The organism is Spirosoma arboris (assembly GCF_009754945.1).
Classification (GTDB): domain Bacteria; phylum Bacteroidota; class Bacteroidia; order Cytophagales; family Spirosomataceae; genus Spirosoma; species Spirosoma arboris.
Map to the genome: position 1 here is coordinate 1 of NZ_WPIN01000002.1, position 57,671 is coordinate 57,671.

The 57,671-nt window shown below is 49.4% G+C and carries 30 protein-coding genes (1 of these 30 running past the window's edge); 16 read left to right on the forward strand and 14 right to left on the reverse strand.

Annotated features, from left to right (window positions below; genetic code table 11):
* Nucleotides 1-41: 41 nt before the first annotated feature.
* The 6 genes from GO755_RS04055 to GO755_RS04080 all read right to left on the reverse strand — a co-directional run bounded on the left by GO755_RS04055 (nt 42) and on the right by GO755_RS04080 (nt 11,453).
* Nucleotides 42-2,147, reverse strand: coding sequence for an outer membrane protein assembly factor BamB family protein (locus GO755_RS04055; protein ID WP_157584127.1), 2,106 nt, complete (start codon nt 2,145-2,147; stop codon nt 42-44).
* A gap of 111 nt (nt 2,148-2,258) precedes the next feature.
* Nucleotides 2,259-4,223 (reverse strand): heparinase II/III domain-containing protein, encoded by a 1,965-nt coding sequence (locus GO755_RS04060; protein ID WP_157583358.1) that lies wholly within the window; start codon nt 4,221-4,223, stop codon nt 2,259-2,261.
* 179 nt (nt 4,224-4,402) lie between these two features.
* Complete coding sequence (locus tag GO755_RS04065; RefSeq protein WP_157583360.1) at nt 4,403-6,133, reverse strand: RagB/SusD family nutrient uptake outer membrane protein; 1,731 nt, start codon at nt 6,131-6,133, stop codon at nt 4,403-4,405.
* A 22-nt stretch (nt 6,134-6,155) separates the two neighbouring features.
* Nucleotides 6,156-9,698 (reverse strand): SusC/RagA family TonB-linked outer membrane protein, encoded by a 3,543-nt coding sequence (locus GO755_RS04070; RefSeq protein ID WP_157583361.1) that lies wholly within the window; start codon nt 9,696-9,698, stop codon nt 6,156-6,158.
* A 42-nt stretch (nt 9,699-9,740) separates the two neighbouring features.
* A complete protein-coding gene (locus GO755_RS04075) occupies nt 9,741-10,754 on the reverse strand; it encodes a FecR family protein (RefSeq protein ID WP_157583363.1) in 1,014 nt (337 codons plus the stop codon).
* Nucleotides 10,755-10,796: 42 nt separating this feature from the next.
* Entirely contained in the window at nt 10,797-11,453 is a 657-nt protein-coding gene (locus tag GO755_RS04080; RefSeq protein ID WP_157583365.1) for an RNA polymerase sigma-70 factor, read from the reverse strand.
* Between the two features lie 316 nt (nt 11,454-11,769).
* Here GO755_RS04080 and GO755_RS04085 point away from each other — a divergent pair, with 316 nt between their 5' ends.
* Nucleotides 11,770-15,051, forward strand: a complete 3,282-nt coding sequence (locus GO755_RS04085) for an RICIN domain-containing protein (protein ID WP_198174753.1) — start codon at nt 11,770-11,772, stop codon at nt 15,049-15,051.
* Nucleotides 15,052-15,282: 231 nt separating this feature from the next.
* Here GO755_RS04085 and dinB read toward each other — a convergent pair whose 3' ends face one another.
* The 4 genes from dinB to GO755_RS04105 form a co-directional block, all read right to left on the reverse strand.
* Nucleotides 15,283-16,362: a DNA polymerase IV gene (gene dinB, locus GO755_RS04090; RefSeq protein WP_157583369.1), complete on the reverse strand. Its 1,080-nt coding sequence runs from the start codon at nt 16,360-16,362 to the stop codon at nt 15,283-15,285.
* A 57-nt stretch (nt 16,363-16,419) separates the two neighbouring features.
* On the reverse strand, nt 16,420-17,082 hold the full coding sequence (locus GO755_RS04095) for an arginine-tRNA-protein transferase (protein WP_157583371.1): 663 nt from the start codon (nt 17,080-17,082) through the stop codon (nt 16,420-16,422).
* Nucleotides 17,083-17,267: 185 nt separating this feature from the next.
* Nucleotides 17,268-18,170, reverse strand: a complete 903-nt coding sequence (locus tag GO755_RS04100) for an MBL fold metallo-hydrolase (protein WP_157583373.1) — start codon at nt 18,168-18,170, stop codon at nt 17,268-17,270.
* Between the two features lie 110 nt (nt 18,171-18,280).
* Nucleotides 18,281-19,144, reverse strand: coding sequence for an AraC family transcriptional regulator (locus tag GO755_RS04105; RefSeq protein WP_157583375.1), 864 nt, complete (start codon nt 19,142-19,144; stop codon nt 18,281-18,283).
* 176 nt (nt 19,145-19,320) lie between these two features.
* Between GO755_RS04105 and GO755_RS04110 the strand changes: the two genes are divergently transcribed.
* From GO755_RS04110 to GO755_RS04130, 5 genes are all read left to right on the forward strand, one after another.
* Complete coding sequence (locus tag GO755_RS04110) at nt 19,321-20,667, forward strand: acyltransferase family protein (RefSeq protein ID WP_227686857.1); 1,347 nt, start codon at nt 19,321-19,323, stop codon at nt 20,665-20,667.
* A gap of 198 nt (nt 20,668-20,865) precedes the next feature.
* Nucleotides 20,866-21,798, forward strand: coding sequence for a polysaccharide deacetylase family protein (locus GO755_RS04115; protein WP_157583377.1), 933 nt, complete (start codon nt 20,866-20,868; stop codon nt 21,796-21,798).
* Between the two features lie 55 nt (nt 21,799-21,853).
* Nucleotides 21,854-22,768, forward strand: coding sequence for a pirin family protein (locus tag GO755_RS04120; protein ID WP_157583379.1), 915 nt, complete (start codon nt 21,854-21,856; stop codon nt 22,766-22,768).
* Between the two features lie 242 nt (nt 22,769-23,010).
* A complete protein-coding gene (locus tag GO755_RS04125; protein ID WP_157583381.1) occupies nt 23,011-24,294 on the forward strand; it encodes an MFS transporter in 1,284 nt (427 codons plus the stop codon).
* 128 nt (nt 24,295-24,422) lie between these two features.
* Complete coding sequence (locus GO755_RS04130; RefSeq protein ID WP_157583382.1) at nt 24,423-25,466, forward strand: sensor histidine kinase; 1,044 nt, start codon at nt 24,423-24,425, stop codon at nt 25,464-25,466.
* On the opposite strand, the gene GO755_RS04135 is transcribed toward GO755_RS04130, so the two are convergent.
* Both GO755_RS04135 and GO755_RS04140 read right to left on the reverse strand, forming a co-directional pair.
* Complete coding sequence (locus tag GO755_RS04135; RefSeq protein WP_157583384.1) at nt 25,463-26,590, reverse strand: mannonate dehydratase; 1,128 nt, start codon at nt 26,588-26,590, stop codon at nt 25,463-25,465. The two genes, GO755_RS04130 and GO755_RS04135, sit on opposite strands and share 4 nt — an antisense overlap.
* Nucleotides 26,591-26,626: 36 nt before the next feature.
* The gene (locus GO755_RS04140) at nt 26,627-28,003 is read right to left on the reverse strand and encodes an AGE family epimerase/isomerase (protein WP_227686859.1); all 1,377 of its coding nucleotides are present in this window, start codon (nt 28,001-28,003) and stop codon (nt 26,627-26,629) included.
* Nucleotides 28,004-28,305: 302 nt separating this feature from the next.
* On the opposite strand from GO755_RS04140, the gene GO755_RS41780 reads away from it, so the two are divergent.
* From GO755_RS41780 to GO755_RS04150, 3 genes are all read left to right on the forward strand, one after another.
* Nucleotides 28,306-28,428 (forward strand): hypothetical protein, encoded by a 123-nt coding sequence (locus tag GO755_RS41780; protein ID WP_262886979.1) that lies wholly within the window; start codon nt 28,306-28,308, stop codon nt 28,426-28,428.
* Nucleotides 28,429-28,551: 123 nt separating this feature from the next.
* On the forward strand, nt 28,552-31,599 hold the full coding sequence (locus tag GO755_RS04145) for a ligand-binding sensor domain-containing protein (protein WP_157583386.1): 3,048 nt from the start codon (nt 28,552-28,554) through the stop codon (nt 31,597-31,599).
* A 106-nt stretch (nt 31,600-31,705) separates the two neighbouring features.
* Nucleotides 31,706-33,238, forward strand: a complete 1,533-nt coding sequence (locus GO755_RS04150; RefSeq protein WP_157583388.1) for a TolB family protein — start codon at nt 31,706-31,708, stop codon at nt 33,236-33,238.
* A gap of 191 nt (nt 33,239-33,429) precedes the next feature.
* On the opposite strand, the gene GO755_RS04155 is transcribed toward GO755_RS04150, so the two are convergent.
* On the reverse strand, nt 33,430-34,776 hold the full coding sequence (locus GO755_RS04155) for a Gfo/Idh/MocA family protein (protein ID WP_157583390.1): 1,347 nt from the start codon (nt 34,774-34,776) through the stop codon (nt 33,430-33,432).
* 267 nt (nt 34,777-35,043) lie between these two features.
* On the opposite strand from GO755_RS04155, the gene GO755_RS04160 reads away from it, so the two are divergent.
* The 7 genes from GO755_RS04160 (at nt 35,044) to GO755_RS04190 (ending at nt 55,523) form a co-directional block, all read left to right on the forward strand.
* On the forward strand, nt 35,044-37,950 hold the full coding sequence (locus GO755_RS04160) for a hypothetical protein (RefSeq protein ID WP_157583392.1): 2,907 nt from the start codon (nt 35,044-35,046) through the stop codon (nt 37,948-37,950).
* Between the two features lie 89 nt (nt 37,951-38,039).
* Nucleotides 38,040-40,931 (forward strand): hypothetical protein, encoded by a 2,892-nt coding sequence (locus tag GO755_RS04165; protein ID WP_157583394.1) that lies wholly within the window; start codon nt 38,040-38,042, stop codon nt 40,929-40,931.
* Nucleotides 40,932-40,934: 3 nt separating this feature from the next.
* Nucleotides 40,935-44,357: a DUF6603 domain-containing protein gene (locus GO755_RS04170; protein ID WP_157583396.1), complete on the forward strand. Its 3,423-nt coding sequence runs from the start codon at nt 40,935-40,937 to the stop codon at nt 44,355-44,357.
* A gap of 128 nt (nt 44,358-44,485) precedes the next feature.
* Nucleotides 44,486-47,395, forward strand: a complete 2,910-nt coding sequence (locus GO755_RS04175) for a hypothetical protein (RefSeq protein ID WP_157583398.1) — start codon at nt 44,486-44,488, stop codon at nt 47,393-47,395.
* 5 nt (nt 47,396-47,400) lie between these two features.
* Nucleotides 47,401-51,942: a hypothetical protein gene (locus tag GO755_RS04180; RefSeq protein WP_157583400.1), complete on the forward strand. Its 4,542-nt coding sequence runs from the start codon at nt 47,401-47,403 to the stop codon at nt 51,940-51,942.
* A gap of 13 nt (nt 51,943-51,955) precedes the next feature.
* Nucleotides 51,956-53,719, forward strand: coding sequence for a hypothetical protein (locus GO755_RS04185; protein ID WP_157583402.1), 1,764 nt, complete (start codon nt 51,956-51,958; stop codon nt 53,717-53,719).
* Between the two features lie 124 nt (nt 53,720-53,843).
* Nucleotides 53,844-55,523 carry an AMP-binding protein gene (locus tag GO755_RS04190; RefSeq protein ID WP_157583404.1) on the forward strand — a complete coding sequence of 560 codons (1,680 nt, stop codon included), beginning with the start codon at nt 53,844-53,846 and terminating at the stop codon, nt 55,521-55,523.
* Nucleotides 55,524-55,609: 86 nt separating this feature from the next.
* On the opposite strand, the gene GO755_RS04195 is transcribed toward GO755_RS04190, so the two are convergent.
* Nucleotides 55,610-57,671, reverse strand: partial view of a beta strand repeat-containing protein gene (locus GO755_RS04195; RefSeq protein WP_198174754.1) — the 3' end only. It continues 2,390 nt past the right edge of the window; only the last 2,062 of its 4,452 coding nucleotides appear in the window; its start codon lies off the right edge, out of view — the gene reads right to left on this strand; it ends in the stop codon at nt 55,610-55,612.

A 57,671-nucleotide genomic window follows, 5' to 3' on the forward strand; every position in this document is an offset into this window, starting at 1 on the left:
TAATAATTCTTGACATACCAAACAGAAAAATAGGAAGTGAATCAGGGTACAGTGGGTAAAGCAAAAGCGACGTACTTATCTCCTGATTTCGTATTCAATTTTCCGCCACCACAGGCAATGACTACGTATTGTTTGCCCCCCACCGAATAGGTACTGGGCGATGCATATCCTGCGGCTGGCAGTTGAACCTGCCACAGAATTTTGCCCGTTTTCTTGTCAAATGCCCGTAGCTGCTCGTCTTTACTGGCAGCAATAAACAACAGATTACTGCCCGTTACAAGTGGTCCGCCATAGTTATCGGTTCCGGTTGGAGCAACGCCTTTAGCCGTAAGTTCTTTGTATTCGCCCAAAGGAACCTGCCAGCGATGCTCGCCGGTATTGAGGTCAATGGCGGTAAGTGTGCCCCAGGGTGGCGCACTGACTGGATAGCCGTTGCTGTCGTACCAGCGGTTATAGCCTGTATGTTGGTAAGGCAAACCCGCTTTTTGAGCGCTTACCGTTTGTGTCGCATTGCCTTTATTGAACAGAAAATCGACGATGGCTTTGCGTTCGGCTTCAGGAAGGTGTGAAAAAGAAGGCATCATTCCCCGACCTTTGAGAAGCACCTGATGGACGGCATTGGCCGAAAGCCGTGCTTCCAGACCCAGCAATGATGGATAAGAACCATCGTGGTTTCCCCGGCGATCGGCACCATGACAAGCGGCACAACGCAAACTATATAATTGAGCACCCGTTACCGACGCGTTGCTAGCGGGTTGCTCTTTCAGCACCAGCGAGGAAAAGCAGGGATTTTGTTTGGCCGGTATGTAGATCACTCCCTCAGGATCGACTGCCGAGCCTCCCCATTGCGCACCGCCATCGGTGCCGGGAAAGAAGATGGTCATTGTTGACGTCAGCGGAATATAGGGACTTCCTGTGTGGGCTTTGCGTAGCGTGGCTACGATTTCATCCCGATTCGACGCCCAGGGATTGATGTCTTTTTCGGTGAATGACTGCTTGGTAAACGGAGCCGGTTTCGTCGGGATAGGCTGCGTCCGGCTGGGTTGCTCTCCCGCAACGGCAGCGGTTGGAAACGCTTTTTCAACGACTGGAAACAACGGTTTTCCGGTTACCCTATCAAAAACGAAAACGTGGCCCTGCTTGGTCGTTTGTGCCACCGCATCAATTTTCTTACCTGCTTGAACGACCGTTAACAAACTAGGCGGTGCGGGCGGGTCTCGGTCCCAGATGTCGTGATGCACAAACTGAAAATGCCAGACCCGCTTGCCAGTTGTTGCATCTAATGCCAGTAAACAATTGGCGTACAGGTTATTGCCTTTGCGATTGCCTCCGTAAAAATCATAAGCCGCCGAACCTGTCGGAATGTACACAATACCTCGATCCCGGTCGATGGCCATACCCGCCCAGGCATTAGCACCACCCAATCGTTGGCGTGGATTAGCGGGCGCCCAGGTATCGTACCCAAATTCGCCGGGTTGCGGAATTGTATGAAACGTCCAGACTTTCTGACCCGTTCGAACATCGTAGGCCCGCACATCGCCCAGCAAGGCAGTTTCGCCTTCGGATACGCGTACACCCACAATGATCAGGTTTTTGTAAATGGTGTTGGGCGTATTGGGTTGCACGTAATTATCAGCCCCCGGTCGTTCAATGCCTTCTTTCAGATCAATTCGTCCATCCTGACCAAAGCTGTCGATGGGCTTACCCGTCTGTGCATCGAACGCGTAAAGCCATTTGCCCGCTCCAAACAGAATGCGTTTATCTTGGCCGTCGCCCCAGTATGTTACGCCCCGACTGGTGGTGCCGCCATTGTCCGTCAACTTCGTTCGCCAAATCTCCTGACCGGTGGCCGCATTCAACGCAAACGCCTGTGTATTGGCCGATACGCCGTACAGAACGCCATCGACAACAATAGGATTGCATTGAATCTGAGTTCGATTTCCTGTTGTATCAGCCCCCCCCGACCCATACGTCCAGGCCACTTTTAGTTGCTGTACATTCTCTGGGTTGATTTGCGCCAACGGAGAATAATGACTTCGGGCACCATCGCCATTGTACTCAGTCCAGTTGGTGTCAGGTAAGGTGGGAGGATGCCCAAACTGAAAGGCAATAAAGAGCAGAGACGCTATGATTAGCAGGTATTTCATATGGATAACCTCACTCCAACCCCTCTCCTGTTTTAGGAGAGGGGCTTTTTCATGCTCTGGAGTGTTGAAAAGCATGAATGTTTTACGATTCAGGAAAGAATAGAAGAACAACTAATTTACTGTTGATACCACATACCTGAACTTGTCCTGAGCAGCCAGCGACTGGTTGGTGAGCAGTACCCGAAAAATGTCCTGAACCTGCCATTTCTGCCGAAACACTTTATCGTCGGATTGGTCGAGTGGTAGCTTTTCAACGGAGACTTTCCACTTGGCGGCATCGTAATCCAGGCTCACTTTTTTGCCGTTTGCCTGCTCGAAAATAAGCTTTCCAGCCTGACTGGTATTGACGGAGCAAATGGTCATGAACGTTTGCAAAAGGCTTTTTAAGGGCGCTGTCGCCGTGTAGTCGTCCCCAATTTCAATCGTATTTTGAGGAGTCGTTTTAACCGTTCGCGTCCATTTTTTTAGGGTTGTCGTTGGCGGGTAAGCGATTTCAATATCCATCCGCAAATCGCTGGTGTTGGCTGGGTGTGTATAGACCACATTCGTTGCTTCAAACTTTCGCCCTGCCGACTGAGGTATACCATTGATTGTCGGAAGGTTATGATAGGGCGAGGTGTTGTACCAGGAATTGTACCGTTCCGCCGAAAACGTTTTAGCCGTGTACGTTCCTGATCCGGCATCGATAATGACGGGAGCCCCGTTTGCATAGATGATGAAATCGCCGACGTCATTATGATTGTGACTTTCGTTGTTATGGCCGCCATGCGAAGCCACGTATAGCAAGTCGTTGCCCGTATGGGCACCCATCAATTGAATATCTGAAAACCAGACACTAGCTGGTGCTGGTGCTTTCAGATTTTTAGACGACGCAACAACTTTGGCCATTTCGGGCAAACTTAGCCAATCGAACAGCGCCCGTTGTTTGGTGGTGGTTTCACCCGAAATTGGCTGACTGGAACGTGTGTAAGCCCAGGTTGCCAGTTGCACCAGCAACGGGTCATTAACGGCTTTTCCAATACGATATAAGAACGGCGCATCAATCGTGATAGTCGGGCTGGCATCGGCGGTGTTAATGAAATAGTTACCCGCAATGTGCGTCTTGTAAATGTAGGCTGCCATATTTCTGACCAATGGTTCCTGGTACACATTTACCTTCCCCTTCGTTACCTGATTCAGTATTTCCAGCGCATCAAATGTGCTTCCTCCGGCCAAAAACCAATACGATGGGCCTTCATCGCAGCCGCCATCATCGCCCAGGCTATTGAAATAGTTATCGAGCAACAACATGGAATAACGAAGGTTTTTGGCTCGACGCGCTTCATCTTTTTCCATCAGCAGATTGGTCAACTGCCAGTTCGAGATTATCCACGGATTCCAGTTGTTAACCGGCTTGTCATCCACGTTGCCCAGGTAGCCATACCGAGCGGTTTCCATAGGCTTGAGCACCCGACGATTCAGCTCATACTGGATTCGAGGACGTAACAATTTGGATTTGCTATCGAGCACTGGCCCAATCAGATAATCCGTCAGGGCTAGCATGACGGCCGTTTCGGCCGAGACCAGATCGACTGTCGGTTCCTCAACATCGGGTAAGCCTAACCTGGCCTTCTGCAAATACAAGTGCACCGGAATTCCCCAATAGGTCTCTTCGCAGGTAGACCAAATGCCATTCATGATGTCCTCGGCAAAGCGTCCTTTTCCTTCGACTGCTTCGGCCAGTACCAGACTCATCAAATGCGCCCGGCGTTTGGCCTGGAAATTAGAATACTCGGTACGGTCGCCGGTACGAACAGAAGTCAGCAGAAGTGATGCTGAAATCGCTGGCCAGTCTTTTCCTAACCAGCTTTCGCCTTTTTTGATCAAACGTTGTTGAAGCGTATCCGGTAATCGCTTCTGCCACTCGGCCGCTGTCTGGGGGAAGGGTTTCCAGTCAGCGCGGGGAATCAGGGAACTGGCTATATCTGTTTCTGAATATCGACTGAGGATATGCCGTTCTGTTCGCTGGGCGTGTGCGAGTGTATTGGCGGTGAGGATGGCTATGAATAGATAGGGTATTGTGCGAGATATTGGCATGAGGTTTAATGGCTTTTTTGTGTTGTCAGATGCTTACATCTGACATGAGAGGTTTCTCAAAACCTATATGTGCTCATGAGGTTTTGAGAAACCTCTCATGTCGGTTATGAGTAACCGACATCACATCAGGTTATTATAGAAATGGGTAGAGTCTTTTGATTACCCTACCCATTATCTTACTACCAACCTGTGTTATTTTTGCCAAGATTTGGATTGAGCCCTAACTCGTTTACAGGTAGGGGCCATAGATAATCCCGACTTGTGTTAAACGTGCGCTTGGCGGCCGCCTGATACAGCACATAGCCATCCTGAAGGGCTGGAGCAGCTGTGCCTGTTGCGTATTCTTTCGGAAAATATTTAGGACCGATGAGCGCTTTGGGCAATTCAGTTTCAGCGGTTTTCCAGCGAATCAAATCCCAATACCGGAATCCTTCATAGGCCAGTTCTACAGTACGTTCCCGACGAAGTTCGGTCTTCATATCCAGCCCATTCGCGCTAACAAAGGCATTCGTCAGCAAGGGAAGTAAAGTGGTTTGGCTATTCGTAGCCCGATTGCGGAGTACGTTGATTGTTTTGTTTAAATCGGCATCACTGATACTGCCGTTTAATTCAAATGCAGCTTCGGCATAGTTTAACAGTACTTCGGCATACCGTAGCACCATAAAATCGACATAGCTATTGCTGGCTACCCAGTCGGCCGCGATGTAATACTTCTTGATCCGGTAGGCCGTTGTCGGAACGAAATAAGGCGTAAACGAAGAGCCAAAATAATCACCTTTCCGAAAGATAGTCATACCCAGTCGAGGGTCGCGGTTGCGGTATTCAGTTAAGGTACTGGTTTGAAGTGCGGTCGAATCAAACGCCGATTTTCCCGCAGGCAGACCATCTTTAAACAGAACCATATCCATGTATGATCGGGTGGCTACAATAGCACCCTGTTCAAGGATTGAACGTCCGTAGGAATGGGCTGAAATGCTGTTCGTAATATTCTGACCGTACAATCGGGCTAATATCACTTCTTTGTTGGCTGCGTATGTTTCACCAGCATACTGGAACAGGTAAAAGAAACTACTATCTCGTCGGGGAGCATACGAAAACAGCGAATGTTTACCTTCGGTAATGACGGTATTGCTGGCATCCAGGGCTAGCTGAAGGTGCCGGGCTGGTGTTCCGGTATTAGTATATTTTTGGCGCGTTCCTTCAAACAACCCCACTCTCGATTTGAAAGCCAGCGCGGCACTTCGCGTAATTCGACCATACTCGTTACCACTCGTTGCGTTCAACAAGTCGGGTTGTGGGCAATATTTAGCGGCAAAATCTAAGTCGGCGTACACACTGTCGATAATTGTTTCCCGGGCCGTACGGGCACCAAATAGTAGTGGATCATCGGTGGTTAAGGTTTTCAGTAGAAGGGGTACATCGCCAAAACGCTTCGTCAATTCATAATAACCAAATGCCCGGAAGAAACGAGCTTCACCCCGGTAACGATTGATTATAGCGACATCGCCGGTTACCCCGTTCGCCTTCTCCACAATATTATTGGCGGCCCGTATCAATTTGTAGTAATACGTCCATTCGGTCGAGAGGGCCGGAGCGGTTGAGCGAGACCCGTCACTGACATCATTTAATGTACCCGACGCGACCGAGCCGATATCAGAATAAACATCCTGAACAGGGTAGGCTGGAATCGGAGTTGCTCCCGATGCAGCACCATCTGTCACAGCAGCCAGCGCGGGTAAATAGGTATAGAGATAATTGCATCCGAGAGCAAGGTCACTCGGACTTTTCCAGAAATTCTGATCAGTAATCGTCGTTTGGGCAACCTGATCAAGCTCTTTCTCACAGCTCCAAAGCCCTATTGACAGTAGGAGCATCGCGAGTGGTATATAGAAATTTTTACGGCGAATCATGGCAAATGTCAGTTAAGTAATCTTATTGGAACGTTACGTTAAGACCGAATGAATATGAACGGAACAGTGGGTACTGGAAGCTGGCATTGCTGGGATTTTCGGCATCGTAATATTTGTACCACATTTTGTTTTTCTCCCAGATGTCCTGTCCCGAGAAAAAGATGCGTGCTTTGGCAATGTGCACTTTCTGAGTCAGTTGGACCGGAATAGTGTAACCTACCTGTAGATTCTTCAGGCGGATATAAGCGGCATTCTGCACCCAGTGGTCCGATACATTCGTGTTCCAGGTAGCACCAACATAAGGGCGGGGGAAACGGGCATTTGGGTTATCAGGCGTCCAGTAATCTTCATGAATGGCCCAGGGCATCCGCCAGCTATCGGTAAAGGGAACCAGTGCCTTGGCAAACAGGAGCATCTTGCGCTCGCCAACTCCCTGAAATAAGGCTGATAGATCAAAGCCTTTCCAGGTTGCACTGAAATTGGCCCCGAAAATATAGCGGGGACTTGTGTTTCCGAGATTAACCAGGTCGCCGTGGTCGTCGGCCCGGCCTAAACCAGCATTGACTTTTCCATCGCCATTGACATCCTGTAGTTTAATGTCGCCAACGCCCGTCTTTGTGTTTTGAAAAGCATGTGAGGTTACGTCTTCATTCGTGGTAAAATAGCCTTCATCCTTATAGCCATAAATGGTGTTCAGCGGTAAACCCGGCAGGTACGTATTCAGGCCTTCCAGATAGGCGAAAGGGCCATCGTAACGAGTTACTTTGTTGGTATTGTCGCTGACGTTCAAGTTAATCGCATAGCTACCATTTTTGAAGGTATCGCGCCAACCCAGCGAGGCATCCCAGCCTTTTACCTGAAGTGCTGCGGCATTGGTCGAACTCGGCGTAACACCCAGTGTAGCAGGCAGGTTAAGCCGTATAAATACATTGTTGTTGTTACGGACGTAATAATCGAAGCTACCCGTCAGACGGTTTTTAAACAAACCGAAATCTAAACCGATGTCGGTGGTTTCGATAATTTCCCAGCCTTTGCCAAGCGAGGGTAACGTTGACTGGTAGAGGTAGGGCGTGTTGGCATTATTGAAGGGGTAATTATTCCCACTGATCAACGTGGCCTGATAGTCATAGTTATACAAATTCAGGTTGGTGGATTGGGCTCCTCCCAATCGGCCCCACGAGCCTCGTAGCTTGAACTCCGTAAAAATGGGCAGGGCATTCGTAAACCAGGATTCCGTACTCAATCGCCAGGCCGCTGATGCCGATGGGAACAGCGCACTTTGGTAGCCGGGAGCCAGCCGTGAACTGGCATCATTCCGTAGGTTGGCTTCCAGGAAATACTTGCCCGCGTAATTGTACGTCAGTCGGCCAAAATAGGAAACCCACGTATTAACCTGGATATTATCACTTACGTTGGCGGGTGATGCCGTAGCCAGCGTCGAATAGTTTAAGGTTGGTAAGTCATTGGACAGCAAGGCTGTTTGCTTTGCTGATACACTGTTGTAATTATAACTCTTGAATTCAAAACCACCAAGCAGGTGAAAATTGTGTTTATCACCGAGTTTCCAGTCATAATCGCCCAATGCCTGAACATTTTGCCAAAGCTGAGTAGACCGGACTTTTTGGAGCGAATTCGTCTGATTAATGCTGCCACCTGAAACAGGATCGGGTGATGTTAGTACATACCGGGGAACGGTTCTGAGAAAAACATCCTGGTTATACTGTTGAACACGAGGACTATAGACGAATCGAAGACCAAGACCTTTGGCCAGATTATCGGCTCGTAAAGTAAAAACGCCTTCAATCGTATGCTGGGTTGATTTATTATAACCGCCGTCTTTCAAGACAGGGTAAGCAGCAGATGTAGTGCCTACATACGCATATTTGGTGTCATCGCTGCCGGGTAGAAAAATAGGGTTTCTGGATGCACGTACCTGGTACAGATTATACATCAATCCGCCATCACCAGCGGCTGTAATGGAGGGTGCCTGAACCCTGGCCTGAGTATAGGCCACCCGCGAGTCGATACTTAATTTATTACTGAGTTTCGTGTTCAGATTTAAGCGGGCATTATACCGTTGGGCAGCATCGGGACCAATGTTAAAAACGCCTTTCTGGTCGAAATAACCCAGCGAAAACATGTATTGTGTTTTGTCACTCCCTCCACTTATGCTGATATTGTGATTCTGAACCGGGCTTACTTTCCGGGTCAGTATATCCAGCTGATTGGTGTCGAAAAAGTAGTCGTAGCTCCCTGCCGAGTTCTTTACAACGTTGGTATCCGGGTCCATCAGCCAGCGTATCTGTTGATCCGAAAAGGCGTAACTGCCGTTTGTATTGAACTGGGCCACGTTATTTAACTGAGCCTGCTCCCAGGAATGCAATAGCTTGGGTTGATTATAGGGTTTATTGATCGTAAACAACCCCGTATAATCGATCCGCATTTTCTGGGTTGATCCTTTTTTAGTCGTTACCAGAATCACGCCACCACCCGCTTTGGCCCCATAAATAGCAGCCGCAGCCGCATCTTTCAACACCGATATATTAGCAATGTCATTCGGATTTATAAGGGAAAGATCGCCTTCCACACCATCCACAATAACGAGTGGGCTATTGCCCGCATCGCCGTTAATAGACGTGGCGCCACGTATCTGGGCCGCCCATCCTTCCTGACCAGGCTGACCGCTCTGGCGTGTAATGATTAAGCCGGGAGCTGTTCCCTGCAAAGCCGAAACTGCGTTGGTAACCGGCCTATTCTCAAGTACTTTGGCTTCTATAGTCGATACGGCACCTGTGATGTTTTCTCGTTTTTGAGTTCCATAGCCAACAACGACGACTTCATTAATGGAGTTAGCGCTGGGTTGTAATTGGAGACTGATAGCTGTCTGATTTCCAATCGTTACTTCCTGGGTCTCATAGCCGATAAACGAGAACACCAGCGTACCTTTAACCTGATTATCAGGCACATTGAGTTTATACATCCCATTGCCGTCGGTTGCGGTGCCAACGGTGGTTCCTTTTACCACAACACTTACACCAGGCAGGCCATCACCCGTTTCGCTTGTAATACGTCCTGTAATTACCCGTTGAGCAGGCATATTGGCGGGCCGTACGACCGAGCGGGCTTGGTCAATTTCGTCTATTGGCGACACGGCTACCGAGGCCACCGTCGTGTTAATGGGTAAGCTCGTGTTTTCTGCCCGTGCATTATCCTGGCTTTTGGCGGGCGTAATCAGATAGGACTTGCCGCGCTTGCGATAGGTCAGTCGAAGCGGCTTCAATAGGTTGTCGAGCCGTTGCTCTAGTTTACCCGTCTGGCGAACCGCATCCATTGATACAGTTAGGCCTTCAACGGTCGATTCTTCATAGAGAATATTTACGCCAAAGGTGAGCCCCCATTCGTTCAGGACATCTTTGAGTACGCGAACAGCCGTTGCCGGGCGGGTAGGTTGCTGGCTTAACGAACGGGCAAATGCCATGTATTGTGCCTGAATCGGTAAGCCACTACTGGTCAATAGGAGTACCAGTACAACTACGGGGAAGTAGCTGGGTATTGGTCGCATCATACAAGTAAGGATTGAGGAATTTAAGGATTAATAAATCAAGGTTTAGTTAACAATTGGCTGGATATCAATACGATCACCGTTTTTAACTAAGCGCGCCTGTAATAAATCGACCAGATCGTCGACTAGCTCGTCGGGCTTCTCGGCCTTGAATACGCCGGATATCTGACGCTGCGCCAGCGTAGAATCAGTAACCCGTACGGTCAGGCCAAAATTTTCATGAATCAATTGACAGATCTCGGCCACGCTGGTCTGGTCGAAGGTGAACCGATGCTGTTTCCAACTGGAAAATTTCGCAGGCTGTGCTGTAATCTTCCGTTGCAGCTGCCCCGATTCGCTGAGGGCGATCCAATCGCCAGGCTTCATCAATAGTTGCTTACCGGGCTGATAGAGCACCTTCACCTGACCACGACTGAGAATAACTTTCCGGCGCTGGTCGCGGGCATAAACAACGAACTCAGTACCAAGCACTTCCACGGCAAAGTCGGTGCTTGTTCTGACAATAAATCGCTGATGATTCGGCAAATGACTAACACTAAACTCCGCTTCGCCATCCAGTTTCACCTCTCGCCCTTGCTGGCCAAATCGCCAACGAGGTACCCGCAGCGTTGAATTGGCATTGAGAGCCACCGTAGTGCCGTCACTCAATTTAAACGTACGTGTTTCGCCGTAGGCCGTGTGGTAGGTTTCGTACCGAATAACACCCCGGCTCAGATATCCCCCAATCGACAGGGCCAGTAGAACCGAAGCGGCCCAGAACCAGATAGACCGGCTGCTCCAGGAATCTCCTCTTGAGACAGCCACAAACGGACTCGGCTCAGGCGTGGTTTCAACTTGCTGTACCGCAGCCCGAAAACGATCCAGCGCTGGCTGAACATCGGCACGGTATTGCGGATGCTGGCTTTCCCACTCATTGAGATACTGATAATACAGTACTCGATTTTCAGACTCTTTTAACCAGTCGGCAATCCACTGTTTTTGCAGGGCTGTGCTTTTTCCAGCAAAAAAGTCGAAAAGAAGTTGTTTTGGTGGTGGTTCTGGCATGGCTTCAGTTGTCATTTTCACTACGACAAATTCGAATGGATAAACCCCATATAGGGCTTAAAGAAAAGAAACGAGGCTTATCAGAATAAGCCACTCGCCGGTCAGGTGGGTGCGTAAGCGGGTCAGTGCCCGACTAATAAGATGCTCAACGGCTTTCTGGCTGATATGCAGTTCGGCAGCAATATCGACATAGCGTTTTCCTTCGTACCGATTGAGCATAAACGCTTTGCGACATTGGGGAGGGAGTGCCTGAATTTCAGCATCGAGCCGATGCGTCAGTTCCTGAAAATGGATAATGGCTTCGGGAGTATCGGTATCGATGAAACCCTCGTCCGTATCTGGGTCGAACGATTGAGTACGGTTCAGTTCCTGCTTCAGGTAGTTGTAAGCTCTATTACGTACCGCCCGATAAAAGTAAGCACCGTAACAGACCGTAATTTGTTGGTAGGTAGCGTTTTTCCAGAAGGTCAAAAACACATCGGACACAATGTCTTCAGCCACCTCTTTCGACAGGACGAATCGCACGGCATAGCTACACAAATTCTGGTAGTAGCGATGATACAGCAATTCGCAACCCAGTTGTGGGTTCTGCTCAAAACCGCGTCGAATAAGCAGTTCCGGGTCGTCTGTCGACAGCGGCACGGAATTCGCTTCTTCTGGCATAGTAAACGGAAACGCTTTGGGAGCGTCAGAAAACGGGGATATGTTTTCCATCAGCTACAAGGTCTGTTTTATAGTACAACCTTATGACAAAATTGGACTATCTGACCCCACACGATCAAGAAATTATTTTTATAATTCTGTTAATACAGGCTGCCAACGCTGGTTTATACCTGTATAGCAGAGGGTGTAGATCGACGGTTTGAGCAGAGAAAATAGGTTCATAATTGGCTTGATTTCTAGTTTATCTGCATTGAGTCTGAACGAACGCAATAGTTACGTTCTGCGATAGTCTGTCATAAAATGTAACTCAGGCTTCAAACATAAGTCGAAAGAATTTAACCCATAATTAATTTCCTGAATGAACTCAATGTCTATCTACATTCCGAAGCTGTATGTCACTGGCTACAGCCTTTTTATTGGCCTCCTCTGTTGGCTAGGGAGTCAAACTACTGCACTCGGTCTACCGAAAATTAGCCACGACACAAACACACGGTCAGCAGCCAACCTATCATTGCCGGGTTCCGTCTCAGCGGTTGAAGCCAACAAATGCTATCGAATTGTATCCCGGCTTAGCGGGAAAGCATTGGGTATCAGCGGCACTGCCCAGAGCGACGGCGACAAACTGACCCAGCAAGCTGATGCCAATAAACTCACCCAGGGATGGCGATTTACAGCCACCGATGGGGGTTACTACAGCATCCAGGTTTTGTCCACTCAGAAAGGCATTCAGGTGTCCAACTCGTCGACAGCCGATGATGCCTTACTCGAGCAATGGACGTATTGGGGAGGCAGCCATCAGCAATGGCGGTTGGTACGCAACGCCGATGGTTACTTCACGATTACCAGCCGCAATGCCAACAAGGCCATCACCGTTCGTAATGCCAGCACAGCTGAGGGGGCACAGATTAGTCAGATGACCCTGGGATCGGGACAGAATCAGCAGTGGAGTATTGAAGAACGCAGTTGCACGGCCACGGCCACTGCCACCAATCAGGCACCCGTTGCCGTGGCTACGTCCACCCCATTAACGGGCAGTTCGCCCCTGAGCGTGACCTTTACGGGCAACAAATCCTACGACCCCGACGGAGACCCTATTACCTACCAGTGGGACTTTGGTGATGGCAGTAGTTATTCTACCGAAGCCAATCCCGTGAAGGTGTTCACAGCAAAGGCTGGGGCCCAGGGCGTTGGTCTGATTCTTAATTATACGGTTCAGTTGACAGTCATCGACAGCAAAGGGCTGCGAAGTCCAGTCCAGACATTTTCTGTCAGGCTCAACAACGGTAACCCAACTGTGCAGATCATGAGCCCAGTCAATAATGCGAAATACCCCCTGGACAAGTCTACCAGCTATACGTTGGGGGCTACAGTTACCGGCAATACTATTCAATCTCAAATCTGGCAGGTGAAGCTGCGTCACAACAACCGCGACCAACTGGTGAAGACCCTTTCAGGGGCTAGTCCGGTTGTCGACATCTCGCCTGCGGGCTGTGGCGGGGAAGATTACTATTACGTAATTACAGTAAAGGTGACGGATTATAATAATCTTTCAGCTCAGGATTCCGTCAAGATTTACCCGGATTGCAACTCGCCCAATCTGTCGGTTACCGGCCTGACGGCGCTCCCATTCACGTCTGTCAGTACGGTACAGTTAACTTGGACGAACCCAACTATCCCTTTTGACGATATACTGGTGGTTGGCAAGGCTGGATCGGGTTTCACCGACATTCCCCTCGACCCGACCTACACGGCTAATGCCAGCATCACGGGCAACGGCTCGAATCTGTACGGCGGTAAGGTGCTTTACCAGGGTACAGGCACGTCGGTGAGCGTGACTGACCTGACGGGGGGACAGCTCTATTACTTCCGGGTTTATACGCGCAAAGGCAACGGCTGGTCGGGTGGTGTAGAGGTGAGTGCGACACCCAGAACCTCCAATCGCCCGCCCGTACCCATCGTTACGTATACCCCGTTAACGGGTACACCACCCCTGAGCGTGACGTTTACCGGCGACAAATCCTACGACCCCGACGGTGATCCTCTTACTTACATTTGGGATTTTGGCGATGGCAGTTCTTCCAGCGCAGCCAATCCCGTCCATGTATTTACCCCAATTCCGGGTAAAGGGGGCTCCCCGCAAACTAGTTTTACGGTTAGGTTGCTCATCCGCGATAATAAAGGGGGGCAAACTGACTTCCAAACATTCTTTGTGTCGGTTTCCAATCCAGCTCCAACGGCTAAGATCACCACACCAGTCAACCTGTCAAAGTATGCTCTCGACAAGGCCACCAGTTATACCCTGGCCGCTACTGTTACCGACGATGTACCCAGCAGACTGACCTATTTTTGGCAGGGGAAATTGCGCATTAATGGCAAGGATCAATACCCGACAACCATGACGAGCACTAATCCTGTATTTACGGTTTCTCCGGTAGGTTGCGATGGTGTTGACGATTACTACTACATATTTACGCTGAAAGTGACGGATGTAGGTAACCTCACAGCTCAGGATTCGGTTAAGATTTACCCCGATTGTAACTCGCCTAAGCTAAATGTCACGGGTCTGACGGCTACTACACTCACGAGTAATAGTGTACGACTCAACTGGACGAATCCAACAATTCCCTTCGAGAAAGTGCTGGTTATGGGTAAGCCCGGATCAACGCTCGTTGGTGAGATACCTGATCCTAACTCAGGCATTAATGCAGTCAACTCTAGCTTCACGGCCAACGCGTCGAGTTATCCAGCAGATGCTGTCAGGGCACTTTATTATGGTACGGAGAATTCGGTAGTGGTTACTGACCTGACGCCAGGGCAACTTTATTATTTCCGAGTTTCTGCCCGCGCCGGTGGTTGGTCGGGTGGTGTAGAGGTGAGTGCCACACCGACATCAGCCACCACCTCGTCGCCAGGATCAGTTTCAGCGGTTGAAGCCAACAAGTGCTATCGGCTCGTTTCCCGACTCAGTGGCAAAGTACTGGGCATAGACGGCTCCGCCCAGAGCGATGGCGACAAGCTGACTCAGCAAGCCAACGCCAATAAACTCACCCAGAGCTGGCGATTTACAGCCACCGATGGGGGTTACTACAGCATCCAGGTTTTGTCTACCCAGAAAGGCATTCAGGTGTCCAACTCGTCGACAGCCGATGATGCCCTGCTTGAACAATGGACCTATTGGGGAGGCAGTCATCAGCAATGGCGGTTGGTACGCAACACCGACGGTTACTTCACGATTACCAGCCGCAATGCCAACAAGGCCATCACCGTTCGTAATGCCAGCACAGCTGAGGGGGCGCCGATCAGCCAGATGACCCTGGGATCGGCACAGAATCAGCAGTGGAGCATCGAGGAGCGGACCTGTACCGCAGGGGCCCGCTTGGGAGCTTCGGAAACAGGAGTAACGTTCAAACTATGGCCTAACCCAGCCCGCGAGCACGTGCTGATTGATCTCAGCCCGGCCATTGGTCAGCCGGTGGGCCTGAAACTGCACGACCTCATGGGTCGCACGCTCCAGCAGGCCCAGCTAGAAGTCGCTCCGACAGAGCCATATCGCTTAACCATTGACCAGGTACCTAATGGTCTGTACCTGATTCAGCTTACGCCTGCGGGGGAATTGCCAACTACGTTGCGACTGCTAATCCAGCGATAGCCTATAACGCCGTCTTCATTAGTTAAAACATTCTTATTGCCAGCGTGTTATACTTTCGTTGAATCCAAACTTATATGTTCGGTTCCTTACAGCCAACTCCTGTTTATGGGAGTTGGCTGTTTTATGACTTCCCCATCGATCTTTCCATTTCTTTACTTTCTTTCGTCCAGCAATAGCCATTTTTTTGATTCAAAAAGGCAAACCGACGAATGCAGGCAATTCCAATCCAGACTACAAATCCAGTGTCAATTGCCCACTCGGCGCGCTAGATATTGTTTGTAAACTTGATAACGAGACGCCCAGCAATCGAACGCCTTTCGTTAGAGGAAACAGAGACGCGAGTAAATCGGTGCTGATTCTGGCGAATGTAGCTTGGTCAGTGATCACAGAAAAGGCCGTTCGACTGCGGGTAATCTGCTGAAAATCTTCATACTTCACCTTTAGCGTAACCGTTCGACCCAGCACGCCCGTTCGCTCGCAGTAGTTCCAGAGACTCGTTATAAGTGGCTGCAACTCCGCTTCCAGTTCCGTGTACTCGGTTAAGTCCTGCTCGAAGGTGGTCTCTGAGCCAACCGACTTCCGTTCCCGATCCGGCGTTACGGGCCGGTTGTCAATAGCCTGGGCGATGTTATAATAATGATGCCCCACTTTGCCAAAATGCTCCAACAGAAATGCTTCCGACTTCTGACGTAAATCCAACCCAGTGAAGATGCCCATCTGGTTCATTTTCTCGGCCGTCACCCGGCCAATTCCATGAAACTGTCCTACCGTCAATCCTTCTACAAAGGCCAGTCCCTGATGGGGTTTGATGACGAACAAACCATCTGGTTTTCGATAATCGGATGCCAGCTTTGCCAGGAATTTATTGTACGAAACGCCTGCCGAGGCTGTTAGGCCGGTTTCCTGTTTGATCTGTTCCTTAATGGTCCGGGCCAGTTGGGTTGCCGTAGTCTGATTCAATAGACTATCCGTCACATCCAGATAAGCTTCGTCCAGCGAGAGCGGTTCGATCAAGTCTGTAAACTGGGCAAAAATAGCCCGTATCTGACTAGAAACGGCCTTATAGACATCAAAGCGGGGTTTAACAAAAATCAGATCGGGACATTTTCGAATGGCAATAGACGAAGCCATAGCTGAGCGTACCCCAAACTGGCGGGCTTCGTAACTGGCAGCCGCCACTACTCCCCGTTGTCGGGAGCCGCCCACAGCTACGGGCTTGCCGCGAAGATCGGGGTTATCTCGCTGTTCAACAGACGCGTAGAAGGCATCCATATCAATATGAATGATCTTCCGGGTAGTGGGCTGTTCCATCAATGTAGACTACCGTACAACCAATCGGGTAAAGTGGCTGGCCGAAAACTGTCCTGATTAACTATTTCGGTATAAGTCGGCCAGGATACCTACAGTTTCCCATGAAAAAGGAATCCATCGATCCCGGATGCTGTCGAAGACTTCGGTAGCGGGTTCGCAGGCAAACAATTTATAATCGAACTTAGGGTAATTACTGACCAAATAACCCGGATAATAGTAGGCTTTTTGGTGTAACTGGGCATGCTTGATTTTCTGTAGCATCAGGAATTTCCCTAAACTATGCTTACGATACGCTGGGTCGTAAAAATTCATAATGCCTGCAATACTTTGTAAGCCGTTGTCAAAGACACCAGCCGCAATCAGCCTGTTTCCGTCCCTTACTTCGATGACATATGTATCGAACATCGTATAGACAGACCCGTTCAGCAGGCAGGATTCAATAGACTCAGGTGCGTCAAAATTTATAGCACTTCGATACAATGCATACAGATTTTCTAATTCTTCGGAGAGAACAAACGGCTTAACCGCAACCGAGAATTTCTCATTACTGCGCAGTAATCTAAGCTGTTTAGTCCCGTAAGTGACGTCGGCCAGGGTGATACGCAGCCAATGTACGGCGCAAAGTGAATCCTCGAACAGCACAAACCGACAGGTAAAAATGTCCTGCTGCATCCGAAAATACCCCTTGCTCAGGCACAAATCCAGCTTATATCCTTTCATCGTTGTTAAGTATCTGTTGATGTATTGTGGATTCTATTGACCTTGCTGTAGTGTCGTGGTGTCGGTTACTTATAACCGACACAATAGGTTTCTCAAAACCTATCGGTGATATTAATAGGTTTTAAGAAACCTATTGTGTCAGCTATAAGTAGCTGACATCACAGACATCATATAAAGTAGTCACTTTACTTTCCAGTCGTTATCTCCTCATAAGCAGCCTGGAGACTTCTTACGATGCCGTCGCCCTGCCACTCTGTTACACCCGGAATAACCGTTGCTTTCAGAATCTCCTCTTTCGATTTCCCCGACTTGACTTCGCCACCCACAAATACCAGTAGCTTTTCCAGATAATCTTTGAACGCCTTGATGTCCTCTTTGCCACCCGTAATTTTTTCGGGATCAAAAGCGTGTCCGAACACGAAGATGGTTTTATTATCGAAGGTCGTTAAGGTTTTGTCCAGCACGACAATCCAGTTTTTGATGCTGGCACCAGCACTCTTATCAATAAACGGATACCGACGATTCGACATTAAATCGCCCATGTGCAGAACATTGGCCTGTTCGAAGTGAATTAAACCGTCGCCGTCAGTATGGCCCGGCCCGAAATAATAAGCCCGAATGCTCTCGCCACCAACTTTCCCTTTCCAGCCATCGCTGAAGGTGACATCGGGATACAGTTGTTTATCTTCCGTCTTTGCTTTTTCGGCAACGGCCTTCTGGTTTTTGAGCGAATTTTCGTGAGCAACAACATGGCCAACCATGCCTTTAAACGCAATATTTCCTGAGGTATGGTCGCCGTGGTGGTGCGTATTGATCAATAGGGGAAAGGATTTGTCGTCTGTCTTTTTCAGGGCGTCGATCAAATGCTGCGCCTGTTCAGGAAATTCTGAATCGACTACTACCCAGCCTTCTTTGGTTCGGAGGTAAGCAATCGTGCCGCCTTTTTCGGTGAAGACGCCCACATTGTCGCGAACCATCTTCATCTTATACGGATCATCGGCCAGCCGACTGGCAAATAATGCCTGATGAAACAGGGAAACGCCACCTAAGGTCAGGGCTGTCTGTTGAACGAAATGTCTGCGATTCATGAACTTGTCGATTCGAGTTTAGTGATTTTTAAGGCAACGGTGAACTGATTTGAAAGATACTCAAAAACCCAATACAAGACTGCCCGGTATAGGCTTATTAGCTGCATAATTCAGCTCGTTGTATCTGCAATTTTGCGGTAGGCCAGTGGCGATAAACCCGTTTGGAGTTTAAACAATCGGTGAAAGTTGGACATGTTCTGAAACCCACTGATCAGGCCAATTTCCTGAATCGTTAGTACGCTGTCGATGAGCAGTTTGCGAGCATGACTGATGCGAATTTCATTCAGGTAGTCGATGTATGTTTTGCCTGTGTATTTGCGGAAATAGCGACAGAAAGACGTAATGGTCAAATTAGCCAGATCGGCGACCTCACCCAGATTAATAGTACGCTGAAAATTGGCCAGCGTAAATTCAAGGGTACGCAGCATGCGGTCATTTTCCGTTTCTTTTGCCTGGCTGTAACCCGCCGACGTATTCAATAACCGAATGGTCGTGTGATTCGCCAAGGCGTCCAGCAGTTCTAAAAAATCACATACCTGCTTCACCTTTTTTGTACTAACCAACTGCTCCAGACGGTCGGCAAGCGGCTGGCTCGCTAAAAATTGAATACCATGTACCGATTGAGTCAGCAGGTTCATTACCAGCCGAAACTCAGGAATTTTCTGGATAATCTGCTCGACAAACTGGTCCGAGAAATGAATAACGATCGCTTCGCATTGTAGACCCTGGTCCTGATAATATTCCGCGTCGCTACGCCAGAAGTGGGGCAAATTGGAGCCTAACAAAATCAGATCGCCTTTCTCAAAATTGTCAATACTAGCGCCCACAAAGCGCTTACCACTTCCACGAATAATGTAGGTCAGTTCGTATTCCGGGTGAAAGTGAAAAGGTGAGCTAAAGTACGGCACAGTAAATCGTCTGGCCAATACGGATTTTTCCTCGCGTAGCAACGTCTTTTCGAGCAGGGCTTTCATAGGAGCAAACGAGTGGGCTTTCTTACAGAAAATCTGTTTTCTTAGCCCTTATCTGTAATCTTATTCATATTCAGGATAAAATAACACATTTTTTGGATAATTCACGGGATTCGACTTCAGTCTATATCAAGGAATTTTACAGGGAAGCTGGTTTAGCGACTTAACCCTAATAGCCTATGATACCCGCTAATTCGATCCCGCAAGTCCATTCAGCAAATGGTCGTGCAGACACACTGGTTCGTCGTAACGAGAACACCCGGCTTACGTCACTGGATGTCTTCCGGGGCATGACGGTTATGCTGATGACCATTGTGAATAATCCAGGCGATTGGGCCACCATTTATGCTCTCCTTAAACACGCCGAATGGCACGGCTGTACGCCAACTGATTTGGTTTTTCCCTCCTTCCTGTTCATTGTTGGGATTTCTACGGTTTTATCTATGCCAGCCCGAAAATTTGACAAGGCTGTTTTAGAAAAAATACTGACCCGCTCATTGCGGATTTTCCTGCTGGGTCTTTTTCAGAATTTCTTTCTGGAAATAACCATTGGATCACTGGAAGGCGTACCGCTCTTGCTGGTTCGACTGGTTATTACGGCGGTGGTGATGCACTTGCTCCTGGGCGAATATGACCGCAAAAGGCAATTGTACGTAGCCATCGGACTATTTCTGCTCATGATGGCGCTGGCTTATGGCGGATTTGAGGCTTATCAGGACGTTCGTCTGCCCGGTGTTCTTCAACGAATTGCCATCGTCTATCTACTTATTTCGATCCTGTATTTAACTACATCAACAACCACTCAGGTCGTTGTCGGTCTGGTTTGTCTGCTGGGTTATTGGGCATTGATGGCGCTGGTTCCAGTACCCGGTATTGGCCCGGCTAATTTCGAAAAGGTAACCAATTTATCGGCCTGGCTGGATAGTGTTTTATTACCGGGGCACGTTTGGACGGTTTCTAAAACCTGGGACCCCGAAGGTATTTTGAGTACCATACCCGCCATTGGTACAGGCTTGCTGGGCGTTTTCACCGGCCAATTATTGCTCACTCATATCACTAAACATAAAAAAGCAATTTATCTCCTGGCAGCGGGTGTGGCGGGTGTATTACTCGGGTTGATATGGAACCTGGCCTTCCCGATCAACAAAACCCTCTGGAGCAGTTCCTATGTGGTGTATGCTGCTGGCATAGCCCTGCTTGTACTGGGGACGCTTTATTTTATCATTGATGAGAAAGGATTCAAAGGTGCCTGGACTAAACCGTTTATTGTTTTTGGCGTAAATCCGATGGTCGTCTTTTTTGTTTCCGGCATCATTCCACGAGCACTGATTATGCTGCACGTTGCCCAGCCGGGAAATACGGAAACGCCGGAGATTACCTTAAAAGCCTGGCTTTATAACCACCTGTTTCTGCCCTACTTTTCTGAGCCTAAAAATGCTTCCCTGGCCGGAGCCATCACCTATCTGCTCATCTGGTTCGCCATCCTGCTCTGGTTCTACCGGCGACGATTAATTATCCGGGTTTAGATTAAATCAGTACGCAGATCTAACCTAAACTATATTTTTTGTATGACCCCGATGGGGTCAAATGTCTATAGAAAGGCTCTTTTTACTATAAACATTTGACCCCATCGGGGTCATACAAAAGGTACTAGCATAAATTCTGCTTGATTACTTACGCTCCCACTTTCGAACAGAAACCTTCTACGTAGAACCCTTGCCAACATGAAAACAGTACTTATAGTCTTGTTTTGCCTGATCGGCACAGCCTTATTTTCTCAAAATCTGACCATTCAGGAAAAACTGGGCTACCCGAAAAACACGAAGCTGTTAATTATTCATGCCGATGATATTGGGGTCTCTCATGCTGAAAACGCGGCATCCTTTAAGGCGCTCGAAAGCGGTTTTGTCAACTCAGGCAGCATTATGGTGCCTTGCCCCTGGTTTCCGGAAAGTGCCGACTATGCGAAAAACAACCCCACGAAAGATTTAGGCCTTCACCTAACATTGACCAGTGAATGGAAACTCTACAAGTGGGGACCGGTACGGTCAAAAAACGAGGTAAAGAGCTTGCTGGACAAACAGGATTATTTGTATGAAACAGCGAAAGGATTAGCTCAGAGTGGAACAGCATCGGAGGTGGAAAGTGAGCTGAGAGCACAAATCGAACGAGCAAAAGCCTTTGGTATCGACGCGACTCATTTTGATACCCATATGGGTGCGACCCTGCTTAAGCCCGAATTTTTGAGTGCCTATATCAAGCTAGGTCATGAATACCGCACCCCCGTTTTATTAAACAAAGAGCACCTGAAATTAATAGGCGGGTATGACGATTTGGCCAAATACATCACCGACAAAGACGTAGTCGTCGATAATATCTATATGGCATTGCCCAATGATTATAAAGCAGGCATGACTCAGTATTACGAGCAGGTAATCAACAACTTACAGCCGGGTTTACACTGCCTCTTAATTCATACCTGTTTTGATAATGATGAGATGAAAGCCGTTACGATGGGTTATTCCATTTACCACGGAACATGGCGTCAGGCTGACTACGACTTTTTTACGAGTAAGAAATGCGGTGACCTCCTAAAGAAAAACAACATTCAACTGGTTACCTGGCGAGAAATCCGGGATAAAATTGTCAGAAAGTGAGTCGACACGTTTAATTTTAGCACTGGGGAAGTCAACCTTCCATCCTCACTGCTTTATGGTCCATCAACTCATTGACGCACGTCAGGCCTCCCTCGGAAATGGGTTTGCCGTCCGGCGTATTTTACCTTACCGGCTTCGGCGTATGCTCGGGCCGTTCATTTTTATGGATCACGCGGGGCCGGTTAGTTTCACGCCCGATCAGGCATCCAACATGGATGTACTTCCCCACCCACACATTGGCCTATCTACAGTCAGCTATCTGTTCGATGGGCAGGTGACGCACCGCGACAGTCTGGGTGTTCAACAGATCATAAAACCAGGTGAGGTCAACTGGATGACCGCCGGAAAAGGTATTGCTCACTCCGAGCGATTCGAAGATCCGGCTACGCTGGTGGGAGGCTCGCTGGAAATGATCCAGACCTGGGTAGCACTACCCGAAGCCAATGAGGAACAAGCGCCAACTTTCGAAAACTACGCATCGGCTGAACTACCCATCTTTACGGACAAAGGCGTGTGGTTACGACTTATTGCCGGGGATGTTTTTGGCCTTCGAAACGACGTCAAAACGCATTCGCCCCTGTTTTATGCCCACGTTGTTCTGCAACCCGGCGCTCGGTTCGGCTTACCCCAGGGCTATTCTGAACGGGGTGTTTATGTAGCCAAAGGCAGCATAGAGGTCAGTGGTCAAACGTATGGAATTGGTCAGCTGTTGATTTTTACACCTGGAAATGACCCGGTGCTGGTGGCTCGTGAAACCTGTACGCTCATGCTGCTTGGGGGCGAGCCTCTCGGCGAACGATTCATCTGGTGGAACTTTGTTTCTTCGCGTCCCGAGCGAATCGAGCAGGCTAAAGCAGACTGGCTAGCGGGTCGTATTGCCCTGCCACCCAACGACAATACAGAGTTCGTTCCCTTGCCCTCCGACAAGTCAAGGCCCGCCGGGACTCCCCCACCCCAGCCATTGTCGTAAGCGCAACACGTATAAGTAACTCAACAGGATTGGCTTAAATCAGTAATGGTATGACCCCGATGGGGTCAAAAGTTTATAGGAAGACCATTATTACTATAAACATCTGACCCCATCGGGGTCACACAAAATATGGTTCAGTCTGCTTCTATATGACCGCTGAGTAGTAGAGCAGTCCCACCACGCACCTTTCCTGTTGGCAATAACATCATGTACAAAAACAAGCGGCCCAGCGGTCAGTATAAATGGATAAGATAATGGCTAAATCTCGGTGGTACCGACTCCTACCGATTGCGTTTATTACCTACAGTCTGGCTTACTTAGACCGGGCTAATTTTGGTTTTGGGGCAGCCAGTGGCATGGCGACCGATTTGCACATCACGCCCTCCATGTCTTCGTTGCTAGGCTCCCTATTCTTTCTGGGCTACTTTTTCTTTCAGGTTCCAGGAGCGGTTTATGCGGAGAACCGAAGTGCCAAACAATTGATATTCTGGTCGTTGATTCTGTGGGGTGGGCTCGCCATGGCAACGGGCATTATCAGCAACGTAAATGCATTGATTGTCATTCGATTTATGCTTGGTGTAGTCGAGAGTGCGGTTATGCCGTCGATGCTACTTTTCTTAAGTCGCTGGTTTACCAAAGCCGAACGCTCTCAGGCTAATACGTTTTTGATTCTGGGCAATCCGGCTACCATTCTCTGGATGTCGGTGCTGTCGGGGTATTTAATCCAGGCCGTCGGCTGGCGGTGGATGTTTATTCTGGAAGGACTTCCGGCTATTGTCTGGGCTTTTTTCTGGTGGCGGCTCGTTGATGATAAACCACAGGATGCCAACTGGCTGACTGATTCAGAAAAGCAAGCCTTAGCAGAACAGCTACAGCTGGAGCAACAAGGCATTAAACCCGTCAAAAACTACGCAGAAGCGTTTAAATCCAGGGTGGTCATTCTGCTGAGTTTGCAGTACGCATTATGGAGCATTGGGGTCTATGGTTTTGTGATGTGGCTTCCGTCGATTCTGCACGCTGCGCCAAATATGTCGATTGTCAAAACTGGCTGGTTATCGTCAGTTCCTTACGTATTGGCGATTATTGGCATGCTGAGTGCTTCCTATTTTTCGGATAAAACCCTAAACAGAAAAGCCTTTGTCTGGCCTTTTTTATTAATTGGTGCTCTTGCCTTCTACGGTTCCTACTTATTGGGCGCCGATCATTTCTGGCTATCCTTTGCCCTGCTTATCATTGCGGGAGGAGCCATGTATGCCCCCTACGGCCCTTTTTTCGCCATTATTCCAGAGATACTTCCCAAAAATGTGGCCGGTGGCGCTATGGCACTCATTAACAGTTTAGGGGCTTTAGGGTCATTCATCGGCTCCTATATTGTAGGCTATTTAAACGGCGCGACTCATGGTTTCGGGGCTTCGTATATTTTTATGGCTGGTTCCTTATTGCTGTCTGCATTGATAACCCTTGTGGCGGTAAAGAAGCCTGACGCCGTAAAAACGCCCGTTCCATCAACAACTACGGTACCGTAAAATTCCGACAGCGTTATCTGTAAGACAAATTCTTTTTGACAGGATTAACAGGATAAAACAGGATTATAGAGCTAATAAAAATCCTGTTTTATCCTGTTAATCCTGTCAAAAAATACGTTTTCGAAACAATGCAGAGACTGAATGATAAATGGATGCGCATTATCGGTGTCCCGTTACTCGCGTTAACAGGGCAATGGATGATGTACGGCTATACCAACATGCCGTATCCGGATGATTGGCGCATTCCGTTTTTTTTCATTCTGGGAAGTGTTCTGGTCTGGGAAGCCAATCGCAGAGGCATTATTTTTTCACGTCGGCGCTATCCCGAACTGAACCAGACGCTCAAGCGGGTTTTGTACCAGTTGGCCTGGTTTGTTTGCTGTGCCAGCGGTATCCGAATCTCACAAACGCTTTTCTATGAGTTTATTGGCCTCTGGCCATCGGAAGATACCTTCCTGTTCAAGCCTTATTTTTTCAATACGCTTGTCTCGGTCGTAGGTACGGTTCAGATTGCGGCCTATTACGAAGGCGTTTACTTGTATCAGCGCTGGCGAGTATCCTATACCGAGGCCCTGGAACTCAAAAAAGTGAATCTGCAAAGCCAGCTCGATTCATTGAAAACGCAGATCAACCCCCATTTTCTGTTCAATAATCTGAATTCGCTGTCGTCGTTAATTACCTCCGATGCTGAGCAGGCCGAACGCTTTCTGGACGAACTCTCATCGGTATACCGCTACCTGCTTCAACAGAACAGCCGCGACCTTTGTCCACTCGACGAAGAAATGCAGTTCATTAATGCCTATTTCCACTTAATTAAAACCCGCTACGGCGACGGCATTTTTCTGGAGAATGACATCGAGAGTAAGTACCTGACTTATCGGATTCCTCCCCTCACGCTTCAGATTTTATTCGAGAACGCGATCAAGCACAATATCATCCTGGCCGAGCGCCCGCTGACCATCAAATTATACACGCAGAATGGGCATCTGTACGTAGAAAACAACCTGCAAAAGAAGAAGATAGCCGTTCCGTCGAATCAGATTGGCTTGCAGAACATTATGATGAAATACAAACTGCTCGATCAGTCGTCTGTTATGGTTTACCACGATGAGGAGCGCTTTCTGGTCGGCATTCCTCTGTTTGACCCACCTGCCGAAACCCAACCGGCTTAAGTTTTTCGCTTACTGACAGCTTCCATCAGGCCACGCATATAGCCTAAGGCGTATAAGGTTCCGATGGTGCTATAGCCGGGATGTTCATTGCTATCACCAGCCATAGTCGGTACATGGTCCGGGCGAATGGGGCCTTTGAAACCGATGTCGTAATATGCCTTCATGGCCTGGTACATGTCAATGATTCCCTCATCGTGGAAGGTTTCTTCGAAGGCGAATTTGCCGCCCCGCACGTTCCGAAAATGGACAAAGTGAATTTTGTTTCGCTTGCCGAAATAGTCAATCAGCTCCGGTATGTTCTGCCCCATCAGGGCAAAATTGCCCTGACACATAGTGATCCCATTGTTTGGACTTGGATACAGTTCCAGTAACCGTTTGAATGAATCCACCGTATTCATGATGCGAGAAATTCCCCGAATGCTATCCACCTGAGGATCATCTGGATGCATGGCCAGTTTGATGCCAGCTTTCTCCGCTTCGGGAACCACGGCCTTCAGAAAATAGTCCAGGTTCTTCCACAAAGTCTCCTTCGATACTTCGCCGTACTGAGTTAAGGGTAAATTTTTGATGGCTTCATAGTCAAAAGCGGTTACCAATGCCCCACCCCGGCCTGGGCGGTCATTTTGCGTTCGGTACCAACCTATGACCGGCATCCAGTTGTAGCAAATGGTGTCGATGCCGACTTTGGCCAGATTTTTCATGAACGTAATAAAATTGGCAATTTCCTCATCCCGACCGTCTAGCCCCAGTTTGGTTTTTTCACCCAAAGCGGGTGGCCCTTCAATCACGCGAAGTTTGAGCCCAACTTTCTCCCAGGCTTCTTTTACTGCAACTACCGCCTGATACTCCCAGGGTTTTACGTCTTTCAGGCCAACCATACCGGGATTTATGCCACCAACTGCCCCAAGCACATCCATCTGTTTCGTCAGGGCAATTTTCTGCTCATTCATTCCGTTGAAATAGGCTTCACACAGCTGCATACCAGCATCCCGACTCAAGGCCATCGTCTCTGTCGAAGTATGTTGGTCGGCAGGAAGGTTTCTACCTGTCGTAGGGAGGCCACCAACCGATAAAGCGGCCAGTGAAGCAGTTGTTCGGATAAAGCCTCTTCGCGAATTTCCCATATAAATGACGGTTGACACCCGTTAAAATCGACTCAGTCAATGTTTCCCAGCGGAGTGTCCATTCTCCTTGCCGTTTGAGCGATCGACACAACTCGATAAGGCCCGATACGTATGGTAAGCCGCTTTCCAGATATGACCCTTCAGGCCTGTCTTACGCTCGGGGTCTTTGTCCAGACCCTCCTCGTACCATTCACCGTACTGATGATCAATCAGATACGTCTGGCAATATTGCCAAAGCAGTTTGTAATTCGCAAAATACTGCATGGGATCATTGGGGTATTTATCGGCCATCAACAGAAGTGTGTTCAACCCTTCGGCTTGCGTCCACCAGTTTTTGCTTTCATCAATGATCGACACGCCGGGTTTGTCCTTGAAGTAATATCCCTGATCGTAGAAGCCACCCACTTTTTTGTCCCAGCCAGTAGCCAGAGCCTGATCAACCATACGTTTGCCCACCTGTAATGTCTTGGTGTCATTCTTCAGGCCCAGCGCATGCGAGGCTTCCAGCATTAGATAAGCCGTTTCTACATCGTGCCCAAACGACAGGTGATCCAGATTACGGTGTTTGAGCACAACGGCTTCCGACGAATCGCGAAACGACACGGGTTTCCAGTCGGGTTGTAAAAACAGGGTCAGGTTGCCTTTGGGTGTCGTAATGACATCCCGCACCAGATGGAGCATTTCGTCCAGACGCTCACGAACCAGTGGGACAGGCCACACGGCATAAAGTTCGGTGAGTGCTTCCAGCAGGTGAATCGAACTGTTCTGATCTTTATAGCCCGTACTGGCTGTCGATGGTATAGACGCATCGCGCTTAATGGGCGTACCATCCTGCTCCAAGTCCTGAAAATAACCTTTGTGAATAGGGTCATGACTATGCTGTTCCAGCCAGTTGAACGACTTTTTAGCCAGATTCAGCGCAGCCGTATCGTGCGACATATGGTAGTAGGCACTCAGCGCGTAAAGCCCAAACGCATTCCCGTAAGCTACTTTAGTGGAGGCATTTTTAGGATTCCCCTGCCGATCGACCAAGGTGTAAAAACCACCGTGTTGTTTATCCCACATTTTGTCCCGAAGGAACAGAAAGCCATGCCGGGAATTTTCCTTGTAGTAAGCAACTTCCGGGTAACGTTCGGCGGCTTTGGCGGTTGTCCAGGTATGGCGAGCCTGGGTAACAATCATTTTGTCCTGTGGCCCCGTTGGTTTAAAATCATAGGTGAAGGTACTCAGGTAACCTCCAAACTCCCTGTCGACCGCCTGTGGATACCATTTATTAAGCATTTCGGTACGGATCGACTTCTCCATTTCGGCAGCAATCCGCATCCGATCATCGGTCGTTTTCTGGGATAAAGCCGGAGTTATCAAGCCTACCATCAGGCAGACAGCACTACAGGCAAAGAGACTGTTTTTCATACAAGTAGGTTATAGGAATACATGTCCACCAGCACCACCTGGTTGGCGAATCAATAGGTTTATTCGGTTTGATAAAGTTAGTTGCTGGCCCTTTGTTACTCATTGAGTTCAGCAGTTCATTAGACAGAAGTAAGCCTGTCTGACCCCGATTTAACCGCCTATCAAATCAGAACCACCGTTTTAGGGATGGATTGCCCCGGATATCAAGTTGGTCTGTTTCCGAACGGCTAAATAGGCTGTTTTAACCACTCTATCCTTACCAATCACCACCAAGAGAGCGCATGAAACGCGGGGATTAGCTTATGAAAAAAAAACCTATGAACTTGTTGACCCGTTGGCTGCATAGGTTTTCCGAACAAGCAATCGACTGGATTATCCTGATTGTTGTGGCACTAATTATCCTGCTCGTGTTATATCTGTTTTAAGTAACGGTAATTTTTGAATCTATGAATTCTGAAGATTCTATAGATTCTGACTATCGGGCCGATAAATTCCTCAACATCCCTAGAATCCTCTGAAACAAAACCTGCCTATTTACCTATCTACAAATGCGTTGTTTTCTGTTTGGTCTGCTGGTTATTATAGTCCATTGGTCAGCATCGGCCCAAATGCCCAGCCTAAAACTTGAACACCTGACAACTCGTGAGGGGTTACCCTCCAACGATGTCTGGTGTCTGAACAAAGACCGGCAGGGCTTTTTGTGGATCGGCACCGGGCGAAACATATGCCGCTACGATGGCTATAATTTCCTGCGGCTAGATAGCCTGAAACTGGGCTATTGTTCCGGTGTTTCTACCGACTCCAAGGGCGATATCTACACGTCTAACGATACCCGAGGTCTTTGCAAAATCGATGTAAAAACGCTGGCTGTTACAACGATAGCCAAGAACAACTATGACGATACGGACCCCAGTAACGATCTGCACGAACAGGGTATGGTGGATTCGTACGATCAGGTATGGGTGTGCGATTACACCTCAGTCAAACGCTACGACCCGGCTACCAAAAAACTCCGTCGGTACACATTTTCGCAGCCTGTTTCAGGTGGAGATGTGTACCAGTATGCCAGCTTTTTTGAAGACGCTCAGCGCGTATTGTGGGTCGTTTCGGAACTTGGGCTCTATCGCTATGATCGTGCCCACGACAAACTCATTTGTCTATTAGGCCAGGAAGCTGTTTTACCCAAAAATCGCATACCAATCCGCCTATGTAAAGCCTCAGCCGATGCCGAAGGTAATCTGTGGATTGGTGGGTACGAATATGGCCTGGTCTGGTTTTCACCGAAAACCCAATCGTTCTGGGTTCGCAAAGAAGGTTTCGATCATACAAATGTGGTGTGCGCGCGAGAATCCCAGGACGAAAACGGGCGCAAAATCCTGTTCGTTGGCACCGATGATGGGGTGAGTATTTTTTATCCTGATCGGAATGAACTCTATCATTTACCTGAATTCTATAATACGGGCGTTCAGATTAAAGATATGTATGACGACCAGGCCAATGGTATTCTCTGGATTGGAACAGGAGAGGGCATTTACAAATACCGTTATCGAAACGCGGGCATTCATACGGTCGATATTCCACCAAACATCGTTCGACTCCCGGTTAAAATTACCAGTATTTTACCCGTTCCCAATGGTGCCTACCTGTTGGGATTATCGCATTCGGGGGCTTTAATCTGGACACCCGCTACCAATCACTTCCAGCCACTGACCTATCCGACCACGGCTCTTACTCAGCAGCTTCGGTGGATTCAGGGGCGCCCTTTTGCCTTTACCGATAAAGGGGTTTTTGTGGGCGATCTTCAGCAAGGTCGCTTTTCGCTCTGGCAACCAGCCGCCCGACTGTACAAGAACACCGATTTTCGCGACGGGCTGATCGACCGAAAAGGTAGAATCTGGATTGCCAACTTAAACGATGGCGTAAAAGTAATCGACCCCGTCACGAATCAGGAAATCAAACTCTGGCCCGAAAAAGAGAATCACAAACTACTGAATCTGACGTACATCAAAGGGATTGTGGAGGGTATTGATGGACGTATCTGGGTAGCGACCTGTTCGCGCGGCCTATTCTATTTCGATGAAAAACGAGCCGAATTCATTAACATCGAAAGCCTTCCGGCCAATAAAGGAAAAATTATTGGTGGCGATTGCATCAATGGTATGCAACGAACGACTGACGGCTCCATCCTGATTGCCAGTTGGGGGGGCGTATCGAAATTGTCGAGTACGGGCCAGATTCTGACTACGTTCGAGTTCAAAACGGACGCGCTCATTGATACGTACTGTTCCAACATTGCCGAATCACCCAATAAGAATCTCTGGTTCAGTACGAATGAAGGCATCAATATCGCGAACCCCAAAAACCATACGATCCGCTATGTAACTACCATTGAGGGGCTTCATAGCAACTCCCCGGTTGGGTTCTTTTACAGTCCGACAAATGAGTTGCTCCTGGGCCATACGAATACGATCAACACTTTAAATGTCAACCTATTAAACAATCAGATTACCAAGCCACACATCGCCCTTAGTTCTGTTGAAGTAAAAGGCAAACCGGTTCAGCAGGATGTCTCGAAGGAGATTATTCTTCAGCCCGACGAGAATGCAATCACGTTCTCGTTCTCGGCATTGAATTACGAACCAACCTCCAAAAATCAATATAAATATCAGTTGCAGGGGCTGGATACGGCCTGGGTTGATCTGGGAGACCGGCACATGCTATCGTTTACCAATCTGGCTCCCGAAGCCTATCAGCTCAACATTAAAAGCGGCAATGGTAGCGGTGTCTGGACTGATAAGCCGTTGGCAGTTCGCTTTACAGTGAAACCCCATTTCACGGCTACCTGGTGGTTCCGGTCGCTCATTGGCCTGTTCATTGGCGGTCTTGTGGTGGGCATGATGCGCTGGCGAGTCAACTCGCTGGCCGAACGTAACCGCACAATCGCCGAACGCAATCGCATGGATCTGCAAATTGCCGAACTGAAACTCAGGGCGTTGCAATCGCAAATGAATCCGCATTTTCTGTTCAACTCACTTAACTCGGTTCAAAATTACCTGCTCACCGACCGGGGTATTGAGGGCGCTAAATACTTGTCGAAGTTTTCAAGGCTGGTTCGGCGCATTATGGAAAACTCGAATCACCAATACCTACGTTTCGAGCAGATTATTGAAACGCTACGGATGTATATTGAAATGGAGTCATTCCGCTTCAATCACGAATTTCACTACGAATTCGACATTGAAGACAACGAAACCCTGCTGGATGCGCTGTTACCGCCCATGTTGCTCCAACCTTATGTCGAGAATGCCATCTGGCATGGACTGATGCCCAAAGAAGGCGAGAAAAACCTCAAAATATCGGCTCACATCGACCGGAACCACATTTATTGCACCATCGAAGACAACGGTGTCGGTCGAAAACTAACCCCACAACGGGAAGGACACATCTCGCGGGGGCAAGAAATGACAAAGGGACTTTTTGAGTCGCTCAGCCGGAAAGACAGTGATGCCAAACTCGAGATTATAGATCTTTTCGATGCCAATAATAATCCAATCGGTACGCGAGTTGAGATGATCATTCCCATCGAAAAAGGGTAATGTGCTCTGTGTGCCCAGCCGCCCTACTCATTAATTACTTAGTCGGCATTAGAATGTACCAAACCGGGCTTTTAAGGTAGACCTAACATAACGTATTACCAACCTAATGAAACGTCTACAACGTCCACTGCTAGCCTGTTTAGCCAGCCTATTGCTGTTACTCAACACGCCGATTCTGGCCCAGAATCTGGGAATATTTGAGGGCCATACCGACATTGGCGCTGTTCTGAAGCCCGGTTCAGCGCAGTATAATCCTCAGACTCACCAATATGAGCTCTCCGGTTCCGGCTACAACATCTGGTTTGATCATGATGAGTTTCAGTTTATGTGGAAGCGCATAAAAGGTGACTTCATTCTGTACACGCGGGCAGGCCTCATCGGAAAGGGTGTTGACCCGCACCGCAAAGTTGGCTGGATGGTTCGGAGTAGCCTCGACGGTAAATCGGCACATATCAACGCGGCCGAACATGGCGATGGACTAACCTCGCTCCAGTTCCGGCGCACAACCGGCGCTAATACGGAAGAAGTTCGTTCGAAACTAACCCATGCCGACGTCATTCAACTGGAACGCAAAGGCACTACGTACACCATGCGGGTAGCCAAGTTTGGCGAACCCTTCGTAACCGAGCAGGTGACTGACCTGAATCTTGGCGATGAGGTTTATGTGGGATTATTTATCGGATCGCATAACAAAGACGTACTCGAACGGGGCACGTTCCGTGATGTACGGATCAGTGTTCCCGCGCACGACGGACTCGTACCTTATCGTGAGTATCTGGCCAGTAACCTGGAAATACTGGACGTATCGACCGGCAATCGGCAGGTAATCTTCAATGCGCCCAAGTCCATTCAGGCACCAAACTGGATGCCCGACGGAAAAACACTTTTGTACAATGGTGACGGTCTGATGTACAGCTTTAACCTAGCGAAAGGTCAGCCTTCAGTTTTAAACACAGGAGATGTAAAAAATAACAATAACGACCACGTCCTGTCTTTTGATGGTAAGATGCTGGGCTTGAGCAGTGGAGTCAAAGAATTAGGCGGCTCCATTATTTACACCGTTCCCGCAACCGGTGGTTCGCCAAAACAGATTACCCCCAAAGGCCCTTCTTACCTGCACGGCTGGTCACCAGACAAGAAGACGCTGGTGTTTACCGGTTCTCGGGATAACGAATTCGATATTTACAGCGTCCCTTCCGGCGGTGGCCCCGAAGTTAAGTTAACCGAAGCCAAGGGCCTGGATGACGGTCCCGAATATACGCCCGATGGCAAGTACATCTATTTCAATTCCAGTCGTACGGGTACGATGCAACTCTACCGCATGAAAGCCGATGGCAGTGATGAAGAAGCGATTACCAATGGGGAGTTTCACGACTGGTTCCCGCACATCTCCCCCGATGGTAAATGGATTGTGTTTCTGTCATTTTTGAAGGAGGAAGTGAAGCCGGATGATCACCCATTTTATAAGCACGTTTACCTGCGTCTGCTGCCCATTTCGGGTGTCGGCCAGCCCAAGGTAATTGCTTACATCTACGGTGGTCAAGGTACGATTAACACGCCTTCATGGTCCCCAGATAGCAAACGGGTTGCATTTATCAGTAATACGGCTGAGAGCAGTATCAGCCCCGTTGAGAAGTAGTAGCTATACTGAACTTTCTATTTGTTACCATATTTACAATTTGCTCAATAAAATGTCATATTTTATTGATCATTGGTACAAATATTGCTCTTTATACATTGATTCTGTTAACTGTGGGCGCAGTTATAGTAATGTAGATAAGATAGGAAACGCTGGCTCCGATAGGGCCAGCGTTTTTTGATTTGAGCCCATTAAACAACAGGTAATTTCCAGCCATTATGATAATGAGCAGCCAATAAAGCATTGGCCTGCGTATCATTCTTGAATCCTTTTGTAGCCGTATCCCAGTAAACCTTACGGCCCGTTTTGTACGCGATGTTACCCATATGGGCGTTAATAGCCGCAATACTTCCTGTTTCAATGCCACACTTAAGCAAACTGGCATCGTTCGCTTTAATGGCGTTGACAAAGTTTTTCGTATGCTCATTCAGGTAGTCACCATTACGGGCCTGATCGGGGATGTCGTCCACTTTATAGACTTTGATTCCATTCTTGGTTTGGGTTTCTGGAAGTAACGACCAGCCATCCCGGTTCAATACGAGCGTTGCGTTATTACCGATAAAAGCAATGCCTTCTGTACGGCCATAGTTCCCACCGTCGATACCTGTCGCATGTTCCCAAAGCATGTTGAAGCCATCGTATTCATACACAGCTTGTAGCGTATCAGGAGTTTCGGAGGCATCGTCAGGATAGGCGAGTTTACCACCCGACGCCATTACTGATTTGGGCGCTTTCGCATTCATGGCATAGAGCGCAATGTCAATTTCGTGAACGCCCCAGTCCGTCATCAGACCACCTGCATAATCCCAGAACCAGCGAAAATTGAAATGGAAACGGTTCGGATTAAAGGGGCGTTTGGGCGCTGGTCCCAGCCACATATCGTAGTCGACACCCGCAGGTGGCGCACTATCGGGACGGACAGGAACGGGGTTCATCCATCCTTGGTACGCCCAGACTTTCACCAGGCGAATGTTGCCCAGTTTCCCCGACCGAATATATTCAATGGCTTTTTCATAGTGCGAACCACTCCGTTGCCATTGACCTACCTGCACAATCTTGTTATATTTTTTCGCAGCCGCCAGCATCAGATTACATTCTTCAATACTATTAGCCAGCGGTTTCTCCACATACACATGCTTTCCCGCCGACACCGAGTCGATCATGGCCATACAATGCCAGTGATCAGGTGTGCCAATGATAACGGCATCTATATCTTTGTTTTCCAGCAGTTTCCGGTAGTCTTTGAACAGCTGCGGCTTGTTTTGCTGCATGGTTTGCGCATCGGCCGAGCGTTTGTCCAGCACACTCTGATCAACATCCGCCAGGGCTACACACTCGACATCACTCATCAATAAATGCGAGCGAAGGTCCGACCAACCCATGCCATTGCAGCCAATCAACCCAACCTGAAGTTTATCATTCGGGGAAATCTTTTTGCGCTGACTGGCAATGGCCTCCAGGCTAGGTAAGCTAATCAATCCCGCTCCGGTAGCGGTCAGGGCAGAATTTCGCAAAAAATTCCGGCGTGAAGTTTTCATAGTAGTATCGAGGTTTAGAGTGGTTTGATACAGTCTATCTACGAAAGCAAAACAGGCAGTTTACCTAATCAGACGAGGAGTTAAAGCAGGTATTTTCTGACAGGATTTACAGGATAAACAGGATTTTGAAAACAATAGAAATCCTGTTTATCCTGTAAATCCTGTCAGAAAACCTTGCACGCTCATTTTAATTGCCGTTCGATAAGTAATCATAAAGCACTTATAGCGAACTAATTACATTCGATGACGTCCTAAACGCTCATCGCTATGAATGCTCCTCAACCGGGTTTTCATCCGCCTTACGACATCCATCTGCTCCGCGGTCAATCGATTGATTTGATCGTTTTTCTGGAGTTAGATAACACCGACGTAGGTACTTACCTCGACAATCTGGATGATGACCGTTCGGTGAGCTACCGTTTCTTCCCCAGCTTTATACCCTCTGCCGATCTAAAAATAAATATCAAAAATGATGGCACAGCCGATCGGCCATCCTGCCTGATCGAACTTCCAAAATCGGCCCCAATTGATTCGGCCTTCCTGATCAACAATTTCCTGGTTTTTGTGGAGGTAACCGACGATACCGACCCGGATGATATCTCCATTGCCCAAACCGCCATTCGGATTCACGTTCACCAGGCAATCCAGGATGTATGGGTAACACCGTCTCCATTAACAGTTTATCAGGAGATGGACACTGCCCGGTTTGGCGTCTATGCCCTGTTCGATGATGGCGTCGTAGCTGAAATTAGCAGCTTGTATACGGGTGACGACGATGACGACATTGATTACTCCATCACCAACCCCATTCAGCTCCGATGGACCTCGTCGACAGCCGATTTGATTAGTGCTGATGGTGATATTATACCCACCGACGACACGGACGACCATGAAGTTAAGCTCACCATGACCTATGACACCAAAACGCATACGGCAACGGGCACCGTGCGTATGTCGGACGTGTTGAATGCGGCACAGACAACCATTAAGGTTCGGGAAGTTGCCAATAGCGAATCACCGGGTTTTGCCCGTTTGATGGACGTTCCTAATATTCTTTTTTTACCCGAGGGATTCACAAATGCCGACGACTTTAACCGGCTCGTAGACAATTACGTTTCGGATCTGATCAGTAGTAAAATAACGGCTCCGTTTAACTGGCTCAAGGGCTCCATCAATTTCTGGTCGGCATTTGTTCCTTCACGCGAGAGTGGCATTACGCATAGGGCCACGCTGGATGTTCGCGAAAACGCCCGGAAAGCAGGTGACGATGGTCCTTCCATGCAGGGCACCCAGCCCTATAATGCTGAGAAGCCCGACGATGACGACGTCATGAACTGGTCGTTCGAAAATCTGCTCTATTACACAGGATATGCCCTCAAAAGTGACGAAGAGCTTGGCGATTTTCACCTACGGAAACGCTGGGAAAACACGACTCGCCTTACTGATAGTCAACTGAATACGCTGTTCCCGGATTTGGAAAACAATCCAGATCAGCCCGATATGTACGATCTGGTAACGTTGTGGAAAACCTTCGTTGATCGTCGGCTACCAAATGCTAAGGATTCAGCATTTGGGGTCATGGTAAATGACTACATCTCGTTCGATCGTGATGACGAGTATGCTGCTGTCGACTTTGACAAGCGACGGGTGCAACGCATTTTTTTAGACGATTTTCTGGAAGGCCTCAAAGATGTCCATGGCAATGCGATTGGCTCCGTTTTTGTGATGGGCACAACGTCGGGCGATCGAGGGAAAGATTACGCCAATATCGTTTTTCTCGTACCGGATACGTTTGGCGGACGCGAGCAGAATGCCGATGGGTATTTGTTTACATTGACCGGTGATGACGGTCTGGTAACGCTAATGGGCACCTTAGCCGATATCCAGGTTTCGGCAGCGCCGGTCAAGATTCCGGCCAAACTTTCGCTACTTCAAAAGTCGGTGCTAACTCATGAACTATGCCATTCCTTCGGGCTGGGTGATGAGTACGGGGAAACGACCCCTGATGATGACTATGATGATGAAGTCTATACGAGTTCGAAAGTAGCTTCCTGGCCGTTTTCTAAATATCGACTCCCCGCCTATAATACGGATGATGAGAGTAACATTCAGCCCAAAGCTGACTTCGAACGACCCAACCCGAATAAGCCTAATACCACCGAAATTGATGCCTACCGGATCAAATGGCGGTATCACCGCACCCAAAAAGGATCATTGGTTACGTCGCTGGCATTTGCCGCTAACAAGTTAACCGTTACCATTAAAGATGCTCGCGTAACGTTTGCGCCGGGCGAAACCGTTTTTTTGCGTAAACGACGGATTAATCGGCAGGTTCTTCGCCTTAAAAATATCGGTCATACGAAGCAGGCCGATATCATAAACCCAGAAACAGTACCAGCTAACTATCTATCGGAGCGAGCTACTATTAAAAGCATCAATGCCGCCGACAATAAGCTGACCGTAACAATCAAATCGGCGGCACAACAGGAGCTTGAATTAGTGCCGGGGCAAACTGCTTTTTTCAAAAAAGGAGAGCAGGTTCGTATCCGTCGCGAGCGCGTTTCCGATCCAATTCAGACCATTATCCGAACGCCCTCCACGACGGGTGCACCCGGCGATTCCATTGCCGTTCTGTTGTCACCCGCGCTCAAGGTGGAATCGACTGGTACTGGCCAGGTGATATTGTCAATTCCGGCTGGAACCTTGCAAACCGAACTTACCGAACTGCACGAAAACGAAGAGATCTTGCTGTATGCAGCCATAGCTGCCGATGGAGCAACCGCCCAGTATCCGTACGCCGAATTAATTAGCCGACGCATTCTGGATTATTTAAATACGAATGCCTATCCGTTGAATGCCAATACGAATAACGAGGAAATTATTGACGCCAGAAATATCCAGAATTCCTCTCTTCCAAAAGCACTGGTTCCCTGCTGCTCTCGTCGGAAGAAAGAAATTGTAGCTCTGTATTCGGGTGGAGACGAAGCTCATGGAGAGATCTATCACCCAACGGCCCAGTGTATGATGCGCAGCAATTCAATCGTCAGAAAGAAGAAAAGACAGTATGTCGAGCTGTGTGCCGTATGTCGTTACACGCTCATTAATATAATCAGCCCAGCTAAGTTCGGGAAATTCGATGAGGACTATATGAAGCGAAAAATTTACCCCACCTGACCGTTTTACGCCAAAACCGTACACTCAAAAGCTGCACAAACCTACCGTTTAATCAACTAACTTCCACGATGTTACCATAACTCAACTGTATGCGCGCACCATCCGTCCAGTTTCGTCCGGCAGTCGATGTTCATTTGCTTAGGGGGCAGTCGTTCCAGATTTTGAGTGATCCACCTACTGACCCTAGTGGTCCTTTCTTCACTCAGCTTCTGGAAGTCGATGAAAGTGCCCTCAATCAGCATCCGAACAGCAAGTATGATTTTTACTTCAGTTTCGATGCAACCAAAGCAGCTGACTTAGGTATTCATATTTCTAACCCGAGCACGAACCCACGGAAACCCAATTGCCTAATCACGCTGGATGCAACCGAACCCGCCGATAAGAATAACCGCATCCGCAACTTCTATCTCTTTGTTCGAAGTGAAGACTCCGATGATAGTTCCAAACAGGAAACCGCCATTCGGATTCACATCCATAATTCCATTTCGGAGGTCTGGATTGCCCCGAATCCACTGACCATTTACCAGGGCTTATATTATCGGGCTACCCTTTACGCCCGATTTGATGATAATTCGGTAGCCATGGCTGGTAATACTATTCACACGGGAAATCGCGGCTCCATTTCTACCTACAACATTTCCCCGCTTATTGACGTAACCTGGACATCCGACCTGATTCGTCCGGGTGAGAACACCATCCGGCCTGCGGGCTTTAGCGGCACCCATACGATATCGGCCGAAATCACGTACAATGGAATTACCCATACCGCAACGGCTCAGGTTATTATCTCAGATTTACTCACATCAACTACTCCTTTACGCGCTGAACTGGTTTCCACGGGCCTCAGCCCCGGCTTTAGTAAGTTGGATGAGGCAGTCAACGTTCTTTTTCTTGCCGATGGTTTCACTGCCGATCAGGACTATGCCTTTAAGGTTCTTATTCTGGATTACGTAGCTGATCTGGTCAACAAAAAAATAACATCTCCTTTCAACTTACTTAGGGGAGCTATTAATTATTGGATGGTCTTCGTTCCCTCGCGCGAAAGCGGGGCAACGTCCTTCGGGGAATTGATTGTTAACGAAGCACTTACTCCGGTTGGCACGACCTATCTGGAAGGCTACCCGGTTCCGTCTATTGTCGATCCAGAAAGTAACTCTGTGTTAGATTGGGGAATCCGAAACCTGCTCTACAACGTCGGGTTGCCCATCCTGCAAACAGGCAATGCTACCTATCAGGAGATTGGTAATTTGTGGAAAGCCACGACCTTGCTCAGCTCCGCCCAGGTGGATCAACTGACCGATAGCCGGACCGAGCTGATCGATCTGTGGCTGACACTTTCGCAAAGACGCTTGCCCGAGCCTCGCGATACAGCGTTAGGAGTAACGATCAATGATTATACAGCCGCCTTTACGGATCATAACTACGATCTGATTAACCTGGACTCAACCCGAACACAGCGGGATTATCTGGACGATTTTTTTGCTGGATTACGGGATCCCGACGGCAACCTGATCGGCACAACCTTTATCCACTCACCCAGTTCAACCCCCGATCCTACCTTGCCACGAGGAAAAGACTGGGATAACATCATTATTATAACAACCTCGAAGCGAGGGCGCGCCCAAAATCTGGATGGGTACATGTTCGCCAACATCGGCGATGAATCGACCGAACGACTGCATGGTGATTTCGGTACTATACGTGTAGCAATGGAACCACCTGACATACCAATCAAATTACCGTTAGATGCCAAGGGAACCATTACGCATGAGTTGTGCCATTCATTCGGACTGGGCGACGAATACGGCGAATCCCCGCCATTTAACAGTTATCTAAATAAGCCCGTCAATGCCTCACTAGTTGCTGACTGGCCATTCGCCCAGTATTCCGGCTCGGGCGCCGATTTGGATATTTTTAGTAACGTACAGACCAAAGACGATTTGCTGGTTCCAGTTTCGGATGGAACCCAGCGGATACAACCCTACCATATCAAATGGCGGTATCATCGCATCCAGACGTGTGCTACTGTTACTGCCCTTTCGGTTAATGCGAATACATTGTTATTAATAGTCAAAACTGGTCAGGCAGCTCCGTTTGCAACGGGCAACACAGTGTTTCTGCGCAAACGAAAGAAAAACGAAAAACTCTATACCCTGTCAGACTTTGGCTCAACGATACGATTATCGGTAATTCTGGATCCCGATCCGGTTCCGCCTGCCTTTATCGATATATGTGATATTGAGTCTATTGATTTGGCAACGGATACACTTCGGATAAAAACGCGCGTGGGTTTCCCCCCGGTTGACGCCTTTCAGGACATTCGACTGGAGAGCGGAAAAACAGCCCTGGTGCATGTCGGTCAAAAAATTACGATTCAGGAAGCGCCCGCTATCGGATCGATTTATACGGCTATTCGAAATCCGCCTAACAAGGTTCAATATGCCCTATCTCCTTTAGTAACGATTGCGAACGTCGATCCAGTCAACCATCAGATAACCATAACCATCCCTGCTGATTTCCCGGACTTTTTGAAAACGCTGACGCCGAACGATGATGTGCTGGTTTACCGACCTATCGACATGCCCGAAGGCAGCCGCTCCGCCGATTATCCGCATGCCGAACTGATTGCCCAACCGGTACTCAACTACCTGCTGGCGAATCCATACCCATTCAATGCGAATAGCACTTCCGATCATAATGAACTGATTGACAAGACGTCCAACTCACGAATTCCGGGTCAGTTAGTACCCTGCTGCTCCAGCCGGAAGCCGGAAATCATTGGATTATATTCCGGTGGTGTTAGCTATCATGGTGGCATTTATCACCCCGCAGCGAAATGCATGATGCGGAACGAAATGGATGGCGATAAGTTTGTGGAACTCTGTGCGGTATGCCGCTATACGCTGATCAACCAGATTGATCCGACCAAGTTTACCGAGTTTGATACCGATTACATGGCCCGGAATATTTATCCCGACTAAACGATGGGAACGTTAGAAGAACTCGCTAAACACCTGGCACTGGCAATTCGTCCGTTGGAAGACGCCGTGACCGATCCCGATCGGTTCCGAATTTTCCTATACAGGCTGGGGTGGGGTGTTACAGGCATACCAACCGCCTACACCAACCTCGGCACCGCCGTCAATACAGTAGTAACTGCCCTGGACGATCTGCTGGCCAACCCTGATCCGACCAAGGCGCTGGCCGTTCTGGAAAAAGTTAAGGCGGTTTACGAAGCTATTCAAGCCATTAATGAAGCGCCACCGGGCATAGCCGATGTCCCGGCTTTTCTGGCCGAAATTCAGGAGCGGCTTTTTGAGGTGCTTGTCGTTGATTACCTTACCGATGCCTGGCCGTTTCTGCTTAATTTCTTCAAAATGACGGGTGTCATTGAGCAGATTCCCATTCCGGCATCGGCCGATGGTAGTCGCCCGTCATTTATTCGGTTTAAATTCAACTGGGATCGGATTCCCCAAATACTGACTCAACCCGACCGACTCCCCGAATTTATTTATGGCTGGGGAACGCCTGATTTCAACTTTGAGCTATTTGCCGAGCATGCCCTGGAGTTGTTCTACGCCCTGCGCATCCCGGTTTCACTGGCGCGGGTAGATACAGAAACGGGCTACCGCTATCTGGATTTCACGACTAACAGTCCGCCTAATCCGCGTGTAAGGCAGTTGATCCGGCTTCCGTTTGCGTACATCAACATTGCGGGCCAGGATCGGGATTTGGGTCTGGCCATTCTGGATTTACCATCGGTTAATGGTAAACTGCCCGGACTGATTATCCAGCCTGCGCTTCCCTCCGAAATTACGGGACCTACGCTACGCATTCGGGAAGATGTGAATCTGATTATCAATGCTGGTTCTAATATTGCGTCGCTATTTGGCATCCTGATCCGACCCGATGACATTTCGGTCAAATACCCATTTCAGGATGGCCAGCTTCCCTCGGTCGGTTTTGGGGCTGGAATCGAGTATGCTCCTACTCAGGCCCAGACGTTAATCGGTGATGATAACGCAACCCGGCTGGAATTGAAAGGCGGTACGCTGGAATTCAGCTTTCTGTTCAATGGCAACGATCCTGAATTAAAAATTGGCGGCAGTCTCAAGGACTTCGCACTGGTCCTTAAAGCCAGTGATGCCGACGGCTTCATCCGAAAACTCATCGGCAGTGGTGAAACCCGAATGCCGTTTACACTGGGTTTCGAGTGGTCCAACAAGAACGGCATCAAGTTTACGGGGGGCGGTGGTTTTGAAGTCGCGATCTACCCGCACGTTGTACTTGGCCCGATTTCGATTGACGAATTACTGATTCGGCTGCACGGAGAAACCGATCCGAAACCGGCTGCCAAGCTCGAACTAGGCGCTAGTCTTAAAGCCGGATTAGGGCCACTGACAGTCGTGGTGCAGAATATCGGCATGGCGTTTACGATGACCTTCGATGGGGGCAATGCAGGGCCGTTCGATGTTGGTCTGGGCTTTAAGCCACCAACGGGTCTGGGGCTTTCGGTCGACGGTGGAGGCTTTTCGGGTGGCGGGTTCCTGAACTACGACGACACGAAAAAGGAATACACTGGCGGACTGGAATTGACATTTTCGGGCACACTTTCGGTCAAAGCCATTGGCGTTCTGACCACCCAAATGCCCGACGGTAGCGATGGCTTCTCGCTCCTGATTCTGATTACCGCCGAGTTTACACCCATTCAGTTAGGATTTGGGTTTACGCTCAACGGCGTCGGCGGTTTATTAGGCCTGAACAGAACCTATCTGCTCGACGAACTTCGGAAGGGCGTTAACGACAGCTCGCTCGATACGATTCTGTTTCCCCAAAATGTCATCGCCAATGCCACGCGCATCATCAATGATCTCAAGCGAATTTTTCCACCCCAGAATGGCCATTTTCTGATTGCGCCGATGGCCAAAATTGGCTGGGGAACGCCTACGCTAATCAGCATCGAACTGGGCTTATTGCTTGAAATCCCTCGTCCGGGTTTTGCAGTGGTGGGGGTGCTTCGGGTCAACTTACCCGATGAACGAACTGCCCTCGTAAAGATTCGGGTCAATTTCGTTGGGTACGTTGATTTCGATAAAGGGCAGATCTCCTTCGATGCGTCGCTGGTTGAATCGCGCATCCTGACGTTCCCGCTAACGGGCGATATGGCGTTGCGATTGTATTATAAAGAAAACGCCAATTTCCTGGTCTCGATGGGCGGTTTTCATCCGTCGTACACGCCCCCGCCCATGGGCTTGCCGACCTTGAAACGGTTGAGTCTGGTCATTTTTTCGGGCGATCCGAGTCTGAAAGCGGAGGCTTATCTGGCCGTTACGTCCAATACAGTGCAGTTTGGCGGAAAGCTCGAATTGTATGCCGGAGCGAGCGTATTCAATGTCTACGGATTCCTGTCGCTCGATGTATTAGTTCAGTTTTCGCCGTTCTATTTCATTGCCGATGTGACGGCCATGCTGGCGGTTCGGTCCGGTTCATCGACGCTGTTCAGTGTCAAAGTGCATCTGACGCTCGAAGGGCCAACGCCCTGGCACGCACTCGGAGAAGCCTCGTTCGAGATCGGTTTCATTTTCACGGTCACGATTACCGTCCATATCGATAAAACCTTTGGTGAAAAACGGAACGATCTGTTGCTGCCCGTCAATGTACTGGATCAACTGGTAGCCGCATTGAACGAAGCCAGCAACTGGAAAGTCGATTTACCCGCTGGCAATCAGCACGTCTCCCTACGTAAACTTCCGCAGGATCTGCAACATCTTATTCTGCATCCATTCGGAACGCTGAGTATACGCCAGAAAGTGGTGCCGCTTCGGTTGGAAATCGCGCGCTTCGGGTATCAGCAACCCGATGGTCCCCGCCGATTCGATATTACCAGTGTCAGCGTAGGGAACACAACAAGTACACCGACCGACGCTGATTATGAGAAAGAGGAGTTTGCGCCAGCACAGTTCATTCAGCTGTCGGACGCCGAAAAACTATCCCGTCCATCATTTGAACCCTTCGATGCCGGGCTTCGTGTGGGCGGTTCACCGCAACCGAAAAGCGATTACGCCGTCGGGCTCGATGTTGCCTATGAACTGATTTATGTTCCCGAGAAACAGGCTCCAAAGCGGCTAAAAATGGATTGGGGCCTTTTTGGGCTGTATCTGGGCACCAACGCTACGTCTCGATCACCTTTGGCGGAAGCAAAGAAAATGTCTTCGGTATTAGGTGCAGAAAAAGTCAGTATTCAACCCGAAACATTTGTCGTCGCCACAACCGATACGCTACAACTGCATGAGCAATTGGTCTTCACTACCGAAACCGAAGCCCAACTAGCATTAGGTAATTTGATTCGTCAGAACGGCGCCCTTGCCGACGCCCTGCAGGTATTACCGGCTTATCAGCTGAATTGAATGAAGATACGGGTTGCGTTAATGGCAGTCTGATTCGAAGAAATTAACCGCCGAACTAGTAGCCCACAGCTAAAGCAGTGGGCTAATAAGATGAAAAAATAATCGCCATAACCGTAAACCTCCGCCCCATGACCCTAGCCCGATATACATTCCTGCCCTGGCTGCGCCGGGGAGTCGCGAATCAGCTTACCCAGGCTCCTACACAGGCGCGGGCAACGCTGGACGTCAATCTGGTTATCAACAACGATACCGCTCATCCGATCAGCAAGCAGGTGAGTCTCATTGGGCCGGGCGACGTGGTGGGCATCAATCCGCAAATGATTGTGCGGACGGAGCCCCGTAATTCGATTACGGACTTTGAACCAAACTACCTGGCTTTCATCGAGTTTTACGACGAAGATTTCCCCTGGCGATACACGCCCGATTTGGTACAAACCAATCATCGGTTGACGCCATGGCTCACGCTCGTGGTGTTGAAAGAAACGGAATTTGAGAATGTGAATCTGGGGACAAGTCCGCTTCCAGCCATCAATCTGAAAGCCGCCCGAAATGAGGTTCTCCCCCCTCCTGCTGATGCCTGGGCCTGGGCGCACGTTCACCTGAACCAGCCCATCGAACACCCGAACGGGAACCCCAATCTAACGCAACTGGATACGCTGTTGACCAACTCTCCCGATCAGGGATCGGCTCGTGTTTTATGTCCACGGCATCTGGAATCCAACACGGCCTACCACGCCTTTCTGATTCCAACCTTCGAAATCGGGCGTAAAGCCGGCTTGGGCGAACCTGTTGCGGATACCGATCCCGCCCTGACCTTTTCCTGGGCCAGCGACGAAACCGACGAGAAAAACTATCCGATTTATTACCGCTGGTTTTTTCGGACGGGGGCGGGTGGTGATTTTGAATCGCTGGTACGGCTGCTGCAGCCCCGCGATATGGACAAGCGCGTGGGTATCCGGGATATGGATGTACAGGCTCCCGGTTTCGGTATGGGTGCTGTTTCTGTAACTCCCGACAACACGGTGGGTTTAGAAGGAGCTCTACTTGCCCCTACCACCGAACGAAAACCGAAAACAGCGCTCGATACCGTTAGTGATTTTCCCGAAAAACTGCAACCCATTGTCAACCTGCCAGAAGAAATTCTTGCCGCCAATCCCAACGCTGATCCAGTTATCAGCCCACCTTTATACGGAAAATGGCACTCCCTAATTAGCCGGTTGAGTCTTGATCCCGATGTCCAAAACTGGGTACACGAACTAAATCAGGACCCGCGCTATCGCGCTCCGGCAGGGATGGGCACGCTGGTTGTCCAGAAAAATCAGGAAGACTACATGCGCAAAGCCTGGCAGCAAATCGGCGATGTGATGTCGGCCAATCAGAAAATCCGGTTTGCGCAACTAGCCATGCTGACGAGTGCTCGACTCCATCAAAAACACCTTGCTCCGCTGGACGATGACTTACGGCTGGCGGTGACTAGTTCGCTCCATAAGAAAGTATTGGGTGGTGCGTCTACGGTTCATTATTTGGTCCAGCAAAGCCTTCTGCCAACGTCTACCCTAAGCGGTGCATTCCGAAAATTAGTACGTCCAAATGGCCTGGTTGCCAAACGATTGTCGGTCGATAAAACTACCGAAAGTGTCAAAGGGATTATTCAGGCGCTAAATGTGGGGAAACTTACGGCGGCTCCACCAAAGACCGTTCCTTCTCAGGATCAAACCTTGCCCGAACCAATCACGAAACTGCTTGACGCTAACCCAAAAATCGTAAAAAGGATACCGGCAAAGCCCGTTTTTGTATTGGCTCAACCGGGCAAAGGTGTGCAAACAACTCGAGTCACCGTACAACGGGACAATCCAGTGGCGGCAAAGTTCCGAAAAGCACTCACTGATTTTCACACGGTTCTGACTGAGCAGGTGGCGCTTCCGCCTACGCGGCAACCGGCAACGCTGACGAGTATGAGCCAGAAATTAGTCGATGCGCTAAATCCTTTTGCGAGCTTTCCGCTTCGGGTACTACCGAGTATTGTCAAGGGCGCGGGCAAGCCGGAGAAGCTGGATCAGGTGATGGCGTATCCCGATATCAAAGACGCCATGTATGAGCCTTTAGTCGCTGCCAATAAGGAATTTTTCGTACCAAACCTGAATCTGATTTCGCCAAATACGATCTCGCTGATGATTACGAATCAGCCATTTATCGAGTCGTACATGGTCGGTATCAACCACGAGTTTATGCGCGAACTGCTCTGGCGCGAATACCCAACCGACCAGCGTGGTACGCCTTTCCGGCAATTCTGGAAACCGATTGGCGATACGCAAACGGCGGCATTGCCGCCCAACCAGCAAGCTGAGAAATTGAAAGATATTCCGCCCATTCACGAATGGTTGCTCGAAACCCCTGATCACATTCACCTCGGCGAGCACAACAACCGCCAGACCGAAAGCGAGGACGGACTGCTGGTGCTGGTCATCCGGGGTGATCTGCTGAAACGTTACCCAAATACGGTTATTTACGCACAACAGGCCAAATGGGGCACCGATCCCGATCATCTGAACCGACTGGTTTTGGTCGATAGTACGGGCGAGGCCGTCGCCGATGGCGCTCATATCAAAAATCCGATTTACAAAGCCCAGATTGACCCCGATCTGCATTTTATCGGTTTCGATCTGTCAATTTCGGAAGCGAAAGGTCAGGTGAATTATGAAACGGCTGCTGAAAAACAACGTCTGGGCGATAGCGATTTAGGGTGGTTTTTCGTCATTCAGGAAGTACCGGGCGAACCCCGTTTCGGACTGGATGAAACTCAGGCAGTGGCGCCAAGCCCGCAGAAATGGGATAATCTATCCTGGGCAACGCTGGGCAATCAGCCTGTAATTGATCTTGCCCAACCCTTCGCTCAACCGCTAACGGGTCAGAACCCTGACAATATCAACTGGAATACCAATGCGGCTGATCTGGCCTATATTCTTTTCCAGAAGCCTGTGATGGTGGCCGTTCATGCCCGCGAAATGCTTAAAAATCTCGTCAGTTCTCAATCCTGAATACTATGAGTCGTACTGAACCGTCAACTATTCCACAGCGACAGATTTCACAACTGACTGATGACCTGCCTTTTGTGTTATTCCCCGTCCGGATTGAGACGCATTTTCATACCGAAGGCACCGTCCATGAATTATGGGTTCGGATTTACCCCGACGAAATCACGACGTTCACTCACGAAAAAGACCTCACTGCCGAAGAAATCAGTGAAGGGGAATCGTACTGGAAAAACGTCTGGGCAACCCGTACCGAAACCGATGAAGCTGGCGCAACTTTACGCACAACACTTTGGAACAGTTTAACCAAACGATTTGGCGTTAACCGGGCCGCGTGGGTGGCCCGACAAACGCAACCCACCAACTGGTCGAACGACTGGCGAACGCTGACGGAATTGGTTTTGAGAGAACAAGCTCCTCCCAAATCACAGGCGTGGACACAGGCGCCACATACCCGACTAATGCCAGATCAGTTCGTGGTCACGACCTACAGTGGTGGGCAAAAAATTTACGAGGTTGTGGGCAAACCTGTACCAGATACGTTGGTGCTAGGCCCTGATCCATTGAAGGCAGATGGCGCTTTTGGTTGGAATGGCGATAATAAGCTGGTGATCAGCCCCGAAATGGCCTGGATGTTTGATTTCGATAAGGCGTTGGCTGTGGGGATGGCGGTCAAAATAGGTCTCGACGCGCCCTGGTTTCAGCAGGGTTTCGACCGATTGGTTGTGCTCGGTGTTCGGTTTTCGACCGATGCACATCAGAATCAAACGTTACTGGAAGAGCTTGTTCTGAACCACAATTATTCGACAGAAGGTTTAAGCATACTTCCGCAGGGAACGCCGACCAACAACACCGACAAGGCCTCGTCGGGTTATTCGTCTGCAACGTCGGCGGATCGGCAGCGGGAAGTGGAAGAAAATAAGCCGTATTTTTCGCCGGTCGATGAGTATTATCAGCAACAGGATGGGCAACGTCTCGCCGAAGCGCTGGGCGTTAGCAATGATTCACTCTTTTTCGTTCAAAACGCGGGTTCCAGCGACGTGGCCGAAGCGCTGGCGATGAACAATGCGCTCTGGCCCGCCACCTGGGGACTGTTTTTAGACGACGTACTGACACCACTAGTTAGCCGACCGAATCAGGCATTGGCCAGGCAGTTTTTTACCGAATTCGTGACGGGACGAGGACCGTTACCAGCCATTCGGGCAGGCAATCAACCCTACGGTTTGCTGGTAACGAGTAATCTGAAAACCTGGCAGTTCACACCTGCCGAGCTAGGTACCAATGCTGATTTCTGGACAAAACTGCTGAGTATTCTTCAGCAAATGCGTACCCAGTGGGAGCTGCTTTTAGCACAGGTCGCGTTTGCGGGTAAAGCGGGCGATCCGTTCCAGATTCTGATGAATATTATCGGCTTACAGGCGTCGTCGGTGGCGTATTCATCTCGAAAAGCAATCACGGACATCTATGCCTGGAATTATCTCAATTTTCAGGATACATCTTTGCTAACAGAGCAGAACTGGGTACGGATTCACCGATCCAAGCAGCAACAACTCAGCCGGTTGGGATTTGACACTGCCAGCGATTTCCTGCTGGAAAAGCTTATTTTTCAATCCCGAACGGACACATTGAACGGTCCCGTTATTGACGCCGACCCAACTTTACCATTGTCTGAAACTGATCCTATTCAGCCGTTCAATGGTACGGACAATTACATAGACTGGCTGCTAAAAAGTAACCTCGAAACGATTAGGAATCAGACGTTTCTCGATCAGAATAACCAATCCATTACCATTCCAAAAGCACTGTTATACCAGTTATTGCGACGAGCGTATTTGGAAGAATTCGGGCAGAGTATCAAAAAATGGCTGATCGCTCAGCAATTCATCACGGATTTCCCGGTCGAACAATCCATTCAAAATGTGGCTGGGCAAACCGACCTGACTAAGGCAGATTACTTACAGCTCGATGCTTCTGCGCTCCGGTTGACCACGACGAAAATTCCGGTCGGCGATTTTATCCAAACGCTCTTCCCCAAACCGGGCGAAACTTATTCTGGGCCAGCCGAGATGCTGCCGCTGCTGGGGGTAGTCAATGCGCTACAACAACTTCATAAGCTACCAACAGCCCGACTGGAGCGTCTTTTTGCCGAGCATATCGACTTATGCAGCTATCGGCTGGATGCCTGGCAAACCGGTCTCGTCGCCCGTCGGCTCTACAACCTCCACCACAATACGGATCATAAATACCTGAACAAAGGCACGTATCTGGGCGCTTACGGCTGGGTCGAAAATTTGAAACCCAATAGCGCAAAACAGGGATTTCCGCAGGATCAATACCCTAAACCACTTCAGGGCCCAAACACAAAAACGATTTACGAAGATGCCACCAACGGCGGCTACGTACAAACTCCGTCGTTGAGCCACGCGGTTACGGCGGCTGTGCTGCGGAATGCCTACCTGTCGCATGGCACCGATAACGCCCAGTTTGCCGTCAACCTGTCATCCGAGCGGGTTCGTCTGGCGCTAACGTATCTGGATGGCCTGCGTAACGGACAGGAATTGGGTGCTCTGCTGGGCTATCAGTTTGAGCGAGGATTGCATGATCGAAGCCTATTTCTTAATGAAGCCATTTACGTGCTACGCGACCGTTTCCCACTCATTTCTAAAAAGTTAACGCCTGTACCCGACGGCACCGCGCAGGAAGTCGTTGAGGCCCGAAACGTTATCAACGGGTATGATCTGCTCGATTATGCGCGAACCCACCCGCAACTGCAAGGCATTGCCGGTCTACCCGCCGACGGCTCAACCGAAAAAAACGCTCTACTAGCCGAACTCGACCGGCTCACCGATGCACTCGACGGGCTGGCCGATTTGTCGCTGTCGGAAAGTGTTTTTCAGGCTGTTCAGGGAAATTACGACCGAGCGGGTGGGATGATGCAGGCCATTTCGGAAGGCAAACTACCGCCCGATCCGGCAATTGTCAGCACACCCCGCTCCGGCACGTCGATTACGCACCGTGTGGCTCTCTGTTTGCAAACGACTGGCGCTGGCGATCGTCATTCCGCCTGGGGAGCCACGGCTTCTCCCCGAAGCAAAGCCAATCCGTTTGTGAATGAGTGGCTGGGCGAACGATTACCAAAACCCGAAACGATTCAATTTCACTATGCTGCCGGTGCAGTCGAGGATACGCTGACACTAGCTCAATTCGATATTCAGCCGCTTGATTTCGTCTTGATGACAGGCGCAGATTTAGGCACGCTTTCGTCGGAGTTAGAGCGCTGGTTGTCGGTTCAACTCCGGCAGAATTTTGCCGTTTCTGATAGCGTGCAACTGGTGCTTGATTTCCATACCGCAGCTGCGAATGCGACTTCATTAGCCGCACTGTTACCGTATTTACGTTCGTTGAAAAAGATCATTACGGAAGCCCGACCGTTGAACGCGCTGGACTTTCTGCTTCCGGCACAATCGTATCAGGAAGGTGAATCAAATCCGTCCGGCTACCAAAATAGCGAAGCGAAGAAAGCTGAATTGGAAACGGCTATAGCTGATCTTCAAGCTAAAATAGAAACCCTCAAAACGGCCACCGATGCGCTAAAAAGTGCGACGGATAGCGCTCGTGCAGCAGGTCAAACCACCATATCATCGTCTGCGCTGACCAACATTCGCACGGCTTTATTAACCATAGCGGCTTACGGCTGGATCGAAGCCTTACCAGCGACAACCGATGCCAATTCAGTTTTGGTGGCCGATGAGTTGGTTAATCAAGGGTCAAGTATCGTGCTTTTCCTGCAAAAGCAGCTTGATCCAAGTCTTTTTGATGACTTTGACACCCTGACTATTGACCAGCAGGTAGCGCGTTGCCGTGATGTTGCTCAACAGATTTACGGTCGGTCGTTTAATTGGGTGCCGACATTTCAATTCCATAATCAACCCCAATTGACCGATGCGCTTACACATAGTTCGGCCATGTTGAGTGGACCGTCGGAGCTGGTGATGGAAAACTGGTTGCAAAGCGTAGCGCGGGTGCGAACAGGTATGGAAACGCTGGAGACGATTGCGCTGCATCATGATCTGTATCAGGACAATCCGTTCTCGCTAACGCCTGTGCAACTACCTTACGTAGCGGGCGAAAAATGGGTGGGCGAAACCTTTTCCGAAACCCAGCGTCGGCAGGAACGGCTATCGCTGGCCATCCATCAGGCTCCGGCAACCATGACTGATTTACAGGCGGGTTGGCTACTCGACGAATGGACTGAACTGATTCCCACCGACAAGGAGACGACGGGCGTTACGTTCCAGTATGATCGTCCAGACGCCATGCCACCACAGGCAATTCTGATCGCTGTAGCGCCCGTTTTGAATGGGCACTGGAACTGGCTCGAATTGATGAGCGTCCTGAACGATACGCTTGACCGCGCCAAACTCCGCGCCGTTGAACCCGATATGCTGACCAATACGGACTATTTTCAGGTACTTCCCGCTGTACTCAATGACTTTTCTACGGGTGGATTTTCCACTGTTTTCACGCAGGGAAGCACACTAGCCCAATCCTAAACCAATACCTCGCATGGCTGATATAGATAAACTCCGTCCTTTATTTCTGAACCTCCCCATCTTTCAACCGGCCATTAAAGGCTGGAATCGGTTGGAAGGCAGCCCACGTCAGCGTGAAGTTGAACGGAGCCTGCGAGCCGAAGTACGCGACCCGCTCTGGATGCTTACCCGGCAGTGGCAATTCGGAGAGTTTCAGGGCGACGATGCGGGCTCACCCATTGACGCTCGCCTATTGACGCACCAGACCTTTCTAAATCGGTATGCAGTAGCGAATGGACCTACTCAACCGCTACCGATCGACATTCCACTCGAAGCCCGTGTGGAACGAGAATACCGATCCAATGATCTGGGTAGTCAGTTGCGTATTGGTCGGTATTTTGAAAAATTGCTTCGTAAAACGGTCTCTTCTACTCAATTCCAGCCATATAAAAACGAGTACGTTCGGCAATATTCCATCCCAGCCAGCGAACCGAATCCAACGTTCGACAAAGACACTGATCAAACACGGGAAGCCGTTGCCGGAAAAACCATCAACGGCGAGTTACTCTTACAAGCTGTCGCCGATGGCTCGCATACAGTCTGGGTAAATGGGAATACGATTATTTCGTCTTCCGACAAGACCTTACTGACTGGTATTGCTACTGATCTGGTGAATTGGGCTGCACAGTTTATGACTCAACCCGAGTCGAAAGAAGACAATGCCTGGTCGGGTACCCAACTGGAATACCAGTTTGCCTGTGCCGCCGAGGATACCGACGGTACACAAACCGTTCTGCGAGCCGATCAGTACGAGAATGGACAACTGGACTGGTACTCATTTGATGTAGATTCCGCCAGCACACTCGACGGTACGCTAAGCCAACCCATCAACCCATTGGACGAATGTCTGTCGTTTATTCCGGCCCCTGTCTCGTTTCAGGGTATGCCGCAACCCCGTTTCTGGGAAATGGAAGATGAACGCACCGAGTTCACCAAAATCGACACTAATACAACCGACGTTATCAAGCTCATTCTGACCGAATTCATGCTGTTGTATAGCAACGACTGGTGCGTTTTTCCCTACGAACGCCCAATTGGATCGCTGTGTGCTATTGGTGGATTAGTTGTGACCGATGTGTTCGGGCAACGCACGTTTATTAAACCAGCGGGTACAGGTATCGATGACGACTGGACTCGCTGGAGTTTCTTTAGCCTGAGTACCAACGCGGCAGCCGCTAACACGTTATCCCTTTTACCGCCATCGCTGGGAAAACCCCAGGAAAGTCAGCCATTGGAAAAAGTCAATTTCATTCGCGATGAGATGGCGAACAGTGTCTGGGCAATTGAGTCGGTGATACCGTCACCGCTGGATCGAGGCATCAATGGGTTCGAGTCGGCGCTGGCTGCGCAAAATGCCAGTTTATCGCCTGCCGCTGCTTTGCTTCCTACGGAGGCTAAAATCCGGTATCTGCTGGGCACCAGTGTCCCGTATAACTGGATTCCGTTCATTCCCGTCCACGTGGCAGGGAGCGACCGCGACATTCAGCTTCAACGCGCCCGAATGCCCGATCAGGCGGCTACGTTTAAAGGCAAGATCCTTGACCAACCCGCGCCTTATTTCGTGAACGAAGAAGAGGTGCCCCGGTCGGGAAAACTCATTACGCGCACCTACCAGCGAACCCGAACCACCGATGGCCGCGTCGTACTTTGGGTGGGTCGAAAAACCACTGCCGGAAAGGGCGAAGGCAGCAGCGGCCTCGCCTTTGATCAACTTCTTGATACGACCCCTTCAGTGTAAGAAACCGATCAGTTACTTCGAAACGTAACGAGTTTTAGAGTAGATTTTTCAGATTCCATTATTCTGATAATCATTTCTTTACAGGAAAATAAAATTTAAAAAACTTTCCTCTCCCGTAACGCTCATGTCTATCAGTAATATAGCACAGTCCGATAGTAGGCCGTTTATTGATTACTTCTACAAATGGGAGCGCGAAAAAGCCGATCAGGTGTATCTCCGGCAATCCGTGGGCACTACCTACATCGACTATACCTGGCAGGAGGTAGGTCGGCAGGCTCGTTCTATGGCAACCTATTTGCGCTCACTTGATCTGCCTCCGCAGAGCCCCATTGGTCTGGTCTCTAAAAACTGCCCACACTGGCTAATTGCCGATATTGCGATCCTGATTAGTGGTCATATATCCGTCCCTTTGTACCCAACGCTAACAGCCGATCAACTTCATTCTGTGCTCGAACATAGCCAGTGTACGGTGCTATTCGTAGGGAAACTGGACAACTGGAGTACGATGCGGGCCGGTGTGCCAACGGGTATGTTGTGCATCGCCTTTCCCGAAAACCAGCCCGATGTTATGCTGCGCCCCTGGAATGATATTCTGGCGATGTACCCGCCAATGGTCGAAAGTCCGAAACCAGAACCAGACGATCTGTTCACCATTGTTTACACCTCTGGCACGACTGGCAGGCCCAAAGGCGTTATGATCGACTACCGAGCTGCGGCCGCCATTGCCGAATCGACTCGTAACAAGACATTTCAGGACTTAGCGAACGCCCGTTTTTTCTCCTACTTACCCCTTTGCCACGTTGCCGAGCGAAACATCGTTGAAGCCCTTGGTCTGATCACGGGTGGCACTATTTATTTTGTCGAGTCCCTCGCGACCTTCTCTCAAAACCTGGCGGCTGCTCGACCAACGCATTTTTTGGCAGTCCCTCGTATCTGGACAAAATTCCAGCAGGGTGTTCTGGCCAATATGCCCCAATCCAGACTGAACAGGCTGCTTCAGATACCCATTGTATCCAGTTTGGTTAAGCGAAAAATTCGTCAGCGGCTGGGCCTTAACGACACGGTCATGATTCTGACCGGGGCGGCTCCCATGCCCATTCCGATGCTTCAGTGGTTCCGTCGGTTAGGCATATGTATTCAGGATAGCTACGGAATGACTGAAAATCTGGGAGCTGTTTCCATCATGCCTGCGGATAAAATCAAGGATGGAACCGTGGGCCGGGTCAATGATGGGATGAACGTTCGGATTGATCCAGCTACCGGCGAAATACTCACGCAGGCCCCCTGGAATATGCGGGGGTATTATCGCGATCCGGAACTGACAGCCAAAACGCTGACTTCCGATAACTGGCTGCACACAGGCGATATAGGTGAGCTTGACGCAGAAGGTTATCTCCGCATTACGGGACGACTTAACGACCTGTATAAGAGCCCAAAAGGGGAATTTATTATCCCGTCGAAACTAGAATCCGGGTTTAGTGAAAATCCATTTATTGATCAAATCTGCGTGATGGGTACCCAGTTGCCCCAGCCGATTGCGTTACTAGTACTTTCGGAAGTAGGCCAGAAAACATCCCCTACTGATGTCTCAAAAAGTTTGACCGACACGTTGATCGCGTCAAATAGTCAATTACATGCCTACGAACGCATCAAGAAAATCATTCTTGTTAAAGATACCTGGACCGTAGACAACAATCTGATGACGCCCACGCTGAAAATCAAGCGAAAAGAAGTCGAAAAACGGTATCAGGCAGCTATTGACGCCTGGTATGATCAGGATGAGGTTGTCGTTTGGGAAGCCTGATAGTGTGTTTTTTTGACAGGATTAACAGGATAAGACAGGATTTTTCGGCTATTAACCCTGCCTTATCCTGTTAATCCTGTCAAAAATTATAACCCATTAATAACGCGGGAATACACGTTGTTCAACGGATTACCATCATAGGTCTGCGAACCATCGTCCTTGACGTTAATGGTAATATTGGATACGCTTCCAGGATTAGCCGTCGTCCGGGTAATGGTAAAGCCTAACGTAGTTATACCATTGCCTAAAATTGACTGACCTGAATTAATTGTCAACGTTAACTGGCGATCAACAAGATTATCCGTAACACTCCACTTCGTATTATCTACAGCAGTAGGGTTAGTTTCGCTTCCCGAAACGTCGATTGTGGTCAGCGAATTGTCGTACGAAACGGTATAGCCTAAAGGCGCCGTAACGGTAATTACAATCGTACCACTGGCCGTAGGCAATCCACTAACTTCACTCAAATTGATAATGAAATTACGGGAAGCCTCAGAGCCACTACTGGCGAAGTTCGCCTGAGGCAGAATCAACGTAGGCGACAAATCCGTTTTGACAGGTGCGCCAAGCGTAGCTATATCACTGCGAAATTTCTTGAAGTTATTTTGCGATAGATCTTTGGCAATTGTTGCGTCGTTATAATAGACAGCATCCCCATTATCGACTAGCAGTTGAATCTGGCTGTCGTCAGCCAGCGTAGCGGGCACTTCCACAATAGACTCAAAACTGCCATTAACTGCCAGTGTTGCCAGATTATCGGCCCGGAGCGCAGGTGCATCTGTTGGTACACCTGTCCAAGTATAGAGCCGGAAATTGTTGGGCGGTGTACCGGTATCACTGCCAGCGGGGCCTGCAATAATCAGATAATTATTAGCCGCGTTTTTCCGAATTTCCCGAATACCGCGTCCACCCAGGTCAAACTCGATGGGTGCGCCAAACGTAGCCGATCCCTGCACGCCACCATCAGTAGCCAGAATACTCGTCAGGTTCGTAACGGGAATAACTAGCGCCTTTGGCCGACCAGGCAACGGCACCTGCGGAGCGCGAAAACCGATATAAACCGTACTACCATCTGGGGCAAACTCAGCCCCTTCAATGTTATAGCCGATAGATGATTTCGAGTCAACAGCAGCGTCCGCACTGGCTTGCAGGTCGTAATAATTGGCGCCTTTTCCGTGGCCATTGTTCACATCCCAGGCAATAATATCTTCGCGCAGATGATCGTAGCGGCTCACGTAGGCCAGCGTTGTGTTCGCGCCATTCAGCGTCACATCAGTTGCAAATACCCGATCGCGGTTAGGCCGTGCGCCACCCCCTTCTTTATTACTTTGCGAGCCAATCCAGTAAATTCGATTGCCCGAACTAACCGACGCTTCAATATCCACTTCGCGTGGAACTCCCCCCGAAATATCGGACAGTGCCAGCGATGAAGTATAATCGAAGCCATTAACAGGCAAGCCGGAATTCTGACGATTGTATAGTCTCAACACCTGATTTTCATCATCGGCAACGAGCATATACGATGCATCGACCACTACAGCCGTCGACGCATCGCTTGTTCCCGTATGGAATCGCGTCGATGCCGGCGTCGTGGAAGCCGCCGATGCTGCATAGTTAATTACATAGGAGCCCGAAGTAGTACCGCTAGTAGCCGTAATAGTGATGGTGGCATATCCCACTCCGATAGGTGTGATTTTTAGATTTCGAGTCGCACCGGTTCCCGTAAGATTCAGATTGGCATCGGGTACCACACCCGCATTGCTACTCGTAGCCGTAACGGTGAGCCCCGTTGCCGCACTAAGCGTGAAGTTCATCCCAATTGTGCTGGCCGGGTCGGTTGGGTCATTGATAACTCCGCTCACAACGGCTGGCCCGACAGTCGGCACATTCAGATAGGCAGAATTGGTGGCGGCACTGATACTGACCGGAACAGCAGACGGTGCATCGACAATCGTTACGGATACCGGGTTGACTGTAATGCCGTTGTAGGCAGGGTCGGAACTGCTGGCGCTTTGGGTAATTGTAACCGAACGAGTTCCCTGCACAATGGCATCGTCAGTAGCCGATACGATTACGGTTTGGACCGTGCTGTAGTTCGATGGCGTAAAGACCAGCGTGGGCGAATTTGTCGTCAGCGGACTGCCTGGG

What these genes read in the sequence shown, in the direction of transcription:
- GO755_RS04140 (WP_227686859.1), bottom strand. Translation starts at nt 28,003, where the DNA reads ATGAAAAACAGTCTCTTTGCCTGTAGTGCTGTCTGCCTGATGGTAGGC.
- GO755_RS04150 (WP_157583388.1), top strand. Translation starts at nt 31,706, where the DNA reads ATGAAACGTCTACAACGTCCACTGCTAGCCTGTTTAGCCAGCCTATTG.
- GO755_RS04165 (WP_157583394.1), top strand. Translation starts at nt 38,040, where the DNA reads ATGCGCGCACCATCCGTCCAGTTTCGTCCGGCAGTCGATGTTCATTTG.
- GO755_RS04105 (WP_157583375.1), bottom strand. Translation starts at nt 19,144, where the DNA reads ATGAAAGCCCTGCTCGAAAAGACGTTGCTACGCGAGGAAAAATCCGTA.
- GO755_RS04120 (WP_157583379.1), top strand. Translation starts at nt 21,854, where the DNA reads ATGGTCCATCAACTCATTGACGCACGTCAGGCCTCCCTCGGAAATGGG.
- GO755_RS04070 (WP_157583361.1), bottom strand. Translation starts at nt 9,698, where the DNA reads ATGATGCGACCAATACCCAGCTACTTCCCCGTAGTTGTACTGGTACTC.
- GO755_RS04130 (WP_157583382.1), top strand. Translation starts at nt 24,423, where the DNA reads ATGCAGAGACTGAATGATAAATGGATGCGCATTATCGGTGTCCCGTTA.
- GO755_RS04095 (WP_157583371.1), bottom strand. Translation starts at nt 17,082, where the DNA reads ATGAAAGGATATAAGCTGGATTTGTGCCTGAGCAAGGGGTATTTTCGG.
- GO755_RS04075 (WP_157583363.1), bottom strand. Translation starts at nt 10,754, where the DNA reads ATGACAACTGAAGCCATGCCAGAACCACCACCAAAACAACTTCTTTTC.
- GO755_RS04175 (WP_157583398.1), top strand. Translation starts at nt 44,486, where the DNA reads ATGACCCTAGCCCGATATACATTCCTGCCCTGGCTGCGCCGGGGAGTC.
- GO755_RS04190 (WP_157583404.1), top strand. Translation starts at nt 53,844, where the DNA reads ATGTCTATCAGTAATATAGCACAGTCCGATAGTAGGCCGTTTATTGAT.
- GO755_RS04110 (WP_227686857.1), top strand. Translation starts at nt 19,321, where the DNA reads ATGATACCCGCTAATTCGATCCCGCAAGTCCATTCAGCAAATGGTCGT.
- GO755_RS04180 (WP_157583400.1), top strand. Translation starts at nt 47,401, where the DNA reads ATGAGTCGTACTGAACCGTCAACTATTCCACAGCGACAGATTTCACAA.
- GO755_RS04145 (WP_157583386.1), top strand. Translation starts at nt 28,552, where the DNA reads ATGCGTTGTTTTCTGTTTGGTCTGCTGGTTATTATAGTCCATTGGTCA.
- GO755_RS04115 (WP_157583377.1), top strand. Translation starts at nt 20,866, where the DNA reads ATGAAAACAGTACTTATAGTCTTGTTTTGCCTGATCGGCACAGCCTTA.
- GO755_RS04125 (WP_157583381.1), top strand. Translation starts at nt 23,011, where the DNA reads ATGGATAAGATAATGGCTAAATCTCGGTGGTACCGACTCCTACCGATT.
- GO755_RS04185 (WP_157583402.1), top strand. Translation starts at nt 51,956, where the DNA reads ATGGCTGATATAGATAAACTCCGTCCTTTATTTCTGAACCTCCCCATC.
- GO755_RS04135 (WP_157583384.1), bottom strand. Translation starts at nt 26,590, where the DNA reads ATGGGAAATTCGCGAAGAGGCTTTATCCGAACAACTGCTTCACTGGCC.
- GO755_RS04085 (WP_198174753.1), top strand. Translation starts at nt 11,770, where the DNA reads ATGTCTATCTACATTCCGAAGCTGTATGTCACTGGCTACAGCCTTTTT.
- dinB (WP_157583369.1), bottom strand. Translation starts at nt 16,362, where the DNA reads ATGGAACAGCCCACTACCCGGAAGATCATTCATATTGATATGGATGCC.
- GO755_RS04065 (WP_157583360.1), bottom strand. Translation starts at nt 6,133, where the DNA reads ATGATTCGCCGTAAAAATTTCTATATACCACTCGCGATGCTCCTACTG.
- GO755_RS04055 (WP_157584127.1), bottom strand. Translation starts at nt 2,147, where the DNA reads ATGAAATACCTGCTAATCATAGCGTCTCTGCTCTTTATTGCCTTTCAG.
- GO755_RS04100 (WP_157583373.1), bottom strand. Translation starts at nt 18,170, where the DNA reads ATGAATCGCAGACATTTCGTTCAACAGACAGCCCTGACCTTAGGTGGC.
- GO755_RS04170 (WP_157583396.1), top strand. Translation starts at nt 40,935, where the DNA reads ATGGGAACGTTAGAAGAACTCGCTAAACACCTGGCACTGGCAATTCGT.
- GO755_RS04080 (WP_157583365.1), bottom strand. Translation starts at nt 11,453, where the DNA reads ATGGAAAACATATCCCCGTTTTCTGACGCTCCCAAAGCGTTTCCGTTT.
- GO755_RS41780 (WP_262886979.1), top strand. Translation starts at nt 28,306, where the DNA reads ATGAAAAAAAAACCTATGAACTTGTTGACCCGTTGGCTGCATAGGTTT.
- GO755_RS04155 (WP_157583390.1), bottom strand. Translation starts at nt 34,776, where the DNA reads ATGAAAACTTCACGCCGGAATTTTTTGCGAAATTCTGCCCTGACCGCT.
- GO755_RS04060 (WP_157583358.1), bottom strand. Translation starts at nt 4,223, where the DNA reads ATGCCAATATCTCGCACAATACCCTATCTATTCATAGCCATCCTCACC.
- GO755_RS04160 (WP_157583392.1), top strand. Translation starts at nt 35,044, where the DNA reads ATGAATGCTCCTCAACCGGGTTTTCATCCGCCTTACGACATCCATCTG.